The 46,602-nt window shown below is 67.2% G+C and carries 44 protein-coding genes and 4 pseudogenes; 12 read left to right on the top strand and 36 right to left on the bottom strand.

The features are described from left to right. Nucleotides 1-158: 158 nt before the first annotated feature. Nucleotides 159-1,505 (bottom strand): annotated as a pseudogene (locus AB5S17_RS21550) (IS701 family transposase). Nucleotides 1,506-1,728: 223 nt separating this feature from the next. On the opposite strand from AB5S17_RS21550, the gene AB5S17_RS21555 reads away from it, so the two are divergent. Next, nucleotides 1,729-3,171 carry a diguanylate cyclase gene (locus tag AB5S17_RS21555; protein ID WP_369243248.1) on the top strand — a complete coding sequence of 481 codons (1,443 nt, stop codon included), beginning with the start codon at nt 1,729-1,731 and terminating at the stop codon, nt 3,169-3,171. Here AB5S17_RS21555 and AB5S17_RS21560 read toward each other — a convergent pair. The 8 genes from AB5S17_RS21560 to AB5S17_RS21595 all read right to left on the bottom strand — a co-directional run bounded on the left by AB5S17_RS21560 (nt 3,157) and on the right by AB5S17_RS21595 (nt 10,173). Next, entirely contained in the window at nt 3,157-3,498 is a 342-nt protein-coding gene (locus tag AB5S17_RS21560) for a hypothetical protein (RefSeq protein ID WP_369243249.1), read from the bottom strand. The two genes, AB5S17_RS21555 and AB5S17_RS21560, sit on opposite strands and share 15 nt — an antisense overlap. 117 nt (nt 3,499-3,615) lie before the next feature. Beyond that, on the bottom strand, nt 3,616-4,611 hold the full coding sequence (locus AB5S17_RS21565) for a Gfo/Idh/MocA family protein (protein ID WP_369243250.1): 996 nt from the start codon (nt 4,609-4,611) through the stop codon (nt 3,616-3,618). Beyond that, a complete protein-coding gene (locus tag AB5S17_RS21570) occupies nt 4,608-5,489 on the bottom strand; it encodes a sugar phosphate isomerase/epimerase family protein (protein ID WP_369243251.1) in 882 nt (293 codons plus the stop codon). The genes AB5S17_RS21565 and AB5S17_RS21570 overlap by 4 nt, the downstream gene beginning before the upstream one ends. A gap of 34 nt (nt 5,490-5,523) precedes the next feature. After that, complete coding sequence (locus AB5S17_RS21575) at nt 5,524-6,357, bottom strand: carbohydrate ABC transporter permease (protein WP_369243252.1); 834 nt, start codon at nt 6,355-6,357, stop codon at nt 5,524-5,526. Continuing rightward, on the bottom strand, nt 6,354-7,289 hold the full coding sequence (locus AB5S17_RS21580; RefSeq protein WP_369243253.1) for a carbohydrate ABC transporter permease: 936 nt from the start codon (nt 7,287-7,289) through the stop codon (nt 6,354-6,356). Before AB5S17_RS21580 ends, AB5S17_RS21575 begins: the two co-directional genes overlap by 4 nt. Before the next feature lie 82 nt (nt 7,290-7,371). Further along, nucleotides 7,372-8,577, bottom strand: a complete 1,206-nt coding sequence (locus AB5S17_RS21585) for a sugar ABC transporter substrate-binding protein (protein ID WP_369243254.1) — start codon at nt 8,575-8,577, stop codon at nt 7,372-7,374. Between the two features lie 25 nt (nt 8,578-8,602). Continuing rightward, nucleotides 8,603-9,580: an alpha/beta hydrolase gene (locus AB5S17_RS21590; protein WP_369243255.1), complete on the bottom strand. Its 978-nt coding sequence runs from the start codon at nt 9,578-9,580 to the stop codon at nt 8,603-8,605. Continuing rightward, entirely contained in the window at nt 9,577-10,173 is a 597-nt protein-coding gene (locus tag AB5S17_RS21595; RefSeq protein ID WP_369243256.1) for a GntR family transcriptional regulator, read from the bottom strand. Before AB5S17_RS21595 ends, AB5S17_RS21590 begins: the two co-directional genes overlap by 4 nt. A gap of 211 nt (nt 10,174-10,384) precedes the next feature. Between AB5S17_RS21595 and AB5S17_RS21600 the strand changes: the two genes are divergently transcribed. Further along, complete coding sequence (locus tag AB5S17_RS21600) at nt 10,385-11,500, top strand: ABC transporter ATP-binding protein (protein WP_369243299.1); 1,116 nt, start codon at nt 10,385-10,387, stop codon at nt 11,498-11,500. Nucleotides 11,501-11,593: 93 nt separating this feature from the next. On the opposite strand, the gene AB5S17_RS21605 is transcribed toward AB5S17_RS21600, so the two are convergent. The 3 genes from AB5S17_RS21605 to AB5S17_RS21615 all read right to left on the bottom strand — a co-directional run bounded on the left by AB5S17_RS21605 (nt 11,594) and on the right by AB5S17_RS21615 (nt 13,429). Beyond that, on the bottom strand, nt 11,594-11,926 hold the full coding sequence (locus tag AB5S17_RS21605; protein WP_369243257.1) for an oligopeptide/dipeptide ABC transporter ATP-binding protein: 333 nt from the start codon (nt 11,924-11,926) through the stop codon (nt 11,594-11,596). Between the two features lie 61 nt (nt 11,927-11,987). Further along, on the bottom strand, nt 11,988-12,425 hold the full coding sequence (locus AB5S17_RS21610) for a hypothetical protein (RefSeq protein WP_369243259.1): 438 nt from the start codon (nt 12,423-12,425) through the stop codon (nt 11,988-11,990). A 251-nt stretch (nt 12,426-12,676) separates the two neighbouring features. Further along, nucleotides 12,677-13,429: a hypothetical protein gene (locus AB5S17_RS21615; protein WP_369243261.1), complete on the bottom strand. Its 753-nt coding sequence runs from the start codon at nt 13,427-13,429 to the stop codon at nt 12,677-12,679. A gap of 423 nt (nt 13,430-13,852) precedes the next feature. On the opposite strand from AB5S17_RS21615, the gene AB5S17_RS21620 reads away from it, so the two are divergent. Further along, nucleotides 13,853-14,569: an AAA family ATPase gene (locus AB5S17_RS21620; RefSeq protein WP_369243263.1), complete on the top strand. Its 717-nt coding sequence runs from the start codon at nt 13,853-13,855 to the stop codon at nt 14,567-14,569. Nucleotides 14,570-15,455: 886 nt separating this feature from the next. Here AB5S17_RS21620 and AB5S17_RS21625 read toward each other — a convergent pair. Continuing rightward, nucleotides 15,456-15,779 (bottom strand): hypothetical protein, encoded by a 324-nt coding sequence (locus tag AB5S17_RS21625; RefSeq protein WP_369243265.1) that lies wholly within the window; start codon nt 15,777-15,779, stop codon nt 15,456-15,458. An 18-nt stretch (nt 15,780-15,797) separates the two neighbouring features. On the opposite strand from AB5S17_RS21625, the gene AB5S17_RS21630 reads away from it, so the two are divergent. From AB5S17_RS21630 to AB5S17_RS21640, 3 genes are all read left to right on the top strand, one after another. Then, a complete protein-coding gene (locus tag AB5S17_RS21630; protein ID WP_369243267.1) occupies nt 15,798-16,232 on the top strand; it encodes a hypothetical protein in 435 nt (144 codons plus the stop codon). 80 nt (nt 16,233-16,312) lie between these two features. Next, nucleotides 16,313-16,564, top strand: a complete 252-nt coding sequence (locus AB5S17_RS21635) for a hypothetical protein (RefSeq protein WP_369243269.1) — start codon at nt 16,313-16,315, stop codon at nt 16,562-16,564. Between the two features lie 76 nt (nt 16,565-16,640). Continuing rightward, a complete protein-coding gene (locus AB5S17_RS21640) occupies nt 16,641-17,057 on the top strand; it encodes a thermonuclease family protein (protein WP_369243271.1) in 417 nt (138 codons plus the stop codon). A 283-nt stretch (nt 17,058-17,340) separates the two neighbouring features. On the opposite strand, the gene AB5S17_RS21645 is transcribed toward AB5S17_RS21640, so the two are convergent. From AB5S17_RS21645 to AB5S17_RS21690, 10 genes are all read right to left on the bottom strand, one after another. Continuing rightward, nucleotides 17,341-17,520: a hypothetical protein gene (locus AB5S17_RS21645; RefSeq protein ID WP_369243272.1), complete on the bottom strand. Its 180-nt coding sequence runs from the start codon at nt 17,518-17,520 to the stop codon at nt 17,341-17,343. Nucleotides 17,521-17,602: 82 nt separating this feature from the next. After that, on the bottom strand, nt 17,603-18,262 hold the full coding sequence (locus tag AB5S17_RS21650) for an SOS response-associated peptidase (RefSeq protein WP_369243300.1): 660 nt from the start codon (nt 18,260-18,262) through the stop codon (nt 17,603-17,605). A 251-nt stretch (nt 18,263-18,513) separates the two neighbouring features. Continuing rightward, nucleotides 18,514-19,593 carry a phosphotriesterase gene (locus tag AB5S17_RS21655; RefSeq protein WP_369243274.1) on the bottom strand — a complete coding sequence of 360 codons (1,080 nt, stop codon included), beginning with the start codon at nt 19,591-19,593 and terminating at the stop codon, nt 18,514-18,516. A 1-nt stretch (nt 19,594) separates the two neighbouring features. Further along, nucleotides 19,595-20,533 carry an ABC transporter permease gene (locus AB5S17_RS21660; RefSeq protein WP_369243301.1) on the bottom strand — a complete coding sequence of 313 codons (939 nt, stop codon included), beginning with the start codon at nt 20,531-20,533 and terminating at the stop codon, nt 19,595-19,597. An 89-nt stretch (nt 20,534-20,622) separates the two neighbouring features. Beyond that, nucleotides 20,623-21,426, bottom strand: coding sequence for an ATP-binding cassette domain-containing protein (locus AB5S17_RS21665; protein WP_369243275.1), 804 nt, complete (start codon nt 21,424-21,426; stop codon nt 20,623-20,625). A gap of 88 nt (nt 21,427-21,514) precedes the next feature. Beyond that, the gene (locus AB5S17_RS21670; RefSeq protein WP_369243276.1) at nt 21,515-22,456 is read right to left on the bottom strand and encodes a substrate-binding domain-containing protein; all 942 of its coding nucleotides are present in this window, start codon (nt 22,454-22,456) and stop codon (nt 21,515-21,517) included. 137 nt (nt 22,457-22,593) lie between these two features. Next, nucleotides 22,594-23,211 (bottom strand): cupin domain-containing protein, encoded by a 618-nt coding sequence (locus AB5S17_RS21675; RefSeq protein ID WP_369243278.1) that lies wholly within the window; start codon nt 23,209-23,211, stop codon nt 22,594-22,596. A 147-nt stretch (nt 23,212-23,358) separates the two neighbouring features. Further along, nucleotides 23,359-24,867, bottom strand: a complete 1,509-nt coding sequence (locus AB5S17_RS21680) for an ABC transporter substrate-binding protein (protein ID WP_369243279.1) — start codon at nt 24,865-24,867, stop codon at nt 23,359-23,361. 40 nt (nt 24,868-24,907) lie between these two features. Next, complete coding sequence (locus AB5S17_RS21685) at nt 24,908-25,762, bottom strand: ABC transporter permease (protein WP_369243280.1); 855 nt, start codon at nt 25,760-25,762, stop codon at nt 24,908-24,910. Next, entirely contained in the window at nt 25,759-26,703 is a 945-nt protein-coding gene (locus tag AB5S17_RS21690; protein WP_369243281.1) for an ABC transporter permease, read from the bottom strand. The genes AB5S17_RS21685 and AB5S17_RS21690 overlap by 4 nt, the downstream gene beginning before the upstream one ends. 110 nt (nt 26,704-26,813) lie before the next feature. Here AB5S17_RS21690 and AB5S17_RS21695 point away from each other — a divergent pair, with 110 nt between their 5' ends. The 6 genes and pseudogenes from AB5S17_RS21695 (at nt 26,814) to AB5S17_RS21720 (ending at nt 32,019) form a co-directional block, all read left to right on the top strand. Further along, entirely contained in the window at nt 26,814-27,818 is a 1,005-nt protein-coding gene (locus AB5S17_RS21695; RefSeq protein ID WP_369243282.1) for an ABC transporter ATP-binding protein, read from the top strand. After that, entirely contained in the window at nt 27,815-28,891 is a 1,077-nt protein-coding gene (locus AB5S17_RS21700) for an ABC transporter ATP-binding protein (RefSeq protein WP_369243283.1), read from the top strand. The genes AB5S17_RS21695 and AB5S17_RS21700 overlap by 4 nt, the downstream gene beginning before the upstream one ends. Next, nucleotides 28,888-30,114 (top strand): PfkB family carbohydrate kinase, encoded by a 1,227-nt coding sequence (locus AB5S17_RS21705; protein WP_369243284.1) that lies wholly within the window; start codon nt 28,888-28,890, stop codon nt 30,112-30,114. Before AB5S17_RS21700 ends, AB5S17_RS21705 begins: the two co-directional genes overlap by 4 nt. Nucleotides 30,115-30,134: 20 nt before the next feature. Further along, nucleotides 30,135-30,485 (top strand): BtpA/SgcQ family protein, encoded by a 351-nt coding sequence (locus tag AB5S17_RS21710; protein ID WP_369243285.1) that lies wholly within the window; start codon nt 30,135-30,137, stop codon nt 30,483-30,485. Beyond that, nucleotides 30,461-31,132, top strand: a pseudogene (locus tag AB5S17_RS21715) (BtpA/SgcQ family protein); the annotation flags it as partial. The gene AB5S17_RS21710 and the pseudogene AB5S17_RS21715, both read left to right, overlap by 25 nt. Beyond that, nucleotides 31,129-32,019 (top strand): ribokinase, encoded by an 891-nt coding sequence (locus AB5S17_RS21720; RefSeq protein ID WP_369243286.1) that lies wholly within the window; start codon nt 31,129-31,131, stop codon nt 32,017-32,019. The pseudogene AB5S17_RS21715 and the gene AB5S17_RS21720, both read left to right, overlap by 4 nt. A 2-nt stretch (nt 32,020-32,021) precedes the next feature. Here AB5S17_RS21720 and AB5S17_RS21725 read toward each other — a convergent pair whose 3' ends face one another. The 13 genes and pseudogenes from AB5S17_RS21725 to AB5S17_RS21785 form a co-directional block, all read right to left on the bottom strand. Continuing rightward, entirely contained in the window at nt 32,022-33,347 is a 1,326-nt protein-coding gene (locus AB5S17_RS21725) for a M20 family metallopeptidase (protein WP_369243287.1), read from the bottom strand. After that, on the bottom strand, nt 33,344-34,291 hold the full coding sequence (locus AB5S17_RS21730; RefSeq protein ID WP_369243288.1) for an ABC transporter permease: 948 nt from the start codon (nt 34,289-34,291) through the stop codon (nt 33,344-33,346). Before AB5S17_RS21730 ends, AB5S17_RS21725 begins: the two co-directional genes overlap by 4 nt. After that, complete coding sequence (locus AB5S17_RS21735) at nt 34,288-35,304, bottom strand: ABC transporter permease (protein ID WP_369243289.1); 1,017 nt, start codon at nt 35,302-35,304, stop codon at nt 34,288-34,290. The genes AB5S17_RS21730 and AB5S17_RS21735 overlap by 4 nt, the downstream gene beginning before the upstream one ends. 72 nt (nt 35,305-35,376) lie before the next feature. Then, a complete protein-coding gene (locus AB5S17_RS21740; protein ID WP_369243290.1) occupies nt 35,377-36,363 on the bottom strand; it encodes an autoinducer 2 ABC transporter substrate-binding protein in 987 nt (328 codons plus the stop codon). Between the two features lie 33 nt (nt 36,364-36,396). After that, nucleotides 36,397-37,167, bottom strand: a complete 771-nt coding sequence (locus AB5S17_RS21745; RefSeq protein WP_369243292.1) for an ATP-binding cassette domain-containing protein — start codon at nt 37,165-37,167, stop codon at nt 36,397-36,399. 28 nt (nt 37,168-37,195) lie between these two features. After that, complete coding sequence (locus AB5S17_RS21750) at nt 37,196-37,960, bottom strand: glutamine amidotransferase (protein ID WP_369243293.1); 765 nt, start codon at nt 37,958-37,960, stop codon at nt 37,196-37,198. A gap of 44 nt (nt 37,961-38,004) precedes the next feature. Then, a complete protein-coding gene (locus AB5S17_RS21755; RefSeq protein WP_369243294.1) occupies nt 38,005-39,027 on the bottom strand; it encodes a LacI family DNA-binding transcriptional regulator in 1,023 nt (340 codons plus the stop codon). Nucleotides 39,028-39,909: 882 nt separating this feature from the next. Next, the gene (locus AB5S17_RS21760) at nt 39,910-41,277 is read right to left on the bottom strand and encodes a lyase family protein (RefSeq protein WP_369243295.1); all 1,368 of its coding nucleotides are present in this window, start codon (nt 41,275-41,277) and stop codon (nt 39,910-39,912) included. A gap of 2 nt (nt 41,278-41,279) precedes the next feature. Then, nucleotides 41,280-42,742, bottom strand: a pseudogene (locus tag AB5S17_RS21765) (amino acid ABC transporter permease/ATP-binding protein). 9 nt (nt 42,743-42,751) lie between these two features. Continuing rightward, entirely contained in the window at nt 42,752-43,591 is an 840-nt protein-coding gene (locus tag AB5S17_RS21770; protein WP_369243296.1) for a transporter substrate-binding domain-containing protein, read from the bottom strand. A gap of 136 nt (nt 43,592-43,727) precedes the next feature. After that, complete coding sequence (locus AB5S17_RS21775) at nt 43,728-44,630, bottom strand: LysR substrate-binding domain-containing protein (RefSeq protein WP_369243297.1); 903 nt, start codon at nt 44,628-44,630, stop codon at nt 43,728-43,730. 467 nt (nt 44,631-45,097) lie between these two features. Then, nucleotides 45,098-45,769 (bottom strand): hypothetical protein, encoded by a 672-nt coding sequence (locus tag AB5S17_RS21780; RefSeq protein WP_369243298.1) that lies wholly within the window; start codon nt 45,767-45,769, stop codon nt 45,098-45,100. After that, nucleotides 45,766-46,602 (bottom strand): annotated as a pseudogene (locus tag AB5S17_RS21785) (hypothetical protein); the annotation flags it as partial. The pseudogene AB5S17_RS21785 and the gene AB5S17_RS21780, both read right to left, overlap by 4 nt.

The following is a 46,602-nucleotide window of genomic DNA, read 5'->3' on the forward strand; positions in this document are numbered from 1 at the left end:
TTGCTGCTCGGACAGCGTGCGTGGTCGTGGCGCATCCGTGAAGAACTTGTCCCATAGCGCATCCCTATGCTGGCGCGATAAGCTACCACCACAGTGCGGGACTAAACACCTAGCACTACTTTGGCACTTTCTTCTCGACAGGATCCGTCAGGAGCCTGTCACAGTGCGGACATCGCAACAGTAGCGGTGGTGGCGAGCGAGCGAAGCGGTCGAGGATGGCTTGTCTGATGGCCGGCAGGCTCGGTTGCGGCGGTGGACCGGCGATTCTTTTTTTCCCGACCCGCCCCTTTCAGGCGGCGGGACTGCAGGAACGCGTAGGCGATCATCGTCATCAGGGCGTGTCGGTGCAACCCGGTCCACGACCGGCCTTCGAAGTGATCGAGCCCCAGTTCCTCCTTGAGCTGCTGGTGGGCCTGCTCGCAGACCCACCGCGCCTTGATCGTGGTGGCCAGCTTCTTCAGCGAAGTGTCGGCCGGCAGGTTCGATACGTAATATTTCTGCTCGCCGCTCACTCGCCGTTCCCCCACCAGCCAGACTTCCTCTCCAGGCATGGCTTGGACGCGGCCATCGGCCATCCGGTGCCTGTGGCCGTCGGCGATCTTCACCCGGAGCGCCGCAAAGCGGCACGACAGCGAGCCTTTGGTGCCGCGTCGCCAGGTGACCTTCCGCCACTTGGCATCGGCCAGCATTGCCTCCGCGGCAACTGGCGGCGCATCGGGGATATGATACTTTCGGCGCCTTCCGCCTTTCGCGACCGGGAACGTCAATTCGACGTCGGCAAAGTAGACGTTCTGGCGCCGCGACAGGCCGACCGCCCACCGCAGCCCACGCTCGCTCAGGGAATGGCGGAACAAGGCGCTCGATCCGTAGCCGGAATCGGCCAGCACACAGCCGAACCTTGCGCCGGCGACCCTGACCCGGTCGATCTCCTCGATGGCGATCTGATGTTTGGTCAGGGCACGCCGGCGATCCTTCGGCACGCCGGCTTTCGCCATGCGCTCGCCATCGTTCGTCCAGCTCTCGGGCAGGAACAGCCGCAGAGCGACCATCACCGGCACTTCGCGCCAAGCCCGCGTCAGCGACACCAACGACTGGCAGTTGGCGGCCTTGCCCAACGCCGACGCATATTGCGGCGCCACGCCGACCGAGTGATTCCCCTTCTTCGGCAAGGCGTTCGCCGGGCCAAGGATTCACTGGATCCTTCGCTTTCCCGGCTCACCGTCGATGACGAGGTAGCTGTCTGGGCTGCCCACCAGCCGATCCGCCTCCCGCAGCAGCGCAGCTTCCAACGGTGCGCTGTCCCAGATCTCGGCGGCAATGAAGTGATGAAGCCGATCGTAGCCGACGGCGTCCGTGCGCGCCGCCATCGGCTGCACGCTCTTGCGGTCTCCCGGTCCAATCTGCCCGGCAATGTAGACCGGGCACATCTCGCGCCGCCTCTTGTGGCCGAGACCTTCGACGAACGGTCGAAGAAATGCATCCAGCTCCGCTTGCCAGTCCGCCATCGCTCGCGCTCCATTCCGAAGCGCCTACGATCAATCGATCAACTTGCTCGAACCTGCCAAAGTAGTGCTAGCAGACTGCGATAAAGCCCATCCACGGCAGCGCCTACGGCTTCCCGGATGACCATCGATATACTACATGCTTATTTTCCATTTTTGCCTGTCGATAACCCTTTGGCATCTAATGGCCTGTACATCTTGAAGGACTGTTCAAGGTGGTGGCGGCATGGATGTGCGGACGACGCGGCTGACGGCCGCATATTTTTTGCCGGTTCTCGGCCTGTTGATCCTGACCGGCGTCTTCGTCGCGTTCACAGCCTATTGGTCCGCCACCGAGACCGATGACGACTCCATTCAGCGCGAAACCACCCTTGTCCGGCGGCTGCTCGATCAGCGGATCGCGGATGTGACGAAAAACCAGCAGACGTCCACCACCTGGGACGATGCCGTCGACGAGGTGCTCGGTCCACGCCATCTGGATTGGCTTGACGCGAACCTCGGCGTCTGGATGCACACCTACTTCGGGATCGACCGCGTCTTCATCCTCGACGGTGGCGATCACTCCATCTATGCGATGATCGGCGGCACCCGACTGGCCCCGGACACCTACTTCTCGCACGCGGCGACTCTTGCGCCGATCGTGGCTCAGCTCAGGCGGCTCAGAAGGACAGCGGCTTCTCTCGATGATGCGCCGACGTTCGTTCGGCGATACGTGCTCCTGGAGAACCGACCGGCCGTCGTGAGCGCCGCGGCAATCATTTCCGACACCGGCAAGATCCATCAGGCGGCGGGACAGGAACCGGTCCACGTGGCTGTCGAATTCCTCGACGGACCGTTCCTGTCGAAGTTGGCGTCGGACTTCCTGATCCGGAACCCGCGGTTCTCCTGGACCGGGCATCTCGGCCCTCATGAAGCCGCGTTTCCGCTGGCGACCGACGGCACAGACATCGGCTATCTGCTCTGGACGGTGCAGCAGCCGGGAATGAAAGTTCTCGACCGGATGGTGCCGATCCTGGCGGGGGCGGGGACAGTCATCCTGCTGCTCGCCGGGCTCCTTCTGTTCCGGCTCTACCGCACGACCCGCAAGCTCGTCAGCTCACAGCGGCAGATCGAGCATATGGCGCATCACGACGCGCTGACCGGCCTCGCGAACCGCTTCTCCTTCGATCAGCGACTTGAACACCGGCTTCAGGAGTTCGAGCAGACGAAACGAAGCTTCGCGGTGCTCTATCTCGATCTAGATCGCTTCAAGGACGTCAACGACACCCTCGGCCACCAGGCCGGTGACGAACTGATCCGCCAAGTGGCGGCGAGGCTACTTTCGTTGGTCTCCGGCGAAGACATGGTCGCGCGGCTGGGCGGTGACGAGTTTGCGGTTCTGCGAGACGCGGTCACCGACCGAATGGAGATTGAAGTTCTCTCACGCCGCATCGTCGAGGCCATTCAGAGCCCGTTCGAGGTGGCCAAGCAACAGGTGGTCATCGGAATCTCGATCGGCGTCGCCATCGCCTTCCGGGATACGCTGACACAGCTTGATTTGGTCCGCCGGGCGGACGTGGCTCTGTACCGCGTGAAAAGCTCCGGCCGCGGCGGCTACGTCATCTTCGAAGAGCAGATGGAGCGGCTTGGGTTCGGTGGAGCGATGCGAGAGATATCAAGACCGGGCTAGCGGCGGCTCCTCGCGGTCATTCGGCGACACGTTATGACTCTCGATCAACCAAACACAACCAAAGGTTCGTCGACCGGCTTCAGTCCAGTCGACACTTGAGCGGAGCCCGACGCCCGGCAGGCAGCCGGGCGCGGCATGTCGGATCAGCCCTGGATACGCCGTCTCGGCATCGAGCACCTGGCGGGTAAGCAGGAAGCAACGGCCGCGGATAGAGCCGATCACATGCGGCCAGAGGAGATGCACGCCGTCGCCCGGCACGTTCCCGAACTCGAAATGCGGCTTGTCCTGGAACACCGTCTGCGGCGTCGCGAGCACGATGTCGGTCAAGAGTGTGCATCGGCGCGGGATCCCGACGCCGATCGGCACGGTAAGCCACTGATCATCTTCGAGCGCGGGGGGCATCGCGCGGAGCCGAATGACACCCGTCGACCTTGCCGCCCTTGGCTACACGTGCAGGAGCCGCCGCATCGCCTCGAGCCGCTCCATGGCGATCACGCCGTCGGCGATCGTCGGCGCAGCCGTCGTCTCGCCTCCCAGCGCCGGCACTACATCGGCAAGAAGCGCGTGGTAGCCCTTGTAGTCCTCGTTTGCCGCAGCGGTGAAGTTCGGCTTCCAGGTCAGCGTGTCCTCGGCGTCGAGGAGCGTTGCCTCGGGGTCGGCGACCTTGAAGGGCGGGTTGCGGTTCCAGCGGATCTCGACGACGTCCTCCACCTCGATGCGCTGGTGATCGCCCATGATCTCGATCCGCTCGACCGGCGCGCCGCGGCTCTGCGCCGTGCCCATGGCGATGGTGCCGATCGCGCCGCATTCGAAGTCGAAGCCGACATGGAAGAGGATGCGGCCGGGCGTCTTCTCGACCTTGCGCGCATTCATGCCGACGACCGGCGAGACGAGGTGCGAGACGAGGTCCATGTAGTGGACGCAGTGGTGGAGCAGGAAACCGGTATAGTCGACATTGCCCGTGAAATATCCCGGCGCCGTCATGTAGTAGCCGGTGAGGCCGAGAATGTCGCCAAAGCGGCCCGAGGCCAGGATGTTCTTTGCGATCTTGTTGCCGACCGAGTAGCGCTTCATGAAGCCGACGAGGAGCGGCTTGCCTGCCTTCTCCGCCGCGTCCCGCAGCTGGCGCGCGCCAGCGGTCGTGCCCGATGGGGGCTTCTCCATGAACACCGGCAGGCCGCGCTTCAGGGCCGCAAGGCCGAAGGCGAGATGCTGGTCCGGCCCGACGGCCATGCCGACGGCGTCGAGGCCGGGCGTCGCGATCAATTCGGCGGCGTCGCTCGTCAGCGCCGACACGCCGAACTGCTGGCCGGCCGCGGCGAGCCTGCCGGCGTCGATGTCGCAGAGCGCGGCGATCCTCACGTCGTGGCGCACAAGCTGGGGCAGCAGCATCTGCGTCGCGTGGATGCCGCAGCCGATCCAACCGATCTTTAAGGTCATCGTCTGTATTCCGTCAGTTCGAGATGCGAGCGGATGAAGGCGGCGCTGGCGGCAAGGCGCGCGTCCTCGTCCTCATGCGGGGGGCGCCACTGCGCGAAGGGCACGCCGAAGCGGTCGTCGTTGCGGCGGAAGGGCTCTAGCGAGACGGGCCCCGCATAGCCGATCTCGTGCAGGGCGCGGCAGACCGAGACCCAGTCGGTGGCGCCGGTGCCGGGGAAGCCGCGGTGGTTCTCGTTCGCCTGGAAGTGGACGAGCCGCGGACCGGCAAGCCGGATCGCCTCAGCGATGTCGGCCTCCTCCATGTGCATGTGGAACGTGTCGAGCATCAGCGCGACAGCCGGGTGATCGACCGCCTCCAGAAGCTCCATCGCCTGCTGCGTGGTCTGGAGCACGTCGCTCTCGAAGCGGTTGAGCGGTTCGATCGCCAGCGTGATCCCGGCGGCCTTCGCATGCTCGCCGGCGGCCTCGAGGCCGGCGACGCAGCGTTCCTTGCGGGCGAGGCGCTCGTCCTCGGAAACGGGGGCCGGCGGCCGGCCGGCGAAGACCAGCGGGTTGCCCGTCAGCGGCCCCCCGACGATGGTCGCACCGAGTTCGGCGGCGCAGTCGGCGGTGTAGCGCAGATAGTCGATCCCGGCCTGATGGGCGGCGCGATCGTCCGAGGAAAGGTTGCGCTGCAGGTTCACCCGCGCGGCGAGGACGACGCCGAGGCCGGCGTCCTTGAGCGCCGCAGCCGTTTCCTTCAGGTCGAGTTCGCCGACCTCCGGCACCAGGAGTTCGACAAAGTCGAACCCCTGCCGCTTCATGGCGTCGAAGAACCGGAAGTGTTCGGCCGTGAACGGCCGGGCGCATTGCATCGAGATCAGACCAATCGGATTCATGGGCATTGTCCGCTGGAGGATAAGGAGGAGGCCGTCATCCCTTGACGGCGCCCTGCGTCAGTCCGCCGACGAGGCGGCGCTGCACGATGAGGAACAGGATGGTGACGGGCAGGGCGCCGACGACGCCGCCGGCTGCGAGCAGGCCCCACTCGATCTGATATTCGCCGATCAGCGTCTGGATCGCTACCGTGACCGTACGCACGTGCCGTCCACCGAGGGTGAGGGCGTAGAGGTACTCGTTCCAGGCGGTGATGAAGATGTAGATGCCGGTCGAGATGATGCCGGGCAGCGCCAGCGGCAGGACGACGCGACGCAGAGCCTGGAGACGCGAACACCCGTCGATCATCGCCGCCTCGTCCAGGCTCTTCGGGATCGCCCCGACATAGCTCGTCAGCATCCAGACGGCGAAGGGAATGGCGACCGTCGCGTTGGCGATGATCAGGGCCAGATGCGTGTCGAGGAGGCCGAGGCGGCGCATCAGCGTGAACAGCGGCAGGATCAGGAGCACCACCGGGAACATGTTCACCAGGAGGAACTGCAGCATCAGGACGCGCCGTCCGAAGAAGCGGAAGCGCGAGAAGGCGTAGGCGGCCGTCACCGAGACGACGAGGCCGAGGGCGACCGTGCCGAGTGCAACGATCAGGCTGTGGCCCATATTGCCGAGGAAGTCGGTATGGGCGAGCAGCCGGACGTAGTTGTCCGGCGCCCAACCGGCGGGGGAGACCGAGACGCCTTTTGCGACGATCGCGGCCGACGGCGTCAGCGAGGTCAGGATCATCCAGGCGAACGGGCCGATCGCGAGGAGGATGACGAGCGCGACCGGGATGTGGGTGATCGCGAGCCGCTTCAGAAAGCCGTCCCGCTTCATCGCTCGACCTCCCGCATGGTCCTGGCGATATAGACGGCGACGATCGCGCCGAGGATGACGGTGAAGGTGACGGCGATCGCCGAGCCGTAGCCGAAGTCGAGATTCTGCCGCGCCTTGACGAAGGCGAAGAGCGGCAGCGTGTAGGTCGAGTAGCCCGGGCCGCCGCCGGTCATGACGAAGATCACGTCGATCGAGTTCGCGACCCAGATCGTGCGCAACAGGCCGGCGGTCGCGAGAATCGGCCCGATGCCCGGCAGGGTGATGTGCCGGAACTGGCGCCAGGCGCTGGCGCCATCGATCGCCGCGGCCTCGTACTGGCTCTTCGGGATGCCCTGCAGGCCCGCGAGGATCATCACCGCGAAGAACGGGAAGCCCTGCCAGGTGAGCGTTGCGATCACCGCATACAGTGCGACGTCGGGACTTGCCAGCCACGGAATCGCGGCGCGGACGATGTCGAGGCGCAGGAGCAGGTCGTTGAGCACGCCGATGTTCGGGTCGTAGATCCAGCGCCACATCAGCGCGATGACGACGCTCGGCAGCGCCCAGGGGATGATCACCAGCGCCCGGGCGAGGCCGCGCCAGGCGAAGTCGCGATTGAGGAGCAAAGCGGCGATCAGGCCGAGACCCATCTGCAGCGGCACGGTCAGCCCGATCCACAGTGCCGTCTGCCAGAGCGACGTCCAGAACACCGGATCGTGAAACAGCTTGACGTAGTTGGCGATGCCGACGAACGCCGCAGCGTTCGGCCGGAACAGGACGTAGTCGTAGAAGCTCGTCACCAGCGCCTCGATCATCGGCGCGAAGACGATGATCAGGACGACGACGACGGCGGGCGTCAGCAGCGCGTAGGGCAGGAACGCGTCCCGCCGCAGGCGTCGGCGCCGGCGCGGACCCGGCGCCTCGAGCGCGAGCGCCTCGTTGATGCTGGACATATCCGGTCTCATGAACTGCCGAAGCCGGCGGCTTCGAGGGGGCGAGGGACGGAAGCGCAGCAGGCGCTTCCGTCCGATTGCATCACTTGGTGAAGAGGCCCTGGAGCTTCTCCATCATCGCCTTCGGCGTGATCTGGCCGGTCAGCGCCTGCTGCATCGCCGTCTGCCACTCGGTGTTGACGAAGTCCGAGGTGGCCGAGGTCTGCGGCAGGACATGCGCGAAGGGCAGAGAGTTCACCGTCGCCTCGACGAAGCGCTTCGGGTGGCCGTCATAGGTCTTCGAGCCCGTCTTGGTCACCGGCATCTGGCCGGTCGCCTTGACGAAGGCGACGTTGTTCTCCGGTTCGGCGAGGAAGGAGATCCACTTCCACGCCGCATCCTTGTGCTCGGAGGCGGAGAAGATCGCCAGCGATTCGTCGCCATAGGAGGTCCAGGCGTGCCCGTCGCATTTCGGCACCGGCACCGCCGAAACCTTGTCGCCCAGCGCGGCGACGAGGTCGTTGGCCGAGCCGATGTGATGGATGGTCATCGCCGTCTTGCCGGACTTGAAGGCGCCTATGATCTCCTGGAAGCCGTCGTTCGGCGCCGAGGGCGGGATCGACTTGTCCTTCCGGAACATGTCGACCAGCCACTGGTTGGCCTTGATCGCTTCCGGCGTCGTCAGGCCGCCCGGTTCGAGCTTCGCCCCGCGCGAGAAGACGAAGGTGCCCCACTGGTCCCAGCCGCCCTTGCCGCCGCGAAAGCCGAAGCCGTAGCGGTCCGGCGCGTGGGTCAGCTTCTTGGCATCTTCGCGGAACTCCTTGCAGGTCTTCGGCGGCTGGAGACCGGCTTCCTTGAACAGGTCGGTGCGGTAGTAGAGGTACAGGACCACATACTGGATCGGCAGGTAGTACTGCTTGCCGTTCGGCCCCGCGTTCAGCGTCAGCAGGTTGTCGAGGAGTTCCTTCTTGCCGTCCCAGGCGTCGATGCGCTTGCCGATCGGCTCCAGCGCGCCCATCTCGACGAGGCGCGGCTGGGCGAAGAGCTTGACCATCGCCGCGTCCGGGGCATTGCCGCCGATGATCGCGGTGTAGAGGTTGTCGTAATAGCTGTTCCAGGGAACGTTGTCGGCCTCGACGGTGATGCCGGGATTTTGTTTCTCGAACTTCTGGACCAGCCCCGACATCGGGTTGTCGGGATTGTCGAAGTGGTACCAGAACCGGACCGTCTCGGCGTTCGCCTGGCCAAGGCCCAAGCCCGCGACGAGCGCCGCGGCGGCCGCGGCGAGCTTCAGTTTGAGTCTCGACATCATGTTCCTCCCTGTTGTCGATCGATCAGCCGTGTGCGCGCACGAAACCTCCGGCGGCGGCGAGCACCTCCCGCGCCGCCGCCAGATCGTGCGTCATCTGCAGGAAGCCGTGGACGACGCCCGGCACGATGTCGGCCCGTTCGCTGCGCCCGGCATCGGCGAGCCGCGTCTCCAGCGCCAGCGTGTCGCTGAGCAAGGGATCGACGCCGGCGGCCAAAAGGTGGAGCGGCGGCAGCGCGGCAAGTTCCGCGCGCGAGGCGTGGACCGGACAGGCCAGCGCGTCGCCGCGCATATCCCGGTCTCCCACGTAGAAGCGCCAGTAGCGCTGCATCTTCGCCCGCGTCAGGCCCGGGCCTTCGGCGAAGAAGCGGAAGGACGGGCTTTCGAAGTCGGCGTCGTAATTGCCGTAGAAGAGCAGGGCGCCGGCAGCAGCCACCGGCCGGTCCGCTCGCATCTCGTGGAGCAGCGACGCGAGGGCGAGATTGGCGCCGGCCGAGTCGCCGGCAAGAAAGAGCGGCTCCGGCGGAATGCCCGCAGTCGCGGCAAGGCGCGGCAGGGCGCGCAGCGTCGCCACCACGTCGGTAAGGCCTGCCGGGTAGGGATGCTCCGGGGCGAGCCGATAGTCCGGCAGCAGCACGGCCCGCCCGGATTCCGCGGCGAGGACCCTTGCGGCCCGCTCGTGCGTCTCGGGACTGCAGAAGGCAAAGCCGCCGCCGTGGACGAAGACGACGAGGCCCGGCCGCGCATCGGCCGCTACATGCAGCCGGCAACGAATCGCCGGTGTGCCGAGGGCCGGATCCGCCGGGACGCTCAGATCCTCCGACGCCGCCATTTGCGGCAGGTCGACGTTCCAGCGGCGATTGCCGTCGGCGGCACGGCGCCGGCCCTCGGCCGGCGGCAGCGTCGTCGGGTCCGGCAGCGGTCCGTCCTCGCGCGCCACGCGCTCCAGCAGCGCGGCCATGTCCGGGTCGAGTGCCGCCGAGAAGGCGATCTCGCGCGTCATTCCGGCTCTCCCGGGAAGACCGTCGGCCCGAAGTCGACGATCGTCGCGATGTGGTGGAAGAGGGCGGTCTTGGCGGCTGCCGCGTCGCCGGCCCGGATCGCCGCGACGATCGGCTCGTGCCGACGCGCCGTCTGGAGCAGATCGCGCGGCCCGGCCGAGCGCGAGATCTTGTAGCGGTGATTGTGGACGAGGCAACGCCGCAGGATCGGCTCCAGCGCGGCCAGCCGCGCCTCCAGGAACAGGCGCTGATGAAAGTCGCGGTCGATCGAGGCGAGTTCCAGCTCGTCCTCGGCCTCAGCCGCGCCGACCATTGCGGCGACCATCTCCTCCAGGTCGGGCACCAGCGATCCGCCTCGGTGCTCCATCACCCGGACGATGCCTCGGCACTCGATCGACTGGCGGATGCGGAACAGCTCGACCGCCTCGTCCTCCGTGCAGTCCGAGACCTGGGTTCCCCGGTAACCGTGCCTGAGGACGAGACCTTCGTCCTGCAGCTGCAGCAGCGCCTCGCGGATCGTGCCCTGGCTGCAGCCGAAGCGTTCGGCGAGCTCGAGTTCGACGAGGCTCTCGCCGGGGGCGAGACTGCCGAGCATGATGTCCCGCTTCAATGCAGCGAAGGCCGCCGTCGATTTTCCGGACGGCGCGCGGCTCCGGGCGATCCGGCGGATCGGCATCGCGGCGGCCGACGGGGCAGGGGCAGTGCGCGGCAAAGCTCTCGACCTTCTTGCAATCGATATCGTTATCATTATTGATAATACGGCGGTCGTCAAGCAGGCGCCGCTCCAGACCGGGAGGAGCATCGTCGTGGCAGCCATCGAACTGCGAAACATCCGCAAGGACTACGGATCCGTGAACGTGATCCGCTCGATCTCGCTCGCCATCGCATCCGGCGAATTCGTCGTGCTGGTCGGCCCGTCCGGCTGCGGCAAGTCCACCCTTCTGAGGATGCTGGCCGGCCTCGAAGAGATCACCGACGGGGACCTCGCGATCGGCGGGCGGCCCGTCGGGCATCTGCCGCCGGCCGAGCGCAACGTCGCCATGGTCTTCCAGGACTACGCGCTCTATCCCCACATGAGCGTCGCGGAGAATATGGGCTTCGGGTTGAAGATGCGGAACAGCGCACAGGCCGACATCGATGCGCGGGTGTCCGATGCTGCCGCGATCCTGAAGCTCGAGCCCTATCTCGACCGGCGGCCGGGCCAGCTGTCCGGCGGGCAGCGCCAGCGCGTCGCCATGGGTCGCGCGATCGTGCGCCAACCCGAGGCCTTTCTGTTCGACGAGCCGCTGTCGAACCTCGACGCCGCGTTGCGCGTGGAGATGCGGCTGGAGATCGCCAAGCTGCACCGCAGGATCAGGGCGACCACCGTCTATGTGACGCACGATCAGGTGGAGGCGATGACGCTCGCCGACCGGATCGTGGTGATGAACGGCGGCAATGTCGAACAGGTCGGTGCGCCGATGGAACTCTACCACGCGCCTGCGACGCTGTTCGTCGCGCAGTTCATCGGAAGTCCGACGATGAACGTCGTCGAGTGCGCGGTCCTCGCGTCACGGCCCGAGGGGATCGTCCTCGAGGTTCAGGCGGGACGAGCCGACATACCGGTGGTTCGCGCAGGAGCGGCAGAGGGACGGGTGACACTCGGCATGAGGCCGGAGGACCTTTCGCCCTGTACTCTCGAAGAGGCGTGGTTCTCCGGCACGCTCAGCGTCGTCGAGCGTCTCGGCAGCCAGACCTTCGGCTATCTCGATATCGGCCGCGACCAGATGATCACGGTGGAACTGCCGCGCGACAGCCGGGTGGAAGTCGGAGATAGCCTCAGCGTCGCGGGCAACGCGGCGCATGCACATCTCTTCGACGTCTCCTCCGGCAGGCGAATGGCCACTGCCGGCGAGGGGTCCGCGGCGCGCAACGCGGCGTGAAACGCAGCGGGCGATTTCCCGGTGGCGCGGGCCGCCGTCGGTGGCGGCACGTCCCTACTCGGCGCCCGGTTACGGGCGGTCGCAGCGGTAGTGTCAGCGCTCCGGCCGCCGCACCTGCCGCGCGTCGAGGGGGAAGTTGCAGCGGACGGCGTCCCCGTCCGGCGCCCCGGCGAGCGCCGGCTCCTGCTCGGCGCAGAGCGCCTGCGCCCGCGGCCAGCGGGGATGGAAGCGGCAGCCCGCGGGCGGAGAGGCAGCGCTCGGCAGCTCGCCGGGAATGGCGTGCAGCGAGCGGTCTGCCACGTCGAGATCCGGGGCCGCTTTTAAAAGCAGCGCTGTGTAGGGATGGCGCGGCGCGGCGAAAAGGGCGTCGGCCTCCCCGACCTCAACAAGCTGGCCGAGATACATCACGCCGATGTGGTCAGCCATCATCCGCACGACTGTGCATCGGCGTGGGGTCCCGACGCCGATCGGCACGGCAAGCCACTGATCATGTTCGAGCGGGTGGGGTCATCGCGCGGAGTCGAATGACAGTCAACGCCGGATCCGTGCGCAGAGCTTCGGCGATCACGTCCGGAATCACCGATCCGACACGACTGACGACAGAGCGAAGGATGCTTGCGAGTGACGACAGCTCGCCAAGCATCGGGTCCGGCTCGAGATTTCTGCCCGCCGCGATCGCGGCATCGACCAATTGGGCGGCAGTTGCGTCGACGAAAGCCATGACCGGATCGGTGTCAGCATTGTCGGGCGAGTCGCCGAGCCCGAAGGCATCGGCGTCGAAGCGACCGACGTCTTCGACGCGGCGCTGGCCGGAGCCGACAAACCGGCCGGTCTCAGCCGGACGATCGCCGCCCTGCTCCTCGGGGCGGATGCAGCTAGCGAAGGGACGATGGGAGCGAGACGGGGACTTGGGGATACGAGCCATGTGAACTCCTGCCGGCTGCGCCGGCATTGGCAAGGGGGAAGACAGACCAGGTCCGTTCGCACGATCGATCGTGACCTTACGGGAACTGTGTCTGTTGCAGGGGACCGGGCCGCTTAGGGGGGCGCCGAAGAGGCGGTCGTGCGGAATGCGGATCGGGGTGAGCGGAATGGAATCGCTTCGCGTCCGGCCGCACGAGGCGTCACGGGTCGAAATTGTGGGGCAAGTTGAACCCGAACGCAGCGCTCTTGGCCTTAGAGCAGCGTGACGATCAGTCCCGACGGTTTCTGAGTAACGCGAACCAGACCGATGGCGGCGAGCTTCGCACATAGCTTAGCCGCGTACGCGTGGCGCGCGGGGCAGGGCGCTCCACCGACGTCGAGCATGGGGCACCCGGTCGAGTCTCGGATCTGCGATCGAGCGAGGCGGCGCAGGATTCGCCGGCTGTCGCGCACCTCTTCCGGCGAGAAGACCGGACCCGAAGCGACCGCCGGAACGTTCGGCGCAGCGGATTCGCCGGGTTCGGCCGGATCCGGCCTTTCCGCCGGTAGCGTTGCGGGGAGGGCCGTAGCGAGTTGCCCGCCCCTGACGAGCGAGGCATTGTGGCCAGCGTCGGAGGTGCCGTTCACGCCGCCTGCGTCCGGGGCCCCGAACTTCATCCGCTGCCGTAGCGCGTCGGGAATGTCATCGATCTCGTCGATGATGCGGATCGGACCGAAGCCCGTCGCGTACGACCGGCCTGCAATGACACGCACGCCCAGCGACGGCCAGCCCGGCTGCAGCTGCGATCCGTACTGGAGAGCGGCTGCGCAGTCATCGGACGCGGCGTAGCATTTGTCGGACATGGGCGCATTGCCGCCGCGCGCTTCGGACAGATCGGTCGAACGATCGGCAAGCATCGGGGGGACCGGAGCCGCGGCAACGAGCCGCGAGCCGTCGTGATCCGAGTTCTTGGGGAAATTGCGCTTGCACGGTTCGTCCGTGCGCGCCAAAAGGCGTTCAGCCATACTGTACCTCCAGTCAGGTCAGTTGTGGTCAGGTCGCTGGTGGGACGGCAATCCCGCCGGCGGCCGTTCTTGACGGGCGCCTGCGACTAAACCGGTGGTCGGACGCAAGATCGCGGCCGATGCTGACAACGTGGGTCGCGCCGAGCGCAAAGTCGAGTCCTGACGAGCGCGACGTCTAATAATGGTTAACGGAACCTGCCTGCTCTTGTGCGGACCCTCTGGAAAGGCGGGTGGCCAACAGTAGAAGCTTGCGTCATTCGCCTCATGCTCTTCGACTGCACATTCTAAAAGCGGTCTGCCGCCGGGTGACTGTGCCATTCCAGCAACGCGCGTCCGGTCTTGTCATCGATTCAACAAGTTTGCCGGCGGATCCCGCGGCGGGCTCGCCGAAAATTGTTCCGACCATGATTCGGAGCTTGGAAAATGGCCGGCATCTACAAGATCCTCGCCCGTCGCTGCGCAAGCCGTCGCGCTTTGACCATCGCAATGTCGCAAACGAAGGGGGGTGTCGGAAAGTCGACGTCCGCAATCAACATAGCAGGTGCGGCTGCAGATATGGGCAGTCAGGTTCTCTTAATCGATGCAGATCAGCAGAAGAGCGCATTGTCATGGCATCGCCGGGGCGGATCGGTCAAGACAATCGAATTGATGCCGAAAGCGGTTCCTGATGCATTGAAAAGGTATTCGCCGCGTTATGACGTGATCGTCGTCGACACCGCAGGGTCCGACAGCGCGGAGCAGACGCTTATCGTCGAAGCGGTCGACCTAGTGTTGTGCCCGCTCGACAACCCTTGGCTGTCATCCGTGGCTGCGATCAACTCTGTAGGCCGCGCCCGAGCCAGGGGCACCCCAGCCCGGATCTTCCTTTCCCGCATTAGCGGCGCAGCCACCGACGCTCGATTGGCGAGGGTGCGAGGGATCATTGAGGATTTAGTAGAAAAAGAATGGGAGAAGAGGGGATGGCATGTTGATCCGCTTTTTATGCAGAGCGTTATCCGTGACCGCGTGCCAACCGCGGACGCATTGGGAGCAGCCCGGACAGTCTTCGAAGGAAGGTGTGCGGCTAAGGCCGCAGCAGAATATAAGGCGCTCTTCATCGAGGTGAAGGAACTGTTCGGCGGATGGGAGAGGATGTCGTAGATGGTCGAGCTAAAGCTTCGGGCGGATCTTCTTTCGCATCGAAGGGGTAAGCGTGACGCTGGCGGGGAACCCCGTAGGATCACAGACTACGCCGCTTCCACTTGGCGCATCTCGCCTTTGATCAAGGCTCGTCTTGTGAAGACGCTCGATGCTCGTGATCTGAGCTTAAACGATTTCTTGATCTTGTCGGTAGATCGCTGGCTCCGCGAGCAAGGGGAGCCCGGCATTGAGGAAATCGATCCGCGCTTCGTCGAGGTTTGGCGAGGCGTGATTGCGGATGGGTCATATGGGCTGGAACCCTCAGATGAACTCCCACAGAAGACTCGGGTTCGGTCGGGCAGGGCCAAGCGATAGCGCCGTGATTCTGTCGCACGCGACCGCTGGCGACTGCTGGGGCGGCGAGTCCCGCATCTTGTAAGAGATCGATAAGCCATCCGACTTGACCCGAATAGTCGGCTCGGACACCCTTCGATGCCGCGATGCCGCGATGCCGCGATGCCGCGATGCCGCGATGCCGCGATGCCGCGATGCCGCGATGCCGCGATGCCGCGATGCCGCGATGCCGCGATGCCGCGATGCCGCCAGAGCGATCTGCAGGTCCCTCGCCATAAGCGAGCGTGCGTTCCCAGACGACGCCTGAAGCTAGCATAGCACACGCACGCAGGGTGAAAGATCATGGCCGGGCAGCGGTAGGGAGCCCGGCGAGCCGCGCCTCTGCTCGCCGGGCCCGGGGGAGGCCGCAATGAGGAGGTCCACCATTGCAGCGAGAGGATCCTGCCATGTGTGAAGTTGTGATGCACTTTACCCAAAGAAGGTAGATCAGCAACCAACGCTGCTGGAAGAGTCTCCGGATCTGCCGTCCCACTTGGCGCTTCATGTTCATGGTTTATTCCCACCCAGTCCGCTGCTCGTAATCTGTCTGGCAAGCGTCGCTTTCGGCGCGAGTCGGATTAATGAGGAGCACGTCGATGGCGAGCGAGAAGTGGTTGTTGAGCCGAGCGTCGCCGAGGAATTCGACAGCGAATGAACGGTCGCGGCTGACAGCGACATGGCTCAACGTGGTCGCCGCCGGCATCATCACTACCGGCGGCGTTTCGCCTCTGATGACAGGGATCCTGAGCGCGTCGCCCGCGCCGCTTTGGCTGTTGCTGGCTGCCTCTTCGGCCTGTCTGTCCCTTGGCGTACTGCTCCACGTCTTCGCCAGGGGCATGGTCGGGAGGCTGCGGCCGTGACCCCAGAGGATCGCTCCGCTGTCGATCCCGACCGGCGCTCCAGCGTCTCGCTGCCGAGGCCGCAGTTCAAGTGGCTGCGCTTCGGCGTGGGGCAGAGGTTCCTCGGCTATGACGGCCGCCTGCACTTCGGGACGATCGCCTTCACCGAGTATGGGATGCACCGCGGCGAGTGGGAGTGGTCCGTGTGCGGCATGTCCTGGCGCGACCACGGCCCGCATCGGCACGGCTTCCGCCTGGATCATCCGTGGGTCGTCGCGGTCGAAGTGGAGCGTCTCTATCTGAGACTCCTGCCTTCGTGCGACGGCGTCCAGCTTCGCGTCGAGGACGAGATCGCGCATTTCAAAGCGCGCGGCCTGCCGCTCCCCCGCGGGACGGCTTGGCGGAAGGCGAAGTTCTTCGGTGCCGCCGAAGAACCCATCGGTGCCGGCTGATATTTTCCTTTGGCACCGACTGCGGAAGAAGGTGCCACCCGCGATAGATCGCTGCCTGACCATCAATCTCAGGATCTGCGATGCCGCGCTACTTCTTTGACATCAACGATAACGGGCAATTCTCCCAGGATGAGATCGGAGTCGATTGCAACGGTGAAGAGGCGGTACGGAAGGCCGCCATCGAAGCGCTGCCTACACTCGCCCGTGATGTCATGCCGGACGGCGACCATCACGTCATCTCCGTTCTTGTCCGCGACGCGCAAGGGACCACCGTTCTGCGCAGTTCGCTGACTCTCGATGTGGTCTGGCTCAACGACCACGAGAAGCAATGACTCCGCGTCGGAGCGACCGTCTGCCGTTGGGCAGGCGACGTGGCTGCTCTCGAAGCGGTTGTGCTATAGGAACTTCATGATTCGGATTTGCCTCGCCGCTGCGTCCATCCTTCTCGCCGCGTCTCCCGCGTTTGCCGACCTGCTGCCTGTCTGCGAAGGCGGGCACCGCGCCGAGCGTAAGCTTACCTGCATCGTTGACGGTGACACGGGGTGGGAGAACGGCGTGAAGTGGCGCGCACTCGCTGTCGACACTCCGGAGATCAGCCACCCCGGTTGCGCGGCTGAAAAGCGGATCGGCTTGAAGGCGCGCGACCGGCTGCGCGAGCTGATGGCCGGCGGCTATCGCATCCAATGGCAGCACGAGAAAGGCCGCTACGGTCGCGAACTCGCGAAGGTGATCCTGGACGACGGCCGCGATGCGGGTCAGGTGCTGATCGGCGAGGGGCTGTCGCAGCCTTGGCCCAACCACGGGAACAAGTGGTGCGGGCGCTAGCTCGACTACTGGGGAAATTTTTTCGCGCCGCGCCGGCAGTGCGGCAGGACGTGACTGTCTTGCTCACCATGCACAAGCCGCCGGCGGCGTGGTGGGAAGCTCGAGCGCGCCGACGGGCCGCGGCCGATAAAGCGGATGAGCGGCATTGGAACGCGGTAATGCGAGAGATTGAGCGCAGGACCGGCTATCAGCATCAGCCGGATACGGCGACGCGGTATCTCGATGGTCGACTCTGACGCGCGATCTGCGGCGACCTCCAAGAGGTAGACCCGGAGCTGCGGCCTCATTGGAAGGGGTCGTCCTCCGGCTCCGGCCCGACGGCCGCCCCGTCAGTCCGCACAGGCGGCGTCATGGGGTCCGTCATCATCGCGAAGACGACGAAACCGATCATCGCGACAATCAGGGCGATCCAGATCCAGATCGCAACCGGCTCGTCATCTCGTGGATTGCGATGCCGCGACATCGGTGCACTCTCCCGGCGAAGTGCGGCGGAATGCCGGCACCGGTCGGCGCATGCGTGGTAACGCTGCGGCCTAAATGGGCCGTCACGCTGCTTCCCCGTCCTTCCGCTCGCCGCGCGCGACGATCCGCAGCGCACCGTTCGGCAGCGGCCGCTGCAGCACCGAGGCCTCGCTCCAGTCCGCCCGCATCCAGACGTCCATCTCGTCGGCGGTCGTCAGGATCACCGGCATCGCCTTTGGGTGGATCGCGCCGACCTCACGGTTCGGCTGGGATGTCAGAAAGGCGAAAAGGTCGGTCGTGACCTCGCCCTCGGCCTTCTTCCGGACGCTCGTCCACGTCGTCCAGATTCCGGCAAAGACGGCCAGCGGCCGCTCCTCGCCAAAGGCGAACCAGACCGGGACCTTCTTGCCGTCCGGTGTCGTCTCGTATTCCGAAAAGCTGGTGAACGGCATCAGGCAGCGGCTTGCCGGGCCCAGCCAGCGCCGCCAGTGCGGGCTCTTGACGTTGCGCACGTTCGTCACGCCGCTGTCGACCGTCCGCCCCTTCAGCACGAAGGCCGGCGACGGCATGCCCCAGCGCATCATTGTCAGTTCGCGGCCGCCATCGGCGTTACGAACGACCGGTGCGGCATAGTCGGGGAATATCCCCGGCAGCGGCGGCAGGTTGCCCGTCCGGTCGTTCATCGCGCGCGTGAATTCGCGGATTGCCTGCTGACCCTTGGTGAGGCTGTAGAGATTGCACATGGCCGGATGAGAGCACGGCAGCACGTCGCAGTCGAGAAGCCTGCCACCCCACCGATCAGGCGGCCTCGCTCGTAAGAGGAGATTGACGACGGTGCGCCGAATACCTCCGTCTCATGCACGACGCGACAATGCTTGGACAGGCGTGGAAAGCGTGGAGGGTTCAACCCTCGTCGAAGATAACGTAGCCGCTCCGCCCTGTATTCTTCACATGGTTCAAATCATTGACCGCACGATCCTCGTCATCTCGCGAATCAGGAGAACACCGACCGCGGATTGTCGACCATCATCTGGTCGATCGTCACCTCGTCGACGCCGTGGCGCTTCAGGCGCGGCACGAAGTGCCTCAGGACATGGGCATACCCAAAGCCGCCGAAGCGGGTCAGCATCATCTTCAGAAAGACGTCCTGCGACAGCAGCACCTTGTCTGCGAAGCCGGCATCGACGAGGGTGCGGATGGCCCGCGCGTTCTCCTCGTCCGAGGGGGACTGCGCGTCCTGATCGGCGTAGTAGTAGTCCATGCCGATCATGTCATATTCTAGGAAGGCGCCGCGCCGGGCGAGGCTCGTCTGGTAGGGCAGGTCCGTATGGCTCGGGTTCATGTGGCAGAGCACGGTGTGGCTGAGGTCGGCCCCTTCGGCTTCGACGACATCCAGCACCTCGTGCGCCAGACGCTCCCAGCCGGGAAGATGGATCGAAAGCGGCACCTTCGTGCGGGCCGAGGCTCTGGCGGCGGCGCGAAGCGACTTGCGCTCCTCCTGCGTGAAGTCCTTCGACACGCCGATCTCGCCGAGGATGCCGGCGATCACCTCCGGCCTTTCGTCGGCGCCGCCGACGTCCTTGACGAGAAATTCGGTGACCTCTTCGACGTCCATCGCCTTCAGCCAGTCGGGATGGCTGAATTCGAGGTAGAAGCCGGAGCCCATGACGATCTTCAGCCCGCTCATGCGGGCGATGCGGGCGAGCTTCCCGGGATCGCGGCCGATGCCGATATTGGTCGGGTCGACCACCGTGTGGCCCCCCAGCGCCTGGAACATCTTCAGCTCGGAGAGCGCGAGGTCGCTGTCGGTGAGCGAGACGTTGTCCCGGTTCATGTAGGGGTTCATCCGCAGTTCGCCGATGATCTCGATCGTCACGGGCCCCTCGTTCAGCACCGGGTCCGGCGGATGGCAGGGGCAGCGCCAGGCCTTCGCGCCGTCGATCAGGATGTGCTCGTGCATCAGCGTCACGCCCATCGCGTCGACGGGGATGGGCCCGAGCACCGTCATGACGTGGCCTGAGCCGACGCCGATGCCCGCTGGAGCCGGATCGCGGGACTGGAAGTCGAGCGCCATGTCAGCGGCTCCGGATGGCGCCGCGGAACAGGCGGAAGTTCAGCCAGATCGCGACGAGGATGATGGTGCCGGTGACGATCGGCGTCAGGAAGGGCGACATGTGGGCAAGGATCAGGCCGTTGCCGATCACCGCGACCGTCAGGGCGCCGAGCACCGAGCCGATCATCGTGCCGCGGCCGCCGAAGAGGCTGGTGCCGCCGAGGACGACGGCGGCAATGACCTCGAGCTCGAAGCCCTGGCCGGCATTTGACGAGCCGGAGCCGAGCCGGCCGGCGAGGATGATGCCGGCGAGCGCCGCCGCCGTCGAGGACAGGACGTAGACCATCAGCGTCGTGCGCCGGGTGTCGACGCCGGCGCGGCGCACCGCCTCGGCATTGGCGCCGATGCCGGTGACGTAGCGGCCGAAGCGCGTCTGGGTGAAGACGAGATAGGCGATAAGAAGCGTCGCGAGCGCGATCCATGCCGGGATCGGCACGCCGAGGAACCAGGCCCGGCCGAGCACGACGAACGGACTGTCGGGGGAGATCGGGATCGAATAGCCGCCGGTGATCAGAAGTGCGACGCCGCGGATGATCGACAGGCCGGCCAGCGTCACGATGAAGGCCGGGATGCCCTCATAGGCGACGAAGAAGCCCTGCAGCGCGCCGAGAAGGCCGCCCAGCACCAGCATGGCCGCGATCACCAGCGGCCACGGCAGGCCCCATTGCAGGAGCGCGGCCGAGAGGGCGCAGACCAGCGCCAGCACGGAGCCGACCGACAGGTCGATGCCGCCGGTGGTGATCACGAAGGTCATTGCGCCGGCGACGATCAGCAGCGGCGCCGACTGGCGGATGACGTTGAGAAGGTTCGGCACCGTCAGGAAGACCGAGGTGGCGAAGGTGAACAGCAGGCAGACGATGACGAAGAAGATCGCGATCGACAGCGTGCTGCCGTTCTCCATGAAGCGGTCGCGCATCGTGGCGCGGCGCACCCGCGCCTGTCCGGCCGGGGCGTGCAGGGCCTGTCGGCTCTCGTCCATCCCGGCCGAACTCATGCGCGGGCTCCTTCCACGATTTCGCCGCCGTGGCCGGCCGAGCGGGCGGCGAACTTGCGGCCGACGATGAGGTTGACCACCTCCTCGACGCTGGTGTCCTCGATCCGGCGCTCGGCGACGTTGCGTCCCTCGTACATCACCTGGATCCGGTCGCAGACGAGGAAGAGGTCCTGCAGGCGGTGGGTGATCAGGATGACGCTGACGCCGCGCGCCGACACGGTGCGGATCAGCTCGAGCACCGCCTCGACCTCGGCGACGGCGAGCGCGGCCGTCGGCTCGTCCATGATCAGCACCTTCGGCTCGAAGGAGGCGGCGCGGCCGATGGCGATCGACTGGCGCTGGCCGCCCGAAAGGTTCTCGACCTTCTGCCGGGTGTCGGCGATGACGATGCCGAGCCGCTCCAGCATCGCCTTCGCCTCGTCGTGCATGCGCCGCTTGTCGAGCAGCGGCACGCCAGCGACGTGCCGGCAGGGCTCGCGGCCGAGGAAGATGTTGCCGGCGACGTCCACCGTGTCGCAGAGCGAGAGGTCCTGATAGACCATCTCGACATGGGCGGCGCGGGCGTCGGCGGGGGACGCGAAGCTCACCGTCTCGCCGTCGATGGCGATCGTGCCGCTGTCGGGAACGACCGCCCCCGAGAGCACCTTGGAAAGGGTCGACTTGCCGGCGCCGTTGTCGCCGACGAGGCCGAGCACCTCGCCCGGCGCGACCCGCAGCGAGACGTCGGAGAGGCTGAGGATCGGCCCGTACCGCTTGGAGATGCCGGTCATCCTGACCCGGTCGATCGGTTGATCCGTCATGTCCGCCCCGCGCATGGTGGCCGGCTCGGCTTCGCGCCGGCCATGGTGGTTGATGTCGGGATCGAGGTCCCGCCCTGAACAGTCGGATTTACTTGAACATTCCCCGGAACTTGTCGACGTTCTCCTTGGTGACGATCGTCACCGGGATGTAGATCGTCTTGTCGACCGTCCCGCCCTTGGAGAGCTTCATCAGCGCCTCGACCGCGGCCTTGCCTTCGGCGGCGGGATCCTGCTGGACGACGGCTTCGACCCAGCCCTCGTCGATGCCCTTGACCGCCTGCGCCGTCAGGTCCCAGCCGAACACCTTGATGTCCTTCTGGCGCCCCTGGCTCTCGACCGCCGAGACCGCGCCGATCAGCGCCGGCTCGCCGGTGGCGTAGAGCGTGCCCATGGTGGGATTGGCGGTCATCAGGTTTTCCGCCGCGCCGAGCGCGACGTCCTGGACGTTCTGGCCGTCGACCGTGTCGAGGAACTCGACGTCCTCGCCGCTCGCCTTGACCGCCTTCTTGAAGCCGTCCAGCCGCTGGTTCTGAATGAAGGAGTTCAGCGCCCCGATGACGCCGACGCTCGCCTTGCCGCCCATCTCCTTCTTGACGTAGTCGGCGTAGAACTTGCCGATCTCCTCGCCGGCCTTCTCGTTGTCGACGCCGATGAAGGCGGCGTTGTCGCCGTCCGGGATCTGCGCGTCGATGGCGACGACCGGGATGCCGGCCTTCTTGGCCTCGCTGATCGCCGGCTTCACGCCGTTGACGTCGATGGCGACGAGGATGATCCCGTCGACCTTCTGGGTGATGTAGGTCTCGATCGCGTCGTTCTGGGCCGAGGGCACGTTGTTGGCGTCGAAGATCACCAGCTTGGCGCCGGCGTCCCTGGCCGCCGCCTTGGCGCCGTCGTTGATCTGATTGAAGAACAGGGCCTGCTGGTTGATCGTCACCAGTGCGAAGGTCTCGGCCGAGGCGCTGGCTGCGCCAAGCGCGGCGAACATCGAGGCCGAGGCGACACAGGCGGCGAGAAGCCTGGAAAGGCGCATGTCAGTTCTCCTTGGACGGGGCTCGGCTCGGGATCGAAGCCGCAGCGGCAGGCGTATGCTTTCAAGAGACTTGAATGACTGTCAAGTGGATTGACGGGGCGGTGGCGAGGCCGGCGACGGACGACGTCCGCCGGCGCTCAGAACGTCGGGGGTGTGTTCACCCAGAAGATGCTGGCGGTCGCCGGCCCGACGTTTCGGTAGTGGTGCGGCAGTTCCGACCGGAAGACGAAGGAGTCCCCGACCGAGAGCCGGAAGCATCGCTGGCCGACGAACAGTTCGATCTCGCCCGAGATGACGTAACCGACTTCCTCGCCGGTGTGTTCGATCGGGCCGGCGCTCTCGCCGCCCGGCTCGATGTGGTGGATGTTGCACTGGAGGAGATGGCCGGCCGAGTACGGCACGATCCGCTCCAGCGAAATGCCTTCGCCCTGGCGCAGCGGGTCGAGGGTGATCCGCGGCCTGGTGCCGGCGCGAAAGACGATGCCTTCCTCGCCGTCGACCTCCTCGAACATCCAGCCAATATTGGTTTCGAGCACCGCGACGAGGCGATGCAGCATCGGCAGGGAGGGAAAGACCTTGCCGTTCTCGATCTTCGACAGAAGGCTTTCCGAGCAGCCGGCGGCTGCCGCCAGCGCCTTCAGCGTCAGCCCGCGCGTCTTGCGCGCGAGCCGCAGCCGGGTGCCGAGGTTGTTCGGCACGGGCACAGGGCCGCTCGCAACCTTGCCGAAATTGCCCTTGATCGCGTTCTCGTTCATCGCCGACGGCCTGCTCACCGGTGCCGCGGAGCTCCGGTTCGACAGGACGGACGGCCCACGAAGCTCGAGCGAAGCGGCTCTGACTTCGTGGTTTAGGGCGATCGGGCCGCCGGGTCACGTCCTCCTTGCGCAAGGCGGCCACCGATGTCAGGCGAACTTGGCGAACTGCAGCCGCAAGGCGCCGTCCGGCCACTGCTTCCAGTCGAGGCTTTTCCGCGAGGCCTGCAGCGTCGCCGGAAAGGTGAGGAACAGCATCGGCGCGTCGTCGGCGATGATCTGCTGCGTCTCCTTGTACATCTTCGCCCGCTCGCCCTGGTCGAGCGTCGTGCGCGCGTCCTTCAGCAGCTTGTCCACCTTGTCGCTCTTGTAGCCCGCAAAGTTGTTCGGCCCGCCCTTGGTGAAGTAGTTGTACATGTTGCCGTCGGGGTCGGAGCGGCCGGACCACGGCGACATGCACAGGTCGAAGTCCTTCTTGCGGAGGACGGTGATCAGGCTGGTCGGATCGATCTGCTTGATCGTCACCTTGAAGCCCGCCTTGCCGGCCTGCGCCTGCAGGATCTCGGCCGTGCGCACCTGCAGCGGCGAATTGGTGACGGTGATCGCGACCGGCACCGGCTCGGAGACGCCGGCGTCGGCGAGGAGTTTCTTCGCCGCGTCGGCATCGCCGCGGGCGGGATGCAGCGACTTGTCGAAGGCCCAGCCGATCGAGGGCGGGACCGCGCCATAGGAGACCGACCCGGTGCCGACATAGACGGCGCGCTGCACGATTGCCGGATCGACGGCCGTGGAGAAGGCCTGCCGCACCGCGGCCTTGTCGAAGGGTGCGCGCGTCGTGTTGAAGGAGAAGGCGTTGAAGCCGAGGCCCGGCTTTTCCTTCAGCGTGAGATCGCCGGACCGCTTGATCTGCGAGACCAGTTGCGGCGCGACGCCGTCTGCCAGCTGCACGGTGCCCGAGCGCAGGTTGGTGACGCGGACGGTCTCGTCGGTGATCGGGCGGAAGACGACGGTCTTGATCGCCGGCGCGCCGCGCCAGTAGCCGTCGAAAGCCTCGAGCACCAGCTTGGAGTTCTTGTCCCAACTGACCACCTTGTAGGGGCCGGCGCCGACCGCCTTGGTCGCAAAGTCCGCCCCGAGCCTTTCGACCGCGGTCGGCGAGACCATCATGCCGGCGCGGTTGGCCAGCACCTGCGCGAAAGGCGCGTAGGGCGCCGTCAGCGTGATCGTGACCTCCAGCGGCCCGGTCGCCTCGACCTTGCCGATCGGCCCGAGTTCGCTGCGCCGCGGCGAGCCGGTCGCGGGATCGAGCATCCGGTCGAAATTCGCCTTGACCGCCTTGGCGTCGACCGGCGTGCCGTCGTGGAAGGTCAGATCCTTCTTCAGCTGGAGCACATAGGTCTTGTCGTCCGGCGCGGAGAGTTCGGCGAGGCCGGGCTCGATCTTCAGGTCCGGCGTGACGTTCAGCAGCGGCTCGAAGATGTTGTACTGGACGGAGAGCTCGAAGAACGAGGCCATCAAGGCCGGATCGAGCGTCACCGGGTCGGAGACGATCGCGACGTCCAGCGTGTCCGGGCCATTGGCGAAGGCGAAGGGCGCATCGAGGACGAGGGGCAGGGCGGCGCTGGCCGCGAGGCCTTTCAGCAGCGTTCTTCTCAGCATGCGATGTTCCTTTCGCTGTCTCTTGTGTGCGGTCGGCGGATCAGGTGTTGCGGGGGTCGAAGATGTCCCTCAGGGCGTCGCCGAAGAGGTTGAAACCGAGGACGGTGAGGAAGATCGCGGCGCCGGGGAACCAGGCGAGCCAGGGCGCCAAATCGAGGAAGCCGATGGCGTTCTTCAGCATGTTGCCCCAGGTCGGCGTCGGCGGCTGCGCGCCGAGGCCGAGGAAGGAGAGATAGGATTCGGTGATGATCGCCGCGGCGAAGAGCAGCGAGCCCTGGACGATGATCGGGGCGAGGATGTTCGGCATGATCGTCGTGAACAGGATGGTCCAGGGCCCGAAGCCGAGGGCGCGCTGCGCCTCGACGAAGTCGAGCCGGCGCACCACCAGCGTCTGCGCCCGCGCGATCCGCGCGAAGACCGGCAGGTTCACGACCGCGATGGCGAGGACGGCGTTGGACAGGCTGGGGCCGAGGACGGCGGTGATCGCCAGCGCCAGAAGGATGCTCGGAAAGGCGAAGATGACGTCCATCACCCGCATGATCAGGCGGTCCGTCAGTTCCCCGAACGCGCCGGCGATCAGACCGAGCGCGGTGCCCGCGACGAGCGCGCCGGCGACGCTGAGGATGCCGACGAAGAGCGAGACGCGGGCGCCGTAGACGACGCGCGAGAAGGTGTCGCGGCCGAGATCGTCGGTGCCGAAGAGGTGCACCGCCGAGGGCGGCGACAGGATCGCGGCGAAGTCGGGATCGTTCGGATCGAACGGCGCGATCAGCGGCGCCGCCAAAGCGGCGAGGCAGGCGAGAAGCACCAGCGCGCAGCCGAGCGCGGCCCGGCGGTCCCGCAGGATGCCGCTAAGGAAGGCAGAGCCAGGGCGTGCCGGGGCGACCGCGCTCATGCCAGCCCCACCCGCGGGTCGATCAGCGTGTAGACGAGATCCGTCAGGAGATTGATCAGCACGAACAGCACCGCCGTCAGCAGCACCGCGCCCTGGACGACGGGATAGTCGCGGGCGAAGATCGCGTCGACCGTCAGCTTGCCGATGCCCGGCCAGGAGAACACCGTCTCGGTGACCACCACGCCGCCGAGCAGCTGGCCCATCTGGATACCGAGCAGGGTGACGATCGGGATCTGCGCGTTGCGGAAGGCGTGGCGCCAGACCACTCGCCGCCAGGGCACGCCCTTGGCCCGCGCCGTTCGGACATAGTCGCTGCGCAGCACCTCCAGCATGGTCGCGCGGGTCATCCGCATCGTCGCCGCGGCCAGCGCCGCACCCAGCGTCAGCGCCGGCAGGATCAGGAAGGACAGAAAGCCCAGCGGGTCGACCAGCGGCGAGACGTAGCCGGAGGCCGGCAGGATCGGCAGGGCGATCGAGAACGTCAGGATCAGCAGGATGCCCAGCCAGAAGCTCGGCATCGACAGGCCGCAGAGCGCCGCGAAGGAGGCGCCGTAGTCGGCGGCCGTGTCTCGGCGCGTCGCAGCGACGATGCCGGCGGGGATCGCGATCACCAGCGAGACGATCAGGGCCGCGAGGGAGAGGAGCGCCGTCGGCCCGAGCGCGTTCAGGAGCAGTGGGAACACTTCGCGTCCGCCCTGGATCGAGCGGCCGAAATCGCCGGTCAGGATGTGGCCGAGCCAGGCGAGATACTGGACCGGAAGCGGCTGGTCGAGCGCCAGCTTGGCGCGGAGCGCGGCGATGGCGCCGTCGTTCGCCTCCAGCCCGAGCAGCGCGATCACCGGGTCGCCCGGAATGAGTCGGACCAGGAAGAACGCGACCAGTGACGTGCCGAACAGGATCGGCACGAGGCTGAGGAGTCGCGACAGGAGAAACTTTCCCAATTCGGTGGCCCCGCTACTCTTGAACCGGTTCAAGACGACTGATATTCACCGTTTGCACAGTTTGGTGTCAATGCCTTTTTGCGGGGCAGTGTAAGAGAGCGCATCACCCGATGACGGGACCAGCGGAAAACCAGGAGTTGCTGCGCATCGAGGGCCTGCGGGTCAGCTTCGGCACGGGGCCCGCGATCGTCGACGGCGTCGACCTAGATCTTGCGCCGGGTCGCATCCTCTGCCTCGTCGGCGAATCCGGGTCGGGCAAGAGCCTGACGGCGCTGTCGCTGATGAAGCTGCTGCCGCCGCACGCCAGGATCGCAGCAGAGGCGCTCCGCTTCGAGGGCCGCGATCTCCAGGTGCTGTCGGAACGCGAGATGACGGCGCTGCGCGGCGACCGGCTGGCCATGGTGTTCCAGGAGCCGATGACCTCGCTCAACCCCGTCATGACCATCGGCGAGCAGATCGTCGAGGCGGTGCGCCAGCATCGGCCGGCGTCGCGGAGCGAGGCGCGCGCCATGGCGCTTCAGATGCTGAAGCGGGTGCAGATCCCGGCGGCGCAAGAGCGGATGGACGTCTATCCGCACCAGCTGTCCGGCGGCATGCGACAGCGCGTGATGATCGCGATCGCGCTGGTCTGCCGACCGTCGCTGCTGATCGCCGACGAGCCGACGACGGCGCTGGACGTGACGATCGAAGGCCAGATCCTGGCGCTGATCGACGAGCTTCGGACCGAGCTCGGAACCGCCGTCCTGTTCATCACCCACAATCTGGCGGTGGTCGCCGAGATCGCCGACGAAATCGCCGTCATGTATGCCGGCCGCGTCGTCGAGCGCGGCTCCCGCGCGGCGATCTTCTCCGATCCGCAGCACCCCTACACGCTGTCGCTCTTCGCCGCGATGCCGCGGGCGGACGATGTCGGGCGGGCCCTCGCCGCGATCGACGGTCAGGTGCCCTCGGCCGGCGCGATGCCGCCGGGCTGCCGCTTCGCCCTGCGCTGCCCTTTCGCGGTGGGGCAGTGCGAGAGCGCCTATCCGCCGATGCGGGAGATGTCCGCGGGCCATCGCGTCGCCTGCTGGCGCGCGCCGCTGGAGGAGGCCGTCGCGACGGCCGGATCCGCATGAGCGCCCCCGTCCTGTCGGTCCGCCATCTGACGAAGAGCTACAGCTCGGGGGGCGGTCTGTTCGGCCGGCCACGGACGGCGCGCGTCGTCGACGACGTCTCCTTCGACATCCTGCGCGGCGGCGCCTTCGGCCTCGTCGGGGAGAGCGGGTCGGGCAAGACGACGATCGGCCGGCTGATCCTGCGCCTCGTCGAGGCCGACGCCGGCGAGATCCGCCTCGACGGCGAGGATCTGCGGGCGACGTCCGAAGCCGAGTTGCGGCGCCTGCGTCGGCGCATGCAGATCATCTTCCAGGACCCCTTCAGCTCGCTCGATCCGCGCGTGCGGGTGGGCGAGGCGATCGCCGCGCCGATCCGGCTGCACGGTCTGCGCAAGGGCTCGGGCGTGACGGACCGGGTGGTGGAGCTTCTGGAACTCGTCGGCCTCGGCGCGCACCAGATCCGGCGCTTCCCGCACGAGTTCTCCGGCGGTCAGCGGCAGCGGATCGCCATCGCGCGGGCGCTCGCGGTCGAGCCGGACCTGATCGTCTGCGACGAGGCCGTGTCGGCGCTCGACCTGTCGATCCAGGCGCAGGTGGTGAACCTTCTGGCCGAGCTGCGCGCGCGCCTCGGCGTCTCCTATCTCTTCATCTCGCACGACATGGCGGTGGTCCGGCATGTCGCGACGCATGTCGGCGTGCTGTATGCGGGTGGGCTGGTGGAGATCGGGGACGCGAGCGCGGTGTTCGGCGATCCCCGGCACCCCTACACGCGCATGCTGCTCGCGGCCTCGCCGAGCCCGGTTCCCGGCGCCGAGCGGCAGCGCCGCGCGATCGAGGGGGAGCCGCCGAGCCCGTTCGAGACGATCGCCGGATGCCGTTTCGCCTCGCGCTGTCCGCTGAGCATCGATGCCTGCCGCGTCCGCCGTCCGCCGCTCTCCAGCTGGCAGAACGGCGCGCACGAAGCCGCTTGCATCCGCGCCGACGGGCTGGAGCGGCTGCGGCTGCTCGCCGACGAGGAGGAGCGGATGTCCGCCACCTATCGCCTGCGCCTCGGCCTGCTGCGGCAGGCGCGGGCGGAAAGGCGGAACGGATGAGTGAGAACGACAGGCCGCGGGCGACGATCGCCGACGTGGCGCGGCTGGCGGGCGTGTCGAAGGGCACGGTCTCGCATGTCCTCAACGGCCGGGTCGCCGTGTCGGACGATCTGCGCGGCCGTGTCGCCGCGGCGATCGCGGCGCTGAATTACGAACCGGCGGAGACGGCCCGCTCGCTCACCTCGCGCAAGCGCCTGTCGGAGTGGGTGGATCGCCGCCCGCGCTCCTGGCCGCGGCTGACGGCGATCGGCTATGTCAGCGTCGACCTGATCGCGCCCGTCGGCCGCCTGCCGACGCGCGAGGAGCGGATGATGGCGCCGGAGATCGTCAAGGCGATCGGCGGCCCGGCCGCCAATGTCGCGGCGGTGGCGGCGGGCATCGGTGGCGACTTCGCGGTCGCGGCGAGCCTCATCACCGCGCTCGGCGCCGATCAGGACAGCGACTGGGCCGTGGCGGAACTCGCCGGCCGCAACGTCGAGATCATCCAGCCGCGCGAGCGTCGGCAGGGTCGGCTCGACCGGGCGATCGTCCTCGTCGAGGCGGACGGCGCGCGCACCATCGTCAACGAGCCGTCGCGCCTTGCCGAGTTCGACGTGGAACGCTTCGTCGGCGAGACGGCGCCTGACGGGCCGCTGTGGTGCCTGCATTTCGAGGGCTACCAGGTGCCGCGCCAGATCGGCGTCGTCGAACTCGCCCGTCGACGCGGTTTCCGGCTGTCGATGCAGGCGACCGGCCTGCCGCCGGAATGGCTGGCGGCGAACGCCGAGCGGCTGTTCGCGGCCTTCGACGCCGTGATCCTGCACCGGGAGAACCTACCGACGATTCCGGGCTGCCCCACAGATGCGGACGCTGCCTGCGAATGGCTCTCGGCACGTGCGGCCTCGGCCGGTGCGGCCTGGCCCGCCGTCGTCATCGTGACGCTCGGCGCCGAGGGTGCCTTCGTCGTCGAGCGCGGCGGCGCGCCGAGCCGGGCGCGAGCCCTCGACGTCGCGGTGTGCGATCGCACCGGCGCCGGAGACGCCCTGGCAGGGGCGTTCCTGGCGCTGTGGCTGAACGGCAGCCCAAGCGAGACGGCCTTGCGCTACGCCTGCGCCGCCGGCAGCCTCGCCACCACCCGCCTCGGCGCGCAGGAGGTGCGGCCGTCGGCGGACGATCTCGTCGCGGCACTCTCGCGCGCCGCGGCCGGCAGTTCAGGCGCGCCGGCGCGCGCCGCAGCATCCTGATCCAGAACGGAGTTCCGCCCGTGTCCCACCCGGCATCGATCTTCCAAGCCAAGACCAACGCGATCGACGCGCTCTTCGGGCGCAGGAAGGTCGCGATCGGCGTCATCCACGCCAAGCCGCTGCCCGGCTCGCCGCATTACGCCGGCGAGCCGGTCGAGACGATCTACGCCCATGCCGTCGCCGAGGCGAAGCGCTATATCGACGGCGGCATGGACGGCCTGATCGTCGAGAACCACGGCGACATTCCCTTCGCCAAGCCGGACGAGCTCGGCCCGGAGACCGCCGCGATGATGGGGGTCATGACCGACCGGGTGCGCCAGGCGGTGGAGGCGCCGGNAAGCGCTATATCGACGGCGGCATGGACGGCCTGATCGTCGAGAACCACGGCGACATTCCCTTCGCCAAGCCGGACGAGCTCGGCCCGGAGACCGCCGCGATGATGGGGGTCATGACCGACCGGGTGCGCCAGGCGGTGGAGGCGCCGGTCGGCATCAACGTCCTCGCCAACGCCGTCGACTTCGCGCTCGCCGGCGCCAAGGCCTCCGGCGCCGACTTCGTCCGCGTCAACCAGTGGGCCAACGCCTATGTCGCCAACGAAGGCTTCATGGAGGGCAAGGCGGGTGCCGCCAGCCGCTACCGCGCCTGGCTGAGGGCCAACGACATCCGGATCTTCGCCGACGTCCACGTCAAGCACGGCGCGCATGCGATCGTCGCCGACCGTTCGCTCGCCGAGATGACGCGCGACGCCGAGTTCTTCGATGCCGATGCGGTGATCGTCACCGGCCAGCGCACCGGCAACAGCGCAGATCCGGACGAACTTGCGGCCATCCGCCGGTCGACCAGCCTACCGGTGATGGTCGGCAGCGGCGTCACCAAGGACAATGTCGGTGCGATCTTCGAGCATGCCGACGCGGTGATCGTCGCAAGTTCGCTGAAGCACGACGATTCCTGGTGGAACGAGGTCGATCCGAAGCGGGTCGAGGCGTTCACCGCCGTCGTCGCCAAGCTGCGCGGATGAGCCGGGTCTTCGTCCTCGGCAATGCCACGGTCGATGTCGTCCAGCGCGTCGAGCGGCTGCCCTCGCCGGGCGAGACGCTGCTGTCCGGCAGCCTGGAGCGCTATGCCGGCGGCAAGGGGTTGAATCAGGCGATCGCCGCCGCACGGGCCGGTACGAGCGTCCGCCTGATTGCGCCGATCGGCCGGGATGCGGACGCGGCTTTGCTGCAGGACGCGCTCGCTGGCGAGGACCGGCTGACGATCGACTGGCGCTTGCTGGACGAGCCGACCGACATCTCGGCGATCTGGGTGTCGGCCGACGGCGAGAACATGATCGTCTCGTCGGCAGCCTGCGCCCGGGGGCTGGTCGAGGCCGATGCCGTCGTGGCGCTGGACGAACTCGGTGCCGGGGATGGTCTCGTCCTGCAGGGCAATCTGACGGCAGCGACGACCGAGGCCGCGGCGCACCATGCCCGGAACCGGGGCGCCCGCGTGATCCTCAACACCGCGCCGATCGCCTGGGACATGCGGCGGCTGCTGCCGCTGGTGGACCTGCTGGTGGCGAACGGTCCGGAAGCGCGGCATCTCACCGGCCATGCGTCCGGCTCCGCGGTCACGGCGCTGGTCGCAGCGGGCTGCCGCGCCGTCATCGTCACGCGCGGCGCCGACGGTGCCTGGCTCGGCGATGCCCACGGAGTTCGCAGCATCGCCGCCCCGGCGGTCGTGCCGGTCGACACGGCAGGCGCCGGCGACGTCACGGTCGGCACGCTCGCCGCGATGCTCGCCGAGGGGCTGCCGCTCGCCGAGGCACTGGCGATCGCTGTTCGGGCGGCCTCGCTGTCGGTGACACGGCGGGGCACGTCACCGTCCTTTCCGACGCGCGAGGAGATCGCGGCGGTCCGCGGCTGAGATCAGGCCGCGGGGCCGCTCCAGCGGTGGATCGCCAGCGCGATCGCCTTGGTGCAATCGACGAGGTCGCGGATCGAGACTTGCTCGTTCGGCTGGTGCGACTGCGCCGGATCGCCCGGGCCGAAGTTGACCGTCGGCGTCCGCCCGAGGCCGGTCGGCAGGCCGATGTCGCTGTGGGCGCCGAAGCCCGACAGAACCGGGCTGAGCTTCGCCGTCTCCGCCGCCGCCTGGAAGGCCGCGACAAAGGGATGGTCGGCGGGTACTTCGGCGCAGTCGGCGTCGAGGATCCATTCGATCCGCGCCGGCTTCTTGCGAAGGTAAGGGTCGGCCTGGCACACCGCGGCGACATGCGCCTCGAACTCGCGCTTCACATGGCCGCCGAGGCCGAACTCGTCCTTCTCGTGCGGCAGGTACTGGATGTCGACGACGATCTCGCCGCGCCCGGCGGTGGAGGAGGGGTGCTCGCCCGCCTGGATCTGCGTGACGATCACCTGGTTCGGCAGGTCCATCAGCGGATGGTTCTTGCGCGGATCGGTGGCCCAGCGGCGGTTGAGGATGTCGATGCCGTCGAGCATCTGGCGCACCAGCTGCACCGCGTCGACCGGGCCGCTGCCGTCCCAGCTGTTCGGCGTCAGCTCGGCATGGCCGCCGATCCCGTCGAGGACGATGCGGCCCCACAGGATGCCGTGGCAGAGCGGCGCGATCCGGTTGGCGGTCGGCTCGGTCATGATGCCGGCATCCGCCTTGAAGCCGCGGTCGACCATCGCGAGCGAGCCCATGCCGCCGATCTCCTCGTCAACGACTGTGGTGAAGACGACGTCGCCGGCGAGATCGACGCCGATCTCCTTGAGGATCTCGATCGCCATCAGCATCGAGGCGACGCCGCCCTTCATGTCGACCGTGCCGCGGCCGCGCACGAAGCCGTCCGCGACGACCGGCTGAAACGGATCGCTCGCCCAGTGGTCGCGCGAGCCCGGCGGCACGACGTCGATATGGCCGGTGAGCATGATCGAGCGCCCGCTGCCCGTGCCCGTCAGCGTGCCGCCAAGATTGGGGCGGCCCTCGAAAGTGCGGCCCTTGTGGGCGCCGGGCCGGCCTTCGTATTTCGCCAGCAGCGCCGGGCCGTCAGGGTCCCAGAGGTCGGTCTGAAAGCCGATCGCCTCCAGCCGCTTCTGCAGGTAGAGCTGGCAGTCGCGCTCGCCGGGGCCCGCCTCGCGCGGGTCGCTCTTGACGATCGAGGGGAAGGCGACGAGGTCGCACAGCGTCTTGACGATGCGCTCGGACGCCGCCTCGACGGCTTCGGCGATCCTGTCTTCGGTGGGGTTCATGCGGGCCTCCGGATCATGCGGATGGTGTCGATCAGCAGGACGACGATGAGGAGCGCGCCGACGATCCCGACCTGCCAGATGGTGTTGACGTTGAGCTGCAGCAGCCCTGTCTGGAGCGTCACCAGCAGGAGCACGGCGGCGAGCACGCCAGCGACGCCGCCGCGGCCGCCGAAGATCGCGACGCCGCCGAGCATCACCGCCGTCAGTGAGGTGAGTTCCAGGTTGTGGCCGACGTCCGGCCGGGCGCTGCCGAGCCAGGCGAGGCTGACGAGAGCGGAGAGGCCGGCCATCAGGCCGCTGAAGGCATAGGCGAGGAGCCGGGCCAGGTCGACCGGAATGCCGGTGAGCCGAGCCGAGCGCTCGTTGAAGCCGAAGGCATAGATCCAGCGGCCCCAAGCCGTCGCCTGCAACATGATGCCGGCGAGGACGAACAGCGGCAGGGCAAGCGTCAGGAACGGCAGCGGGAAGCCAGCGATCGTGCCGCGCCCCCAGGGCAGGAGGAATGCCGGCACGCCGCCGATGGCCGAGCCGCCGGTGATCGCGATGGCGGTGCCGGAATAGACGTAGAAGGTCCCGAGCGTCGCGATCAGCGGCAGCAATCGGAGCCGGGTGACGAGCAGCCCGTTCAGGAGGCCGAGGGCCGTGCCGGCCAGAAGACACACGACCGGCACCAGCGCCGGCGCCATGCCGGCCCGCGCCAGAAGCATGGCGATCGTCGCGGCGAGCGACACCGTGCCGCCCACCGACAGGTCGATGCCGGCCCCGCCGCCGAGGATCACCAGCGCCTGGCCGAGCGAGACGAGCGCGAGCAGGGTCGAGAACTGCAGAACGGTCGTCAGCGTCGAGAGGGCCATCGCGCTCGGCTGCAGGATGGCGAGCCCGGCGACGACGACGATCCAGAGGACCGCGAGGATCGGCAGGGTGAGGGAGGCGCGCCCGCTCATGCGGCGGCCCCCGACCGGGACGGCAGGCGCAGGTGGCGCGATGCCGCGGCAAGGTTGAGCCGGCCCGTGGCGGCTTCGGTGCCGAGGACAGCGAGCAGCAGGAGGCCGGTCACCACCGGCTGCCAGAGCGAAGGCACGCCGACGAGGAGGAGGCCGTTCTGGAGGATCCGCAGCAGAAGCACGCCGAACGCCGTGCCGAGCAGGCTCATCCGGCCGCCGAGAATGCTGGTGCCGCCGATGATCACCGCGGCGATGGCCTCGAGCGCGAGGGTGCCGCCGACGGTCATCGCGACATTGCGGTAGGTGGCGATGTAGAAGGTCGCGGCGAGGCCGCAGCAGAGGCCGCTGACGACATAGGCGGCGAACTGCACCTTGCGCACCGCGATACCGGACAACCGGGCCTTGGCCTCGGAATTGCCTGCCGCCAGGACGTAGAGGCCGAAGGGCGTGTACCGGATCGCGACGAAGACGAGGAGATAGGCGAGGACGACGACCGGCAGCGCGGCCGGCAGGCCGAAGACGGAGGCCCCCAGGACCTGCGTCAGGTCCGTCGGCAGGCCGGACAGCCAGGCGCCGCCCAGAGCCAGGAAGACGGCGGCACGGTAGACGCCGAAAAGCCCGAGCGTCGCGACGATCGCGGGGATGCGCCCAAGCACCACGACGCTCGCGGTGAGAAGGCCGATGAGGCCGCCGGCTAGCGGTCCGGCGAGCCCGGCGGCGAGCGCGCCGGCATCGGCTTGGAGGAGCCGGCCGACCGCGATCGCCGCGAGTCCCATCACGACGCCGACGGAGACGTCGACGCCGCCGATGCCGAGAACGAGGGTCATGCCGAGGCCGATCAGGAAGAGTTCGTTGCAGTTTCGCAGGACGGTGACGAGGTTGCTCGCGGTCATGAAGTAGGGGGAGAGCACGGAGAAGACCGCGACGGCTGCGACCAGGGCCGCAGCCAGCAGAAGCTCGCGTTCGCCGATCGCGCGCAAAAGGCTGCGCATCATCTCCTCACTCCCTGTCATGCGGGTCCGCCGGACGGAGGCCCGGCATCCGAGCGGCGCGGGCCGGCCGCCGGCCGATCCGCGCCTGCCGTTTCAGAAGTTGAACTTGTCGACGTTGTCGGCGGTGAAGACGGCGGGATCGCCGAGGAGCAGCACGCCCGTCTTCTTGTCGAAGGTGACGGGGTGGCTCATGCCTTCGGGCGTCGTCTTCGCCGGGATCTCCTTGCCCTCGATCAGCTGCTGGCCGGCCCAGACCGTGAGGTAGCCGAGCTCCGCCGGATCCCAGAGGACCGAGTAGCCGAAGGCGCCGCTCTTCAGATAGGCGCGGGCCGTGTTCGGGCTGCAATAACCGGTGCCGACGACCTGGCCGACCTTGCCGGCGGTCTCGATCGCCTGGCCGACGCCGGGGCAGGTGGTGGAGGCGACGGCGATGATGCCCTTCAGGTCCGGATTGGAGGTCATCAGGTCGCCGGCGATCTGCGCGGCGCGCTCGGCGCTGCCGCCGGCATATTGCGGATCGAGCAGCGTCACCTTCGGATACTTCTCCTTCACCCGCTCGCGCATGAAGCCGATCCAGGCGTTGAGGTTCGACGCCGTCGCCTCGCCGGAAACGATGCCGATCTTTGCGTCCGGCCCGGTGCGCTTCACCATCTCGTCAATGATCGTGTAGCCGAGGCCCTGGTCGCTCGCCTGGGCGACGTAGAGCGCGCGGCCGGACTTCGGTGCGTCACTGTCGGAGGTGAAGAGCTTGATGTTCTTCGCCTTGGCCGCCTCGACCACCGGCGCAAGGCTCGATGCGTCGAGGACGCTGACCGAAATCGCCTCGACGCCCTGGTTGATCAGGTTCTGGACGATCTGCAGCTGGTCGACCGGATTGGTGTCGACCGGACCCTGATAGATGAAGTCGACGCCGAGCGTCTTGGCGGCCTCGTCGCCGCCCTTCTTCATCGCGTCGAAATACGGAATGCCGACTATCTGCGGCACGAAGGCGACGCGAGGCTTCTGCTGCGCGAAGGACAACCCTGTGGATGCGGCCAAGACGACCGCGGCGGCAAGGAGGATCTTGGAGGTCTTCAGCATGTGTCGGCCTTTCCTGTTGCGACGCGCAGAGGTTCAGGGACGCATCTCGAGCGCCCGCACGTCGGGATGCGCGCCCGTGATGAAGGAGACGATTTCCTCGGGATCGGTCGCCGCGCGGTCGCGCTCGGCGATCTTGCGGCCGCGGCGGAAGACCGCGATCCGGTCGGCGACCTCGAACACGTCGTGCATGTTGTGGCTGATCAGCACGACGGCCCGGCCGCTGTCGGCGAGGCGGCGGACGAGCTGCAACACCTTGCGCGTCTCGGCGACGGCGAGCGCGGCGGTCGGCTCGTCCATGATGACGAGGCGGGCGTCGAGGTTCAGCGCCCGGCAGATCGCCACCGCCTGGCGCTGGCCGCCGGACAGGCTGCCGACCGGCGCTTCCGCGTCGGAGATGTGGGCTTCCAGCTCCGCGAGGAGGCCCGCCACCTTCCGCTTCATGTCGCGGCGCCGCAGGAACGGGACGCCGAGGACGCGGCGGGTCAGCTCGCGGCCGAGGAAGACGTTCTCGGCGATCGACAGGTTCTCCGACAGCGCGAGTTCCTGAAAGATCGTCGCGATGCCCGCTTCGGCCGCGTCCTGCGGCGAGGCGAAGACCGCCGCCTGTCCGTCGATCAGAATCTCGCCGCCGGTGGCGGGATGGGCGCCGGAGAGGACCTTGATGAAGGTCGACTTGCCGGCGCCGTTGTCGCCGAGCAGCGCCAGCACCTCGCCGGCGCGGATCTCGAGGTTGACGTCGCTCAGCGCCTGCAGCGCGCCGAAGCGCTTGGAGATGTTCCGGGCCTCGATCAGCGGTGGCGCCATGGCGGTGTCCCCCTTGAAGAAGCCCCGGTCAGCCGACCGTCGTCAGCCAGCCGAGCAGGTTCTTCCACAGCCGGCCGTAGCCCTCCCAGGCGCAGAAGGCGGGCGAGAGCCAGTGCGGACCGATGTCGGAGGTCCAGGCGGCGGTGCGGCCCTTGCCGAAGGTTCCGGTGACGAGGAGGGGGTGGCCGCCATGCTCTTCGGGCAGGCTGATCAGCACGTCCGCGCCGGGCTTCGCCTCGACCTCGTTGACGCCGAGAAGCGGCGGCCAGGTGCCGGAAAGGCCGGCGAGAATGCCCTCGGCGGCCTCGATGGTCAGCGCCGCGCCCTCGGGAATCTCGACCCGGTCGTCATAAGGCAGGCAGGTCACCGGCAGCGCCTCCTCGACCGGCGTGCGGCGCCAGCGCGCCTTGCCGTCGATGCCTTGGAAGGAGAAGTAGCCGCCGATCATCAGGAGGCCGCCGCCGTCCGCCGCGAAGTCGCGGATGAGCTTCAGCCGGTTCGGCACGGTGCGGCTGTGCAGCCAGACCGCCGGCGGCAGTAGCAGCGAGTTCGCCCCGATATCGGAAAGGATAATCGCATCGTACTGCGCCAGACCCTCGCGCTCGAATGGGAAGGCCTCGACCGCCTCGTGTGCCGGCAGGTAGGTCAGGGCGAAGTCGGAGTCCTTCAGCGCCTCGACCAGCGGCTCCGCGCCGAGGTGGAAGGTCACCGAGCCGAACTGGTCGAAGCCCTTGTAGTGGGTCGCCGAGCTCATCCAGCTCTCGCCCACCAGCAGCACGTTCTTCTTCGCCATCATGGTCTCCTTTGCCCGGCACGTGCCGGATGAATGGTTGCTTGTCAGACGATCTGCGCGACGGATCGTCGCTCGATCAAGCGCACGGGCAGCCGTTCCGTGCGCGCGGGAACGCCACCTTCGATGGACTGCAGCAGGAGGTCGAGCGCCTTCTTGCCGATGTCCTCGATCGGCTGGCGGATCGCGGTGATCGGCGGTGCGATGAGTTCAAGCGGCCCGGCGTCGTCGAAGGTCACGACGGAGAGGTCGCGGCCGACCGCGACGCCCCGTGCCGCCAGGACCTGCAGCAAGCCGATTAGGATCTCGTCGTTGCCGGCGAAGACGGCGCTAGGCCGCGCCGGCCCGTCGAGCAGGTCGCCGATGGCCGCCGCGCCGAACGCGATCGCGTAAGCGCCGAAGCGTTCGGCCACGACGGCCGCATCGGCGCCCGCCTCGGCGACCGCTCGATGGAGCCCTTCGGCGCGCTCGCGCGCGCTCATGAGGTCGCAGGGTCCCCCGATATAGGCGAGGCGCCGATGGCCGGCCTCGATCAGGTGCCGCCCGGCGAGATACCCGCCCTGCCTGTTGTCGGAGAAGATCTTCGAGACGTCGGCCCCGGGCACGTCTTCGTCGATTAGGACGACGCGCGCGCTCTCGTTGATCGCTTGGGCGAGCGCGCCGTCGCCGTCGTGATGGTTGGTGGCGAACAGCAAGCCGTCGACCACCCCGACGCCCAGCGTGCGGATGTAGCGCAGCTCGCGTTCCAGGCGGTTCGAGGTGGAGCAGAGCATGACCGCGATGCCGCGCTCGTCCGCCGCCTGCTCGACCGCCGCGGCAAGCTTGGAGAAGAACGGGTTGTCGATGTCCGAGATCACCAACCCGATCGCGTCGGAGCGTCCGCGGCTGAGACTTCTGGCATGATGGTTAGGCCGGTAGCCGAGCTCGCGGATCGCCGCCTCGATCCGCCGGCCCGTTGTCTCCGGCAACGCGAGGGAGCCGCTGAGATAGCGGGAGACGGCCGCAGGCGACAGCCCGGCTGCCGCCGCCACTTCCCCTAGGGTCACCCGCTTTCGCCCATTCCTCTGCATGACCTCACGATCATCTTGTAAAGCGATTTAGTAAAGCGCTTAATTTGTGCAATTCGTGGTGCCCGGGGTTCCGGAAAGGGCATGCCGAAGAGCCAGAGTGTAAATCGGCGTGAGTCCCAACGCCGGTCGGCGTAGAAGACACTGATCGCGCTGAACTGGGTTTGGTCACTACGAGGAGCCGAACCACATGCGCGCGGGGCGACTGGTCTACGCGGCGATGGGCTTGGCCGAACCGCACCTGCGGATAGACTGCGACGACATCGATATGGGCGACGACGAGGAAGCGGAAGGCGACCGGACGTGCGCGTTACCATGGATCTTGCGGCCCGGATGTTGAGACCACAAGGCATTTTCAATATCTTCCCGCGTTTGGAGAGTTCGGACGCCGCTCGCTCCACCGCGGGCGTCGTCGAGCCCGCGTCAGAGCCGCGATCCGACGAGGACCTACACAAGCTCCTCTATTGCGTGGACTCCGGCGAGAGCACCAGGAGGTCGAAGCGGGGGTAGGCGTGCCCGGAACGTATCGATGATGGCGAGCCGCTTCTCGCTCGGCCCCTTGCCGTTGATCAAGTCCGACTCGCGCCTAAGCCGAACCGCCTCTCCATCGTCCGAGGGAATGCCGACTACATCGCCAGGTCTTGAGGAGACGAGAGCTTTCACGCCTCGCTCCGCAACCCCGTCGAGAGCCTTCACCGCCTCCGAGAGTCGCGCCGAGCGGCTATGCTGCCTCTCGACCGCTCGCCCGTCGAAGGGGCGGAGGTCAATGATGCCCTCCGTATGGAGCGATAGGCATCCAACGGCATGGAACGCCTTCAGCATGGCGCCGTGGCTGCGGTCCCTCTGCGGAGGCGTGGAAACCTAGATGCTTGTTCGCAGGCGCGACTACGCTCTTTCCCGCACGATGCTTCGAGCGTGGGCTGCCATCTCGAGCGCGATCGTCTCGCTGAGCCCGATATAGCTGGAGGGGTCGGCGGCCTCGCGCACTGTCGTCTCTGAAACCATGCCTTCCAGGACGCCGGAGTCGAGCAGGGTGTCGGCGAGCGGAATACCGGTTTTCAGCGCCTCGGCCACTGCATGGTGGACGAGGTCATGGGCACGGGTACGACCGCATATGGGCGCAAGCGCCATCATGACGTTCTCGGATGCCAGAAACTCGCCGCCGCGCTTGAGGTTCTCGGCCATCCGGCGCTCGTCGATGACGAGGCAGTCGAGCAGCGCCGCCATCTGGACGAGGAGATCGTAGGCGAGGGGACAGGTTTCCTGAACCAGTGCCGAGATCATCTGGTTGTTGGCGCCGTCGCCCTCGAAGGTCGGCTGCATCGCTTCCAATGCAAGCGGGACCTGTGCCCGAAGTCGGGCCGCCACGGAGATGACCTTGACCACGACCTTTGGGTTGACCTTGTGCGGCATGGTGCTGGAGCCGACGGCGTCGTCGCCGAGCGCTTCGGCCGCCTCGCCGTACTCGTCGGCCATCATCACGTAGAGGTCGCGCGCAATCTTCGAGCTTGTCGCCGCGAGGAGGCCGAGCAGCAGGACGTATTCCGCGGTGCAGTCGAGCGCGGCGCGCGAGGGGACTTGGAAGTGGCCGAGGCCGAGGCGCCGAGCCAAGCGCCGGTTGAGCTCCGGCCCCTGGGCGCCGACGGCATGCATCGCTCCCACGGCGCCGCCCCATTGCGCCCGAAAGACGCGCGGGGCGGCGGCATCAAGCCGCTCGCGATGCCGCAGCCATTCCTCAATCCAGCCGGCGACCTTGAAGCCGAAGGTGATTGGCAGTGCTTGGCGCAAATTGGTGCGTGCCACGGTGACGGTCGCGGCATGTCGCTCGGCAAGGCCGGCAAGGCTGGCGAGGATGTCGTCGAAGCGGTCCATCAGGCTCGCATGGGAGCGCTGCATCAGCAGGGCGAGCCCGGTCTGCATGACGTTCTGCGTCGTCGCACCCCAGTGGACGTAGCCGCCGGCATCGCCGTCGCAGGCACTCGAAAGGGCGCGTACCAGGGAGACGATGGGTGCCTTGGTACGCTCGATGTCGTCAGCCATTGCCGCCTCGTCGAGGACGGTGAAGTTCGCCTTGCGGCGAATCTCCATCGCCGCCTCGGCGGGGATCATGCCAAGCTCCGCCTGCGTCTCGGCAAGCGCCGCTTCGACCTCGAGCCAGGACTCCCAGACCGATCGACGGGAGAACGACGCTGCGATGGCGGCCGGGCTCGGCCGTGCGGCCGCCGGAGCGGAAGAGTTGCCGATATCGGTCATGCCTAGAGAACCTGATCAAGGAATGTACGCAGCCGCGGGCTCTCCGGCGCGTCGAACAGCCTGTCCGGCTTGCCCTGTTCGACGATCCGGCCCTGGTCCATGAACACGACCTGCCCGGCGACCTCGCGGGCGAAGCGCATCTCGTGAGTGACGACGAGCATGGTGATGCCCGAGCGCGAGAGATCGCGCATGACTTCGAGGATGCCCTTGACGAGTTCGGGATCGAGCGCCGAGGTGGCCTCGTCGAACAGCATGACGTCCGGCTTCATCGCCAGCGCCCGGGCGATCGCCACGCGCTGCTGCTGTCCACCAGAGAGGCCGGAGGGACGGCGCCGCTCGAAGCCCGCGAGGCCGACGGCGCCGAGTTGCTCCATCGCGACGGCTTCCGCCTCCTGCCGCTTCATGCCCCGCACCTTGCGAAGCGCGAGCGCGACGTTGTCCATCACCGAGAGGTGACTGAAAAGGTTGAAATGCTGGAAGACCATGCCGATCTTGGTGCGCAGCCGGTCGAGGTCGATCTTCGGATCGGTAATCTCCTGGCCCTCGACTAGGATGCGCCCGGCCTGCGGCCGCTCCAGGAGGTTCGTGCAGCGCAGAAGCGTCGACTTTCCCGACCCGGAAGGGCCGATCAGGCAGGTCGTCAGCCCCTTCGGAATGTCGAGCGTGATCTGATGTAGCACCTGATGAGCGCCGAAGAACTTGTCGACCCGCTCGAAGCGTATGCCGGGCCCGGTCACGTCGGCGCTCATCGCGAACTCCCCGGCGCCATCCGCATCCGCCGGTCCCAATTGTTGACCGCATAGGTCAGCGGGACGGTGAGAAGGAGATAGAGGATGCCGGCCGCCGTCAGGGGCGACAGGTTGGCGCTGTTGATCGCGGCGTCCTGCGCGATCGAGAAGATCTCGCGCTGCGTCGCCGTCAGGCCGAGCAGGAAGACCAGCGACGTCCCCTTGATCACCAGGATGAACTGGCCGGTCAGCGGCGGCAGCACGCGGCGGATGCCTTGCGGCAGCATGATGTAGACGAAGGCCTGCGCGCCGCTCATGCCGAGGGTGCGCGCCGCTTCGATCTGGCCGCGCTCGACGCTTTGCAGGCCGGCGCGGAAGATCTCGGCCATGTAGGCGCCCTCGATCAGGCCGATCGCCAGTGCCGCATAGGCGTAGGTGTCGCGCCCGAAGATTGACAAGCCCGCGAGCGGCAGGCCCTGGCCGATGAGGTAGATCGTCAGGATGTGCGGCAGGCCGCGCAGGACGTCGACATAGAACCGGCACGGAAAGCGCACGAGCCGCCGCGGCGCCATCAGGCCCGTGGCGATCAGCAGGCCCACCGCCATCCCGATCAGGGATGCGAGCACCGACAACAGGATGGTGTTCGGCAGGCCGACGACGACGAGCGTCCGAAGCGCCTGCCAGAGGATCGCAGGATCAAAGAACGTCTCCTGGATCCGCTGGAGACCGATGGGCATGGCGTCAGGTCACTTGGCCGCGGGGTGCGGCATGCCGGGATATTCGGCATACATCTCGTCGGGGATATCGACCGAGGGAGGATTCCACTTGGTCCACAACCTGGTGTAGGTGCCGTCCTTCATCAACTTGCCAATCGCGTCGTTCAGCGCGGCGAGGAGTTTGCCGTTCTGCTTGGCGACGGGGAAGGCGGCTATGCCGCTCGTCACCTTCTGCGAACCCTTCAGGTCGTCGTGCTGGTGGATGATCCTGTCAGCCGTCGCGAGGCCCGTGAAGAGGCCGTCGACCTGGCCGGCCCTCAAGGCATTGAGACTGGCGGCAACGTTCGGGAACTCGCGCACGGTGACGTTCGGCGCGATCTTGTTCAGGAGCGGGATCAGGGCGCTGCCGCGGGTGACCGCGACCGTCTTGCCGCCGGCTGACTGCACTTTGGCGATCGGCGCGTCGGCGCGGCTGACGAGGCGCGCCTCGCCATAGCCGACCGGGGTTGTGAAGTCGACCATCGCCTTGCGCTCGGGCGAGACGAGGACGCCGAAGGCGGCGGTGTCGTACTGCTCGTTCTTCACCGCCGGGACCATGCTCTCGAAGTTCGTAGAGACGAAGGTGACGTCGAGCCCGAGTTCCTTGCTGATGTCGCGGGCGAACTCGACGATGTAGCCGGTCGGCTTGCCGTTCTCGATGAAGGAGACGGGCTTGTCGTCGGTGCGGTAGGCGATCGTCAGCTTGCCCGGCACGACGGTCTTCAGCCTGCCGTCCGCTGCGCTCGCAACGCCCGGGACCGACACGGCGCCGGCGATCAAAAGGCTCAGGAACGCCAGGCTGCGGGCGCGGTGTGTCAGAACGGCTTGCATTGGTCGTCTCTCCCGTGACGATTCGATTTGCGGAGCCGCCGGGCGGCCGAGCCGGTCTCGGCCGGGCAGCCCGATCTCCTCCGCTGTCCGTCATAGACGATCGTGACGCGCGACCAATCGGACGCCGCGGCATTTTCTATAAGCTAGACTTATCCGCGATCGGCCGGGCCGCCTCGAGAAGCGTTCGCAACGCCGGCGCCGTGTCGCTGCGCCGGTAGAGCAGCACGAGGTCGGTGGCGATAACGTCGTGGAGCGGGTGGAAGGCGACGCCCGGCAGGCCCAGTCGGCTCGCCGTCTCCGGCACGAGCGCGACGCCGAGCCCTGCGCCGACGAGGCAAAGCATCGTCGCGATCTGCGGCACGGTGTAGGAGACCTTCGGCGTGAAGCCCGCCGCGCGGCAGGCGCTTTCGGACAGGGCGCGCAGCCCGCCGCTCGGCTGGTGCAGATACTGGACGAAGGGTTCTGCGGCGAACTCAGCGAGGCTGACGGCCTGTCCATCCGCTCCGTCATGGTCCGCCGTCGCGAGGACCATCGTCTCGCGGTCCAGGACGAGGCAGGCAATTTCCGGTTCAAGCGGCGGCAGCGGCGTGCGGGCGATGCCGAAGTCGAGCACGCGCTCGCCGATCTGTCGCAGCTGCTGGACCGCGGGCCGCTGATCGAGCTGCAGCGCGATCGGCGAGGAACCGCCCGCGATCGCCTGCATCAGCAAGCGGAAGGCCGGATGCAGCGCGGCCGAGCCTACATAGCCGGCTGCGAGCGTCCGGCTATTCTCGCGCCCGGCCGCCGAGCCGATCCGCTCGGCCCGCTCGGCCTGTGCGAGCACCGCCTGGGCTTCGGCGAGCACCGCCTGTCCAGTTGCGGTCAGCTCGATCCGGCGCCGCGTGCGGTCGAAGAGGGCTGTGCCGAGATGCGCCTCCAGCGTCTGGACGAGTTGGCTGAGCGCCGGCTGACTGACGCCGAGCGTCTCGGCGGCGTGTCCAAAATGCCGCGTCTCGGCAGCGACGGCAAAGGCGCGCCAGTGGCGCAATTCGACGGGCATCAAAACGTCCGACGCTCGAGGGCTCTGACCGCGCTTTCTGCGGCAACCGTTCCTAACACCGAACGGCTGTTCGAGTGCAGGTGCGTTGGCGTGAAGTCTTCATCCGCCCACGGTCCGCGCCGATCCCTCCGCCACAGGACGCTCCGGAGCATCAACGACTTGAGGGTAGATGGCGGAGGGGATGGGATTGTCCGCCGACCTAGGACAAGTAGTTGCCTTCTATGGAGCGCTATCGTTGCTGATTGCCGTTTATGTTCCGCCAACCGGCACCAACTTTAAACGTACGACCTAATCGGCAGTCCAACGCCTTTGCGGCCGCTTTGCGCCCATTCGAGCCATTCCGGTGAGCATCCCGTTTTACCGGGAGCGGACATTTGTGCAGCAGGCGGCGACGAACCATCTAACTCTCCTTTCTTCGGTAGCGCTGCATAGGCGTTGCAGGGCCGCGCGATAGCGAAGGCTATGTCTTAGGGTCCGATGGTTAGCCCGAGCAAAGCGTGGTGGATCGCGATGGCAGGTCGCTCAACGGTTCTGGCATGTTCGGATCGCCAGAATGCCGGATGTTCGACGACTGGAGACAGCACGATCTGTTCGTCGGCCCGCTTCACGCGCCCCAAATATGCGTTTACGCCGGCCGCTGCCGACTGTGCATCACCGCCGAGCAGATACCCCGCCATGAAGCCGGCAGCATGGTTTTCAGCGTATTTGCCCGAACGGAACCGATCGACGCCTTCGACCACATACTCGCGGCAAAGGTAGGTGTCGCTTCCATCCAGGCGCTTGCACTCTATGATCGCATGAGGATCGTGCTCAGCGTGGCGCAGGAAAACTTCTACGACATACAGGGGAATATCTGTTCGACCGTCGGGTGTCATGACATCGGGTTTAGAGCGCGACTCCATGCCGAGCGCCACGATGAAGGACTTTCCCCACGCCAGCGTTCCAGACGTCAGAGCTTGGCGCATGCCGTCTCGCAGCCGTTCGGTCATGACGACCTCGCCCTCTAAGGCCGTCTCCCCATCTATGGCCGCCAAAGCCCAGCCCTCCCGCACCGTCACCAGGATCGCGGCGACCACCTCATCGGCCAGGGCGATATATTCGCGCCCGGCTACGCCTTGGGACTCATGGGGGATCCTCAATGTCGGCGCCCCGCAAAGCTCTCGGCGATCACCGCGTCTGCGTCCTCAAGCGCCACGCTCTCCAGCCAGTGGCGACGAGCCGCCGGCTTGATGATCACGAGCTCGTTGCGACCATGGACCCGCAGTTCGCGCTGACCGGTGAGTGCGCTGGCGAGACGCACCTTCATTCGGTCCTCGAGCCGTCCGAAGACCGCCGTGAGACTTCCGTCGGGCGAGACGATTTCGACCTCCGGGGCCTTGGCGCCGTCCTCCAGGACGAACCGGACAATCCGCATCGCATCCGTGCCACACAGGTCGAACACTTCCGCTCGAACGCTTCGTTGGCGACGCGCCGAAAGCCATCGATCCAGCATGGCTGAGAAAGTCTGTGCATAGGCCGCGACACCCTGGCGCGGGTCCGCCGGGGTCACGGAGTCGGAAAGCCCCGCCCTCCATTGCCATCCGGCTTTGAGGAGCCCGTCTCGCACCACTATCCGGTCGTCAGAGTCGAGGCCGTAGACGTCGAAGACGGCATCGTCGAGCGCAATCCAATCTTCTGCGTTCGGAGCCCGAGTCCGGAATTGTTGCTCAAGCGCATAGATCTTTCGACCGGCATCTGAATCCGCGATCAGCTTGAGATCCGGCGTGGGCAGCAGCGCCACGTCCTGTCGGAAGAGACGCCGTTTGTAGAGGCCGAACTCTCCGGCGGTCATGAGGAAGAACCAAGCCGCCAAGGCTGAGTGTAAATCGGCGTGGAATAAGGGGTCTGACGCACTCTCGATGACGATCAGGCGGCGCCGAGCAGTCGGGCTTCGAGGAGATCGAGCTTGGCACGCCCGTACATCTGCCGCTTC

It is taken from the genome of Jiella sp. M17.18 (assembly GCF_041027365.1).
In the GTDB taxonomy this organism is placed as follows: domain Bacteria; phylum Pseudomonadota; class Alphaproteobacteria; order Rhizobiales; family Rhizobiaceae; genus VKMB-3413.

Coding starts and splice junctions, on each gene's coding strand:
- AB5S17_RS21555 (WP_369243248.1), top strand. CDS start 1,729: ATGGATGTGCGGACGACGCGGCTGACGGCCGCATATTTTTTGCCGGTT.
- AB5S17_RS21565 (WP_369243250.1), bottom strand. CDS start 4,611: ATGACCTTAAAGATCGGTTGGATCGGCTGCGGCATCCACGCGACGCAG.
- AB5S17_RS21570 (WP_369243251.1), bottom strand. CDS start 5,489: ATGAATCCGATTGGTCTGATCTCGATGCAATGCGCCCGGCCGTTCACG.
- AB5S17_RS21575 (WP_369243252.1), bottom strand. CDS start 6,357: ATGAAGCGGGACGGCTTTCTGAAGCGGCTCGCGATCACCCACATCCCG.
- AB5S17_RS21580 (WP_369243253.1), bottom strand. CDS start 7,289: ATGTCCAGCATCAACGAGGCGCTCGCGCTCGAGGCGCCGGGTCCGCGC.
- AB5S17_RS21585 (WP_369243254.1), bottom strand. CDS start 8,577: ATGTCGAGACTCAAACTGAAGCTCGCCGCGGCCGCCGCGGCGCTCGTC.
- AB5S17_RS21590 (WP_369243255.1), bottom strand. CDS start 9,580: ATGACGCGCGAGATCGCCTTCTCGGCGGCACTCGACCCGGACATGGCC.
- AB5S17_RS21595 (WP_369243256.1), bottom strand. CDS start 10,173: ATGCTCGGCAGTCTCGCCCCCGGCGAGAGCCTCGTCGAACTCGAGCTC.
- AB5S17_RS21605 (WP_369243257.1), bottom strand. CDS start 11,926: ATGGCTGACCACATCGGCGTGATGTATCTCGGCCAGCTTGTTGAGGTC.
- AB5S17_RS21610 (WP_369243259.1), bottom strand. CDS start 12,425: ATGGCTCGTATCCCCAAGTCCCCGTCTCGCTCCCATCGTCCCTTCGCT.
- AB5S17_RS21615 (WP_369243261.1), bottom strand. CDS start 13,429: ATGGCTGAACGCCTTTTGGCGCGCACGGACGAACCGTGCAAGCGCAAT.
- AB5S17_RS21620 (WP_369243263.1), top strand. CDS start 13,853: ATGGCCGGCATCTACAAGATCCTCGCCCGTCGCTGCGCAAGCCGTCGC.
- AB5S17_RS21625 (WP_369243265.1), bottom strand. CDS start 15,779: ATGCCCCTGGCGAAGACGTGGAGCAGTACGCCAAGGGACAGACAGGCC.
- AB5S17_RS21635 (WP_369243269.1), top strand. CDS start 16,313: ATGCCGCGCTACTTCTTTGACATCAACGATAACGGGCAATTCTCCCAG.
- AB5S17_RS21640 (WP_369243271.1), top strand. CDS start 16,641: ATGATTCGGATTTGCCTCGCCGCTGCGTCCATCCTTCTCGCCGCGTCT.
- AB5S17_RS21645 (WP_369243272.1), bottom strand. CDS start 17,520: ATGTCGCGGCATCGCAATCCACGAGATGACGAGCCGGTTGCGATCTGG.
- AB5S17_RS21650 (WP_369243300.1), bottom strand. CDS start 18,262: ATGTGCAATCTCTACAGCCTCACCAAGGGTCAGCAGGCAATCCGCGAA.
- AB5S17_RS21655 (WP_369243274.1), bottom strand. CDS start 19,593: ATGGCGCTCGACTTCCAGTCCCGCGATCCGGCTCCAGCGGGCATCGGC.
- AB5S17_RS21660 (WP_369243301.1), bottom strand. CDS start 20,533: ATGGAGAACGGCAGCACGCTGTCGATCGCGATCTTCTTCGTCATCGTC.
- AB5S17_RS21665 (WP_369243275.1), bottom strand. CDS start 21,426: ATGACGGATCAACCGATCGACCGGGTCAGGATGACCGGCATCTCCAAG.
- AB5S17_RS21670 (WP_369243276.1), bottom strand. CDS start 22,456: ATGCGCCTTTCCAGGCTTCTCGCCGCCTGTGTCGCCTCGGCCTCGATG.
- AB5S17_RS21675 (WP_369243278.1), bottom strand. CDS start 23,211: ATGAACGAGAACGCGATCAAGGGCAATTTCGGCAAGGTTGCGAGCGGC.
- AB5S17_RS21680 (WP_369243279.1), bottom strand. CDS start 24,867: ATGCTGAGAAGAACGCTGCTGAAAGGCCTCGCGGCCAGCGCCGCCCTG.
- AB5S17_RS21685 (WP_369243280.1), bottom strand. CDS start 25,762: ATGAGCGCGGTCGCCCCGGCACGCCCTGGCTCTGCCTTCCTTAGCGGC.
- AB5S17_RS21695 (WP_369243282.1), top strand. CDS start 26,814: ATGACGGGACCAGCGGAAAACCAGGAGTTGCTGCGCATCGAGGGCCTG.
- AB5S17_RS21700 (WP_369243283.1), top strand. CDS start 27,815: ATGAGCGCCCCCGTCCTGTCGGTCCGCCATCTGACGAAGAGCTACAGC.
- AB5S17_RS21705 (WP_369243284.1), top strand. CDS start 28,888: ATGAGTGAGAACGACAGGCCGCGGGCGACGATCGCCGACGTGGCGCGG.
- AB5S17_RS21720 (WP_369243286.1), top strand. CDS start 31,129: ATGAGCCGGGTCTTCGTCCTCGGCAATGCCACGGTCGATGTCGTCCAG.
- AB5S17_RS21725 (WP_369243287.1), bottom strand. CDS start 33,347: ATGAACCCCACCGAAGACAGGATCGCCGAAGCCGTCGAGGCGGCGTCC.
- AB5S17_RS21730 (WP_369243288.1), bottom strand. CDS start 34,291: ATGAGCGGGCGCGCCTCCCTCACCCTGCCGATCCTCGCGGTCCTCTGG.
- AB5S17_RS21735 (WP_369243289.1), bottom strand. CDS start 35,304: ATGACAGGGAGTGAGGAGATGATGCGCAGCCTTTTGCGCGCGATCGGC.
- AB5S17_RS21740 (WP_369243290.1), bottom strand. CDS start 36,363: ATGCTGAAGACCTCCAAGATCCTCCTTGCCGCCGCGGTCGTCTTGGCC.
- AB5S17_RS21745 (WP_369243292.1), bottom strand. CDS start 37,167: ATGGCGCCACCGCTGATCGAGGCCCGGAACATCTCCAAGCGCTTCGGC.
- AB5S17_RS21750 (WP_369243293.1), bottom strand. CDS start 37,960: ATGGCGAAGAAGAACGTGCTGCTGGTGGGCGAGAGCTGGATGAGCTCG.
- AB5S17_RS21755 (WP_369243294.1), bottom strand. CDS start 39,027: ATGCAGAGGAATGGGCGAAAGCGGGTGACCCTAGGGGAAGTGGCGGCG.
- AB5S17_RS21760 (WP_369243295.1), bottom strand. CDS start 41,277: ATGACCGATATCGGCAACTCTTCCGCTCCGGCGGCCGCACGGCCGAGC.
- AB5S17_RS21770 (WP_369243296.1), bottom strand. CDS start 43,591: ATGCAAGCCGTTCTGACACACCGCGCCCGCAGCCTGGCGTTCCTGAGC.
- AB5S17_RS21775 (WP_369243297.1), bottom strand. CDS start 44,630: ATGCCCGTCGAATTGCGCCACTGGCGCGCCTTTGCCGTCGCTGCCGAG.